We start from the raw sequence: 56,886 nt of genomic DNA, 5'->3' as shown, positions 1-56,886 counted from the left end.
CGGCAGGCGGGGGCGGCGCGGCAGCCGGGGCCGGCGCGGAAGACGCCGGCGGGGCGGGCGGCGCGTCCAGCGCTTCGCCCTCGCGGCTGATCTCGATCACCGAATCGGGCGCGACAAAGTCGAAACATTCGCGGATCTCGCTCTCGGCGACCGAGGCGGGCACCGACAGCGTCCAGGCGATATAGCCGTTGCCGACCTCCAGCTCGCGCAGCGGCGGGACAGCGCTGACATCGGCGGCGACGACGCGGCCGTCGAGGCGCTCCAACTCGCGCACGGTGAGCAGCGGTTCGGCGCCATTGGCCATTGCGGCGCGCGACGGCTTGAAATGCACACGCCAGGGCAGCGGTTCGGGGTCGAGATCGTCGAGCGACACCGACACGGGTTCAAAACCGAACGGATCGTCGAGCGCCTCGATCGACACCGTCACCGGCACAAAGCCGAATTCGTCGGCCTGCTCGCCACCCGCGGGCGCCGCCGCTTCGGGGGCAGCCGGCTCGGGGGCCGCGGCTTCGGGCGCGGCGGGCGCGCCGCCGGCATCACCGACACCCTTGTTGGCCAGCACCTCGTCCAGCGTCGCGAGCATCGCCGCGTCGGCCGGCGGCGCGGACTGTTCCTGCGCGGCCTGGACGTGATCGGACAGGATGTCGAACGCGCGCAGCAGCACCTGCACAACGCCGGCCGACGGCGCGATGCGCCCGGCACGCACCTCGTCGAGCACATTCTCGAACCGGTGCGAAAAGGCGAGCAATGCCGCATGGCCGAACGCGCCCGACCCACCCTTGATCGAGTGGACGGCGCGGAACACCCCGGCGATCGTTTCCGAAGAGGTGTCGCCATCGGCCATGGCCGACAGCCCCTGTTCGGCCGCGATCAGCCCTTCGGCGCATTCCTCGAAAAAGATCGCCTGGATTTCGTCGAGCTCGTCGCTCACGGGCACACACGGCGGATCGCCGTCCCCAGCTTTTCGGCATCGAACGGCTTGGTGATCCAGCCGGTCGCGCCGGCTTCACGCGCGCGGGCCTTTTTCTCGTCGGAAAACTCGGTCGACAGCACGAGGATAGGCACGCCGCGGAAGCACGGCTCGGCGCGCACCGCCTCGATCAGCTGGAACCCGTCCATCTTGGGCATGTTGATGTCGGTGATCAGCAGGTCGGGCTTGACCTCGTGCATGCGCTCCAGGCCATGCTCGCCGTCATTGGCGGTTTCGATGGTGAAGCCCTGCGCACCCAGCGACGCCTTCAGCAGCATCCGCATGCTCGCCGAATCATCGACGGTCAGGATCAGCTTGCTCATTGTTCCCGTTCCTTTTCCATCTCAAGGCCAAGCGGCTCTCCAAGCCGGCAGGCGGCCACCCGCGCGAGAAAGGCCTCGCTGGGCGCGTTGATTGCAAAATGAAGACCCTCGGCCTGCGCATGGGCGCGGGCCGCGACGAGCAGCTGCAGCATGGCCTGACCGACATTTTCGACCTGCGACGCATCGATGGTCATGTCGGCATGGGCGTCCGCCGCGTGAACGAAGCGGGCCTGCAGGTCTTCCGCGGCAACGGTGGTTCCGTTCGCGGGAAGCACGATGGGCTGACCGGCCCCGGCCGGATCAGGCAGCGATGGCGTTGATGTCATTCTTGGCCTCGTCAAGGGCTGTTTCGAGCTGCTGGAAGCTGGGGGCATGGGCCGACGGGGTCAGCCGGCGCGCGATCTCGGTCGCGACCTGGATCGGCACGCCCTGGGCGTAGGCAACGATCGCGGCCTTGACGATGGTGTAGGGCTTGGAATCCTCCTCGATCACCTCGGCCAGTTTCGAGGCGAGCGGCCCGACAAGGCAGTAGGACAGGAGGACCCCGAGAAAGGTGCCGACCAGCGCGCCGCCGATCATCGCACCCAGGATTTCGGTCGGCTGATCGATCGAGGCCATGGTCTTGATGACGCCCAGAACGGCGGCGACGATGCCGATCGCCGGCAGGCCGTCGGCCATGCTCTGCAGCGCATGCTGCGGGGCCATTTCCTCATGATGGTGGCGCTCGATATCCGCCTCCATCGCCTCGGCGAGCTGGTTGGGGTCATCAAAGCTGACCGTCATCATGCGCACATAGTCGCAGACGAACTCGATCAGGTGATGGTCGGCGAGGATCTTGGGGTAGCGCGAGAAGATCGCGCTTTCTTCCGGATTGTCGATATGCGGTTCGATGCCGGTCGCGCCCTTCTTCTTGAAGGTCGTGAACAGGATGAACAGCATCGACAGCAGGTCGCGGTACAGCTCGGTCGTCCAGCGCGGCCCCTTGAACGAGCGCCCGAGGCCCTTGCCGGCGAGCTTCACCGTGTGCATCGAGTTCGCCACCAGGAACGCGCCCAGGGCCGCGCCACCGATCGCCATCATTTCGTGCGGCAGCGCATGAAGGACGATGTCCATCTTGCCGCCCGAGATGATGAAGCTGCCGAACACGCAGCCCATGATGATGAGAAGTCCGATACCGTTGATCACATGCACCACCCGGCCGCAGCCGCCCTCCGACGAATAAACACGTTATAGGATGAAACCGGCCGGGCCGTCCGAAGGGCGCCAGAATCTCGCATGGCCATCTCGCATGGGCATCTCGCAAGCCTGTCTCGCCGCGGCCGTCCGCGCCGGCCGGATGCGGGCGGGCCGGACAGGCGACTTGCACCCGATCGCACCCGGATCACAGTTAATCGTCTAAAATGGGGGAAAATACGGAGTGTCCGAATGTCTCTGGCGACCTATCAGCGTGTCCGCAGCATGGCGGAAACCCCGCGGGCGATGGAATATCGCCTGATCGGCCAGATCACCGGCGAATTGCTGGGCGCGTGGGAAAACGGGCTGCGTGGCCCGGCGCTGATGCCCGCGCTGCACCGCAACCGCGAAATGTGGAGCACATTTTCGGCGGCGTGCGCGGCACCCGGCAACGAACTGCCCGACCAGTTGCGCGCCGCGATCATCTCGCTTGCCCTGTGGGTCGACCGGTTCACGACCGATGTCGTCGCGGGCCGGGACACGATCGAGCCGCTGGTGATCGTCAACCGGTCGATCCTCGAAGGCCTTGGCCAGGGCCGCGCCGCCGCCGCCTGACCGGCCGGTTCAGTGCAGTGCCCGTTGACTGATTTGGCTGCGCGCGCGCCTGCCCGGGCCTAACCCTGGGGACGGTCCGCCATCATCCGGTCCAGATTCGCGAACGCGATCCGCAGGACCATCAGCAGATTTTCATATTCATACGGCTTTTCAAGAAAGTCGCAGGCGCCGGCCGCCAGCGCGTCGACCGCCACATTTACATCCTCATGGGCGGTGATCATCACCACCGAAAATGGCAGGCGCTGCCCGACAATATGTTCAAGAACGGCCAGCCCGTTCAGCCCGGGCATGTAATAATCGAGCAGCACGACCCCCGGATCGAGGCTGCCCGCCCGCGCGGCGAATTCGGTGCCGGAATCAAAGGCGTCGATATGGGCATCGGTCAGCGTCGCCAGCAGCAGCTGTAAAGACTGACGCACATCGGCGTCGTCGTCGACGATGTAGATATGCCGCATCCGACCTGTCTCTCTCCCCCTGAACGGCCGGTTCAAGACGAGGACCTTAACCTTGGTTGCACCGGGCCTCAAGCATTGATGGACCGGCGTGCCAAAAAACGTCCGTTTCGGTTATGACTTGCACCACGGCACCACCGAGCTATGCTTTTGCGAAGAAGTCGTTTAGACACTGAAACGCACCAGTAACACGAGTAGCCGTCGGCAACCGCGGCAGAGGGTCCAGATGAGGTGACGGGGATCGCCCGCCCTGTGCATGTCGCGCCGACCTCAGCGCCGGGTCACGGCCGGCTGCCCCTTTCTCCCGCGCCGCTGTCGCCCGCCGATCTTGAACCGATTGTCCGTTTCGCCGCCGAGCTGTGCGGCGCGGACGGTGCGGCATTTGCCGCGCCGACGGCCGAGGGCGGCCATGTCCTGATCGCGCGCACCGGCGCATTGCCCGACCATCTGCCCCCGGTGGCGGACGCCAATCTGCGCGCCGACAGCGTCCGCTGGGTCGCCGATCTCGATGCCGGGGCCCAGGGGCTGGGCGCGGCGCTGACGGCAGCGGGCGTTCCGGTGCGCTTTCTGGCCGAAGCGCCGGTGGTCGAGGATGGCGGCCGTTGTGCCGGGGTGCTGTTCCTGATCGGCACCGCGCCGCGCCCGGCGGGGTTGAGCGCCACGGAACGGCACGGGCTGGAACTGCTGGCCGCGCAGATCCTCGGCCTGGTCCGGCTTGCCCAGACCCGGGCCGGGCTGGTGCGGCAGACCCAGCGGCTGCGCGCCCGCCAGGCCCGGCTGACCGACAGCCGCCGCAAGCTGGCGGAACTGTATCGCTCGGCCCCGGTCGGCCTCTATCTGCTCGACCGGCGGCTGCGCTGCCGCCAGATCAACCCGCGCATGACCGCGATGCTGGGACTGGGCAGCGGTGAGGGCGTGCCGCTTCCCGCCGGGTTTGCCGCACTGATGGCCCCGGCGCACCGGCACGTCATCGATCGCGGCGAAACACTGACCGACCTGCCGGTCGAATATCTGCTGGAAGGTGCCGCCGGGGGGGATGCCCCGCGCGAGTTTCTGGCCAGCCTGTTCCCGCTGCGCCGCCGCGACGGCCGCACGCTGGGGCTGATCGGCGCGGCGCTCGACGTCACCGCCGCGCTGGCGCAGGAACGGCGGCTGCGCGAGGCCGAGGAACGCTACCGGCTGGCGCTCGGGGCGACGCGCGACGCGATCTGGGACTGGGACCTGAGCGAAGACCGCATCATCTGGTCCGACGGCATCCAGACCCAGTTCGGCCATATGCTCCCCGGCAATGAAAGCCCGGTCGACTGGTGGACCCAGCAGGTGCACGCCGATGACCGCGCCCGCGTGGTCGCCGATCTGCAGGCGAATATCGATGGCACCGCGCTGCACTGGAGCGCCGAATACCGGTTTGCGCGCGCCGATGGCAGCTATGCGATGGTCCTCGATCGCGGCACGCTGATCCGCGACGAGCATGGCCGGGTGATCCGCGCGATCGGAGCGATCCTCGACCAGTCGGACCGCAAGGCCGCAGAAGCGGAACTGCGCGAGACGCAGGAAGATCTGCTACGCGTGTCGCGGCTGACCGCGATGGGCGCGGTGGCGAGCACGCTGGCGCATGAGCTGAACCAGCCGCTGACCGCCTGCGCCAACTATCTGGCGCTGCTGCGCACGCCCAAGGCCGAGGCGGCCGACGGCCAGTATATCCGGCTGATGGCGGCCGAGCGGGCGACGGCGGAAATCCTGCGCGCGAGCGAGATCGTCCGCCGCATCCGCCGCTTTGCCTCGACCGGCGAGCTGAGCCGGCGGGCCGAGCCGCTCGCCCCGGTCGTCTGGCGGGCATGGGAATCGGTCAGGCAGCTGCCGGGCGCGCAGGGTGTGCAGTTCGAGGTGCGGCTCGATGCGCCGGCGGCGGTCATCGCCATCGACCGGGTGCAGATCGAACAGGTGCTCAACAACCTGATGCGCAACGCTGTCGAGGCGATGACGGGACGGCCCGACCGGCGGCTGCTGATCACGGCGGCGCGCGACGGCGAACAGATCGTCATCCGCATCGCCGACAATGGCCCCGGCCTGACGCCGGAGATGAAAACCCATTTGTTCGAACCGTTCCGCACGACCAAGGCGACCGGGCTCGGCCTCGGCCTGCCGCTGTGCCGGACGATCGTCGAAGCACATGGCGGGCGCATCTGGGCCGAGGACCGTGAAGGCGGCGGCACGGCGTTCGCCATCGGCCTGCCCGACGAGATGCCGGACGAACCTGAGGGCGATCGCGCGCGCTGAGCGTCCGCCGCCCGCCCGATCCCCCCGGCCGGTTATCCCGGCCGACCGCCACCCGCCTTGCCGCGCTGTCCTATAATGAGCTCTGGAACGGCATTGGCGGGACAGCATCTTGAAGGGCGTGATTTTCAACCTGGTCGAAGAGGTCGTCGCCGAGGCGTTCGGGGCGGACGCATGGGATGCGATGCTCGACAGTGCCGGGCTGGACGGGGCCTATACGTCGCTGGGCAGCTATCCCGATGCCGAGCTGACCGGGCTGGTCAGGGCCGGGGCAGAGCTGACCGGCACCCCGGCCGACGCGCTGGTGCGCACCATCGGCCAGCTCGCGATTCCACGGCTCGAGGCGCGCTATCCGCAATTCTTTGCCGGGGCCAGCGATGCGCGTGCCTTCATCCTTGCGCTCAACACCATCATCCACCCGGAAGTGCGCAAGCTCTATAACGGGGCGCATTGCCCGCATTTCCATTTCGCCACCCAGGGGCGCAGCCTGCTGCTCGGCTATGACAGCCCGCGCCGGCTGTGCCATCTGGCCCATGGGTTCATCGACGGCCTTGCCCTGCGCTATGACGAGCAGATCACGGTCAGCCAGCCGCGCTGCATGCACCGGGGCGACGCCATGTGCCAGCTGCAGATCGACTGGGCATGACCGCACAGCCGCTGCCGGGCAGTTTCGCGCCCGCCCCCGACGCCGCCGCCACACCCGACGCCGACGCGATCATCCGGCGGCTCGAGGCGCGGCTGGCGCGCGAGCGGCAGGCACGGCTGGCGGCAGAAGAGATTGCCGAAAAGGGCCTGCGCGACCTTTATGTCAGCCGCAACCGGCTGGAGCTGCTCTACCGCATCGTCAACATCGCCAATGAAACCGACGATCCGCTGACCGCGATCGGCGATGCGGTGCGCGAGATCTGCCTTGGCAGCGGCTGGGCGTTCGGCCACGCGCTGGCGCTGGCCGACGGTCGTGGGGATGCCGGGCTGAAGAGCACGGGGCGCTGGTTTGCGCAGATGCCGGACCAGCTGTTTCCCTTTCTCCACGCCTCGCAGCACCGCGTGTTCGGGCCGGATTCATCGCTGGTCGGCCGGCTGCTGCGCGAGCGGCGACCGTGCTGGACCGGAGATCTGTCGGGCGACAGCGGCTTCACCCGCGCCGCCGCCGCGCGCCGCTGCGGCCTGGCCGGCGCGGTCATCGTCCCGGTGCTGGTCGGGTCGGAACTGGTGGCGGGGATGGAATTCTATCTCGCCGATGCGCAGCCGCCCGATGACGAATGGCTGGAACTGCTCGCCCAGGCGGGTGTCCAGATCGGCCGCGTGTTCCAGCGTGAACACCACGCCCGGCAGCTGATCGACAATGCGACGCGCGATCCGCTGACCCGCCTGCCCAATCGCGGCTGCTTCGAAGACCGGCTGCGCACCGCCTTTGCCGCCGCGCGCACGGGCGAACCGGGGCGGATCGCGGTGCTGTTCATTGATCTGGACGGGTTCAAGCTGGTCAACGACACGCTCGGCCACCCGGCCGGCGATGCGCTGATCAAGGCGGTGGCGGCCCGGCTGGGCGATGTCGCCGCGCGGGTGGTGGCAGAACCGGGGATCGACGATCTGCTGCTGGCGCGGCTGGGCGGGGACGAGTTCGTGCTGATGGCGCAGGGCGACGGCATCGCCGCCCGCGCCGAGGCGATGGCCGCCGCCGTGCACGACGCGCTGGCCCCGCGCCATCTGATCGCGGGCACCGAGGTCAGGACCATGGCCAGCATCGGCATCGCCATCGACGATGGCCGCAGCAGCGACGCTGCCGAACTGATCCGCGACGCCGACATTGCGATGTTCGCCGCCAAGTCCAAGGGCGCGGGCCGCACCGCGCTGTTCACCGCCGCCATGCGCGCCGAAGCGGTGGAGCGTTTCGCGATCGAAACCGATCTGCGCGCCGCGCTTGAGGACGAGGCGTTCGAGCTGCATTACCAGCCGATCGTCACCCTGGCCGACCGCGAGGTGGTCGCGTTCGAGGCGCTGCTGCGCTGGCGCCGCGCCGACGGGCGGCTGGAAATGCCCGACAGCTTCATTCCGGCGGCGGAAAAGAACGGCCTGATCGTCGCCATCGGCACCTGGGTGCTGCGCGAGGCTTGCCGCACGGCGGCGCGCTGGCGCGGCCAGCTCGGCACGCGGCGCTTCCATCTGAGCGTCAACATCGCGCCGCAGCAATTCCAGCAGCCCAATTTCGTCGATCAGCTGTGCGCGATCCTGCTGGAAACGGGGGCCGACGCGCGCGACATCTGCCTCGAGCTCACCGAGAGCGCGGCGATGGTCAATCCCGCCCATGCCGCCGCCACCGTCGCGCGGCTGCGCCAGCTTGGCCTTGGGGTCAGCGTCGATGATTTCGGCACCGGCTATTCGGCGCTCGCCCATCTTCAGCACATGCCAGTCGACACGCTGAAGATCGACCGTTCGTTCATCACCGCACAGCAGGCCGGCAATGCCGACTGGGCGATTGTGGGTGCGATGGCTCAGCTTGCCGAGGCGATGCAGCTCAACGTCGTCGTCGAGGGCATCGAAAGCGACTATCAGCTGGGCGAGCTGGAGCGCATGGGCTGCGGCTATGGCCAGGGCTGGCTGTTCGGCAAGCCAATGGCCGAAGCCGACGCCTATCGGATGATCGCCGACGGCACCGCCGACCCCGGTGCGCCCGCACCCGGCCCGGATCAGGGCTGAGCCGGCCCGCCGCGCGGATCGCGGTCAAAACAGGATTTGGCTGTCGGGGAAAGGTCGCTCAACAGCGGCGGTGGTGGACAGGGATGGATTCGAACCACCGTAGGGCGAAGCCCGGCAGATTTACAGTCTGCTGCCTTTAACCACTCGGCCACCTGTCCATAGGGCCGCTGTCGAGCGAGGGCGCTCCCATGACGGCTCGCGGCGCGCCTGTCAATCGGGCTGTCACTGCCGGGCGGCAAGTTTGGCGGGCTGAAACGGCCGTGCGGGTTGTGCGGGGCGGGATCGCTGCTAAGCCCGGCACATTACGCCGCGCTGCCAAGGGAGGATAAATGCGCCGCATCGCCCGCGCCCTGATGATCGCCAGCTGCACTTTTGCCGTCTGCGCGCCCGCACGCGCCGCCGCCCCCGCGGCCGCGCGCGACAGCCGGGCCGAGACGATCAACCGGATCATCGACCAGGGCCTCAACCACAGCGAGGCGATGCTGATCGCCCATCACCTGACCGACCGGATCGGCGGGCGGATGACCAACTCGCCCGCCATGCGCGCCGCCGAACGCTGGACGGCGGGGCGATTCCGCGACTGGGGGCTGGCCAATGTGCGGGCCGAGCCGTTCCGGTTCGGCCGGGGCTGGGAGATTCTGGCGTCGCGGGTGGCGCTGGTATCGCCCCGGCCGCTGGCGCTGACCGCCATCCCCGTCGCCTGGACGCCGCCGACGCCGGGCGCGGTGCGCGCGCCGGTGATCGTCGCGCCGATCAAGCGCGCGCGCGATTTCGCGGCCTGGAAGGGCAAGCTTGCCGGCAAGATCGTGATGATCTCGCTGCCCGGCAGCGGCGACGAGCCGAAGGAAGCGCCGTTCCGCCGCCTGTCGGACACCGAACTGGCCGAGCTGGACCGGCTGGAGCCGCACCGCCACGACCCGGCCGAAATCGCCCGCCAGCTGCGCCGCGCCAGCTTCGATGCCAAGCTTGATGCGTTTCTGAAGGCGGAGGGCGCGGTCGCCTGGGTGCGCCGGTCCTACCGCGACGGCAAGCTGGTGCATGGCGAAGGCTATGGCTTTGCGCGCGGCGCGACCCCGTCGCTGCCCGGCATCGAGCTGGCGGCCGAGGATTACCGGCGCGTCGCCCGGCTGGCGCAGGGCGGCGAGCCGCCGGTGCTGGAAATCCTGAGCGATGTCCGCTTCGACGACAGCGACGAGAATGCCCATAACATCATCGCCGAAATCCCCGGCACCGATCCAGGTGCCGGCTATGTGATGGCGGGCGCGCATCTCGACAGCTGGGTGGCGGCGGACGGCGCGGCCGACAATGCCGCCGGGGTCGCCGCGGTGATGGAGGCGGCGCGCATCCTGAAGACGCTGGGCCTCCGGCCGAAGCGCACGATCCGCTTCGCGCTATGGGCGGGCGAGGAACAGGCGCTGCTCGGCAGCCTCGCCTATGTGAACCGCTATCTCGCCAGCTGGCCGCCCATGCCTGAGGGGATGACCGGCGACGAGGTCTATTACCGCGCGATCCATGCCTGGCCGATCACGCGCAAGCCGGGGGCGGCCGATCTTGTCGCCTATTTCAACATCGACAATGGCGCGGGGCGCGTGCGCGGCATCCATGCCGAACACAATGTCGGCGCGGTGCCGCTACTGCGCGACTGGCTGGCCCCGTTTGCCAGCCTGGGGGCCGGGCAGGTGGCGATCGCGCGCACCGGCGGCACCGATCATGTGTTCATGCAGCGCGCCGGCCTGCCGGGGTTCCAGTTCATTCAGGACCCGCTCGATTATGACAGCCGCATTCATCACACCAATGCCGACACGTTCGATCATCTGAAGGCAGATGATCTGCGCCAGGCGGCGACCGTGCTGGCGGGGATGCTGTTTCAGGCCGCCGACAGCGCCGAACGGCTGCCGGCAATGCCCGCGCCGACCGAGCCGGCCGCGACCGATCCGTTCAAGGTTGAGGATCCCGACAATGCCCAGGACTGAACGCTGATGGCGCGCGGCCATCGTCCCTCGCGCCCGTCGGGCGGGCGGCCCCGTTTCTGGGGCCGCCACGCGGTCGGCGCGGCGCTTGCCAATCCCGCCCGCCGGGCGGTCAAGCTGTGGGCGACGCGCGACGCGGCGGCACGGCTCGACCTGCCTGCCGATCTGCCGGTCACGCTGGCCGATGTCGCCGATCTCGGCCGGCTGGTGCCCCCCGATGCGCCGCATCAGGGGCTGGTGCTCGACGTCGATCCCCTGCCCGACGCCTATCTGGACGAGCTGCTCGAACGGCCCGGCCCGGCGACTTTGCTGGTGCTCGATCAGGTGACCGATCCGCACAATGTCGGCGCGATCCTGCGGTCGGCGGCGGCGTTCGACGCGGTCGGCATCGTCACGCAGGACCGGCACAGCCCGCCCGAATCGGGTGCGCTCGCGCGCGCCGCCTCGGGCGCACTCGAACTTGTGCCCTGGGTGCGGGTGGTCAATCTCGCCCGCGCGCTCGACGAGATTGCCGAGGCCGGGTTCTGGCGGATCGGGCTGGCGGGCGAAGCGACGCGCAGCCTTGCCGCAACGCTCGGCCCGGCGCGCATCGCGCTGGTGCTGGGGGCCGAGGGCGAAGGCATCCGCCCCAACACCGCCGCGCATTGCGACGAGCTGGCGCGGCTGCCGATCTCGCCGCGGGTCGAAAGCCTGAACGTCTCGAACGCCGCCGCCATCTCGCTCTATGCGGCCATGACCGGCCGGACCGGACAGGAGTGACGCCGATGATCGCATCTTTGCCCCGCGCCCGCCCCCACCCCCAGCCTGTCGCCGCGCTGCGCCGGCTGGCGGCGCTGCTGCTGATGCCGCTGCTGCTTTCGGGCTGCCTGCTGACGCCGGGCAAGTTCAGCGCCCGCCTTGCGGTCAATGCGGATCGCAGCTTCACCTTCAGCTATCAGGGCGAGGTGATCGCGCTTGATCCCGATAAGGCGATGACCGGCGCCATGTCGGGCGTGCTGGACCGCGACGCCAAGGCCAAATCCGCCGGGGCCAAGGACCGCGAGGCCGAGAGCAGCGACACCAGCGCAAAGAATACGGCGCTGGCCGAGGCGCTGGGGCGCGAAGCCGGCTATCGCACGGTCCGCTATCTGGGCGGCAACCGCTTCCTGATCGATTATCAGCTGAGCGGGACGCTCAGCCACGGCTTCGTGTTTCCGTTCAACAGCGATGCCGGCGCGATCTTCCCGTTCCTGTCGGTCGAACTGCGCGGCAACGGCACGGTGCGCATCAAGGCCCCGGGCTTTGCCGCCGATGATACGCGGCTGGGCGGCGACGGGCCGGGCAAGAGCCGCCCCGCTGCCGAGCTGGACGGGGTGTTCGTCATCGACACCGATGCCGAAATCGTCAGCCAGAACAGCGAGGATGGCGCGGCGGCCGGGGCACCGGGCCGTCGGCTGCTGAGCTGGAAGGCGACGCCGCTGACCCGCGACGCGCCGACCGCGGTGCTGCGGCTGAAATAGCGCATGTGTGAGCGGGGCGGGCTGCAACGGGCCCGCCCCTCCCCGCCGATCAGCCCCTGCCGATCAATCCTCGGCGGCGATGGTCACGCGCAGGCCGTCCAGCTCGGCCGTGAACGGGATCTGGCAGGCCAGCCGGCTGTCGGCATTGCGGTGATCGCTCGATTCGAGCAGGTCATTTTCATCCTCGCTCATCGCCGGCAGGCGCGCGGTCCAGTCGGCATCGACATGGACATGGCAGGTCGCGCACGAGCAGCAGCCGCCGCACAGCGCCAGCAGCTCGTCAAAGCCATTGTCGCGAATCACTTCCATCACCGATAGGCCGACATCGCCCTCGACCGTCCGTTCATTCCCGTTGCGCGCGACAACCACCAGCTTCGGCATTTGCGTTCCCCTTCCGTTCGGCATAGAGCATCTTCAAGCCGGACGGAGCCACCCGGCGGCGTCGAAAATGCGGCAGACCATCTGTCCGGAGCGGCCGGCCCGATCCCGACGGATCGAACGCCGTTCCAGCGATGCACCGGGGAGCCGCCATGTCGCGGCTTGACGAAAGGGTCAAGCAAATGGGCCTGTCCGCCGATCAGTTGCGCACCGCGCTCGACGCGCTGGCCGGGATCGAACCGGCCTTTGCCCGCGCGCTGGCCCAGGCCGGCTATCCCGAACCGCGCATCCGCCCGCGCGGCTATGTCACGCTCATGCGCACGATCGTCGGCCAGCAGGTCAGCGTCGCGGCCGCCACGGCGATGTGGACGCGGCTGGAGGCGGCGACCGGCGATGCCGGCGATCCGGCAGCGCTGCTCGCTTTGTCGGACGAGGCGCTGCGCGCCGCGGGCCTGTCGCGGCAAAAGGCCGGCTATGCCCGCAGTCTTGCGACGCTGGTTGCCGATGGCACGCTCGACCTGACCGACCTGCCAGAGGATGATGAGGAGGCGATCCTCGCGCTGACCCGCATCAAGGGCATCGGGCGCTGGTCGGCAGAAATCTATCTGCTGTTCGCCGAGGGCCGGCCCGACATCTGGCCGGCGGGCGATCTGGCGGTGCAGCGCGAGGTGGGCGTGCTGCTGGGCCATGCCGACCGCCCCGACGAACGTCTGGTCCGCGCGCTCGCCGAGCCATGGCGCCCCCATCGCGGCGCAGCGGCGATCTTTGCCTGGCATTGCTACGCGGCAAGCCGCGAACCGGTGTGAGGATCACGGGCGCTTGTTGCATTGGTGACTGAAAGGCCGCTGTTTCGGAAACGACTCCATTCCGGACGTCGCATCAGAAGCCCCCGGCTCCCGTTCGAGCCAAACCCGATTGCGTCTGTTTCTTATGTTAATGGATTGACGGGGCACCGTGGTCTCTCGCCCAAAGCGATTTCAACCGCCGCTGCTGCGTGAATGGCCGTGGTGTCGAAGAGCGGTACCCGAACATCTTCTGGCCGAACAAGCATCATGATTTCGGTGCATCCCAAAATCACCGCCTCTGCGCCGCGTTCAACCATGCGGGCGATGATTTCGCGAAAAGCATAACGAGATACCGGCAAAAGCTTACCTGTGACCAGTTCTTCATAGATAATGCGATGGACATTTGCTCGGTCATCGATGTTCGGGACAATGACATGAAGGCCGTGCCGAGCAGCAAGCCGGTCTTTGTAAAAGCCCTGTTCCATCGTGAACGCCGTGCCGAGCAGTCCGACCGTGCTGAAACCGGCAGCCTTAATCTGTTCTGCCGTGGGATCTGCGATGTGGAGCAGGGGCACGCCAATCGCCGCCTGAATTTCATCCGCCATCCGGTGCATTGTGTTGGTGCAGATCAGCAGCATGTCCGCGCCGCCTGCTTCGAGCCGGCGTGCGGCATCGACCATTCGCAGCGTCAGGCCCTGCCAATCGCCCTTATGCTGCATTTGTTCAATCTCAGCGAAGTTAAATGACCAGAGGAGGCACCGAGCCGACGCAGTCGGACCGAGCCGGTCCCGCACTCCTTGATTGAGGATGCGATAATATTCCGCGGAACTCTCCCAGCTCATACCCCCCAACAGGCCGATCATTTTCATGGCGCTGCAGTCCTCCCACCACCTGCAAATCGCATGGCCACATCGCATCTTGCGTAGCGCGCACCGTAATCGGCCATGATGGCGGCGTCGTGTTGGAACCCCAGTTTCTGATAAAGATGGATTGCCGCCGCGCAGCGATGGTTCGTCAGAAGGTAGAGGGGATCGGCGCCAAGCGCGTGCGCCCTGTCGATCACGGCCTGCAACAGAAATTCGCCCGCCTTAAGTCCTCGCGCGGCTTTGCGAACGCCCATCTTCGTAAGCTCGAAACCGGTCGCACTGGTTTTCTGGAGTGCGCACGTTCCGATGATCCCCATTCCCTTTGCCTCGACGAACAAGATTGAGCCGCCGGCGGCCATGATGCTGGTGCCCGGATTTTCGAGCGTTTTGCGGTCCGTTTCCTCCATTTGGAACATATCGGAGATCCATTCGGCATTGATATCGTAGAACTCTCCCGCAAGATCGTCCGAATAGTCCCGGATAGTCAGCACTTGGGGCCGTGCCTGGGCCGCTAGCTGGTCAAGCGGGGTCGCGGCCAGCGCTTCTTCGACGTCAGCGATGATTGCCAGGATCTCGTCGGTCCGCCCGACCAGCAACCGATTGACGGCTTCAGTGATCTGGGGCCAGACGAGCAGTCTGGCGCGGGCAATCACGGCAGCACCGGCGTCGGTGAGGTGAATGGTTCTGTGTCTCAGATCGTCGCCAGTTTCAGCGCGAACTAAACCCATATTGACGAGCTGGCCGACGCCCCGGGTCACGCCCGGCTGGCTGGTACCAACCGCCTGCACGAGCTGGCCAATCGTGAGTGCGCGGCCGTCCAAGGCAACGAGGAGCGGCATGTGCGCGGGCTGCACGTCCAGTCCGGCGCCGGCAATCACCCGCGCCGCGCTCGCCTGCATCCGCTCTCCCAGCCGCTTGAGCCTGCTTCCCAGGAAGCTGGCGCCCATATCGTGAATTACGTCGCTCATAAATGTCCATGCTGTGATATATACCACGTTATATATAGTGCGGATTGTCTGTAAAGCTAGAAGAGCCGCCTTTCACGAACCTCCCACTTTCAGTGGTTCAGCCGCGGTTTGGATCAGCCCAACAGCCCGCCATTCAGGATAGCGGCAACTGGCGCATCATCGGCCCGGATCGACGGGTGGGCCAGTCCAACTGGACCGGGAGACCCTTGCGGTCCCGTCACGCAATCTTCTGTTCGCACCATGATCCGCTCGCAGCATCAGTTCAGGCACGCACCATGGCGCATTTTCGGGCACCGGGCCGGCACACCCCCCAATCGAGGTAAATCAGGTGGCAATGATTTGCTGGCAGGGCTAGGGGAAGCCGCGCCAAAAGGGGTGTGAACATGAAGATTGCGATGATCGGTTCGGGCTATGTCGGGCTGGTGTCCGGGGCCTGTTTTTCCGATTTCGGCCATGACGTCGTCTGTGTCGACAAGGATGCCGGCAAGATCGCCGCGCTCGAAGCCGGGCGGATGCCGATTTTCGAGCCGGGGCTGGACGCATTGGTCGCCGCCAATGTGAAGGCGGGCCGCCTGTCCTTCACCACCGACCTCAAGGCCGGGATTGCCGGTGCCGATGCGGTGTTCATCGCCGTGGGCACGCCGTCGCGGCGCGGCGATGGCCATGCCGATCTGAGCTATGTCTTTGCCGCCGCGCGCGAGATTGCCGAGCTGGCCGACGGCCCGGCGGTCGTCGTCACCAAATCGACGGTGCCGGTCGGCACCGGCGACAAGGTCGAGGCGATCCTGCGCGAAACCCGGCCCGATCTCGACTGGGCGGTGGTGTCCAACCCCGAATTCCTGCGCGAAGGCGCGGCGATCGGCGATTTCAAGCGCCCCGACCGCATCGTCGTGGGGGCCGAGGATGCGCGCGCCGAGGATGTGATGCGCGCCATCTATCGCCCGCTCTATCTGAACGCCGCGCCCCTGCTGTTCACCGGCCGGCGCACTGCCGAGCTGATCAAATATGCGGCCAATGCGTTCCTTGCGACCAAGATCAGCTTCATCAACGAGCTGGCCGATCTGGCCGAAAAGGTCGGCGCGGACGTGAAGGACGTGGCGCGCGGCATCGGGCTTGATAACCGCATCGGCGGCAAGTTTCTGCATGCCGGGCCGGGCTATGGCGGCAGCTGCTTCCCCAAGGACACGCTGGCGCTGCTGCGCACGGCCGAAGAGAATGACGTGCCGCTGCGCATCGTCAACGCGACCGTCGAGGCCAATGACAGGCGCAAGGTGGCGATGGGCCACAAGGTGATCGCAGCGCTTGGCGGCGATGCGCGCGGCAAGCGCATCGGCCTGCTCGGCCTGACGTTCAAGCCCAATACCGACGATATGCGCGACGCGCCGTCGCTGGCGATTGTCGAGGTGCTGCGCGCCGCCGGAGCGGAGATCGTCGCGCACGATCCCGAAGGCATGGAGCAGGCACGCCCGCTGCTGGGCGACATCGCCTATGTCGACAATGCCTATGACGCGGCGCGCGGGGCCGATGCGCTGGTGCTCGTCACCGAATGGGATGCGTTCCGCGCGCTCGATCTGAAGCGGATCGCCGCCGCGATGGCGCAGCCGCTGCTTGTCGACCTGCGCAACGTCTATCACCCCGACGAAGTGGCCAAGGCCGGCATCGCCTATCACGGCATCGGCCGCGGCGTCGCCGGGGCGGAAGCTCCGATCGAGAAGGTCGGCTGATGCCGGTCGTCCTGATCACCCCGCGCCGGTTTGCCGATTCGCGCGGCTGGTTTGCCGAAACCTATCAGCGCGACCGTTACCGCGCCGCCGGGATCGACGCCGATTTCGTGCAGGACAACCAGTCCTTCTCCAAGCCCGCCGGCACGCTGCGCGGCCTGCATTTCCAGACGCCGCCGCATGTGCAGGCCAAGCTGGTCCGCTGCCTTGCCGGGCGGATCTGGGACGTGGCGGTCGACCTGCGCGCCGGCTCGCCGACCTTTGGCCGCTGGGTCGCCGCCGAGCTGACCGCCGAGCGCGGCGAACAGCTTTATGTGCCGGCCGGCTTCGGCCATGGTTTCATCACGCTCGAGCCGGATTGCGCCGTCGCCTACAAGACGTCGGATTTCTACGCGCCCGACTGCGATGGCGGCATTGCCTGGGACGATCCCGACCTCGGCATTGCCTGGCCCATGCCGGCGGACGGGCCGCTTTTGTCCGACAAGGACCAGAAACTGCCCCGCCTCAAGGATTTCGCAAGCCCGTTCGCCTATGACGGGCGGCCTCTCATGCCATTGGACGCGCAATGACCAGCCTTCGCATTCTCGTGACCGGCGGCGCCGGCTTTATCGGTTCGGCGCTGGTGCGGCACCTGATCGCCAACACGCCGCACAGCGTGCTCAATGTCGACGCGCTCACCTATGCCGGCAATCTGTCGTCGCTGGAGCCGGTGGCGGCATCCGACCGCTACCGCTTTGCCAAGGCCGATATCTGCGACCGCGCCGCGATTGCCGCGCTGATCGCCGAGTTCCAGCCGCAGGTGATCACCCATCTGGCCGCCGAAAGCCATGTCGACCGCTCGATCGACGGCCCGGCGGCGTTCATCGAGACCAACATTGTCGGCACCTTCACGATGCTGTCGGCGGCGCTCGATTACTGGCGCGGGCTGGACGAGGATGCGCGCGGGGCATTCCGTTTCCACCACATCTCGACCGACGAGGTGTTCGGCGCGCTCGGCCCCGACGGCTTCTTCACCGAGGAAACCGCCTATGATCCGCGCTCGCCCTATTCGGCGTCCAAGGCCGGGTCCGACCATCTGGTGAGCGCGTGGCACCACACCTATGGGCTGCCGACGCTGATCACCAATTGCTCGAACAATTACGGGCCGTATCACTTCCCCGAAAAACTCATTCCGCTGATGATCCTCAAATGCCTGAGCGGGGAAAAGCTGCCCGTCTATGGGCGCGGGGACAATGTCCGCGACTGGCTGTATGTCGACGATCATGTGCGCGCGCTGACCGCCGTGTTCGAGCGCGGCCAGGTGGGCGAAAGCTATATGGTCGGCGGCCGTTCGGAACGCACCAACCTCGCGGTTGTCGAGACGATCTGCGACACGCTCGACACCATCCGCCCGCGTGCCGACGGCCAGAGCTATCGCAGCCAGATCAGCTTCGTCGCCGACCGGCCGGGCCATGATTTCCGCTATGCGATCGACGCGTCCAAGCTGGAGCGCGAGCTGGGCTGGCGGCCGGCAGAAAGCTTTGAAAGCGGCATCGCCAAGACGATCCGCTGGTATCTCGACAATGAGGCCTGGTGGCAGCCGATCCTTGCGCGCCAATATGGCGGCGAGCGGCTGGGCCTGAAATCGGCCTGAGCGCGATGCGGCCGATCCTCGTCACCGGCGGCACCGGCCAGGTCGGCACCGCGATTGCCGCGCGTGCCGCCGAACGCGGGATCGAGGTCGTGCTGCCCGGCCGCGCCGCGCTCGACCTTGCCGATCCGCAGGCGCTTGCCCGCGCGGTGGCCGGGCGCGACTGGGGGCTGGTGATCAACTGCGCCGCCTATACCGCGGTCGACAAGGCGGAGAGCGATGCCGATGCCGCCCATGCGGTCAATGCCGGCGCGCCCGCAGCGCTTGCCAGGGCGACGGCGGCGGCGGGCATCCGCCTGATCCATGTGTCGACCGACTATGTGTTCGATGGCAGCAAGCCGGGCTGGTATGACGAGGATGATCCCGTCGCCCCGCTCGGCGTCTATGGCGCGACCAAGGAAGCGGGCGAGGCCGCGGTCCGCGCCGCCAATCCCGATCATGTCATCCTGCGCACCGCATGGGTGGTCAGCCCGTTCGGGCACAACTTCGTCAAGACGATGCTGCGGCTGGGAGCGGAGCGCGATACGCTGCGCGTGGTCGCCGACCAGATTGGCTGCCCGACCTCGGCGATCGACATTGCCGATGCGCTGCTGTCGATTGCGGCCGGTGGCGGGCCGGCCGGCACCTATCATTTCGTCAATGGCGGCGAGGCGAGCTGGCACGCGCTGGCCGCGTTCGTGATCGCGCGCGCCGGGCTGGCGACGCGGGTCGAGCCGATCACCACCGCCGACTATCCGACGCCGGCGCGCCGCCCGGCCAATTCGCGCCTCGCGACCGCGCGCATCGCCCGCGACCATGGGCTGAGCCCGCGCCCCTGGCAGGAAGCGGTCGGCGAGATTGTGGACCGGCTGACGGAAAAGGCCGGCTGACGGGTGGGGCGGCGACCGGCCGGCTTGCTGGCGGGGCGCGGATGCAAGGCGATACAGGAAGGGACAGGGACTATGAAGGGGATCATCCTGGCCGGCGGCTCGGGCACGCGGCTGCATCCGGCGACGCTGGCGATCAACAAGCAGCTGCTGCCCATCTATGACAAGCCGATGATCTATTATCCGATGTCGGTGCTGATGATGGCCGGCATCCGCGACATCCTGATCATCTCCAGCCCCGAATATCTGGACAATTACACCCGGCTGTTCGGCACTGGCGAGCAGTTCGGCCTCAACATCAGCTATGCCGTGCAGCCGCGCCCGGAAGGGCTGGCCCAGGCATTTCTGATCGGCGAGGAACATGTCGCGGGCGGGCCGGCGGCGCTGGTGCTGGGCGACAACATCTTTTTCGGGGCCGGCCTGTCGGGGCTGCTGCACCGCGCCCGCGACCGCGCGACCGGGGCGACCGTCTTTGCCTATCATGTCGATGATCCGCAGGCCTATGGCGTGGTCGAGCTGGATGCGAACGGCCGGGCGCTGTCGATCGAGGAAAAGCCGGCGGTGCCGCGTTCAAGCTTTGCGGTCACCGGGCTTTATTTCTACGATCAGCGCGTGACCGAGTTCGCGCGGACGGTGAAGCCATCGGCGCGCGGCGAGCTGGAGATCACCGACCTCAACCGCATCTATATGGAGCTGGGCGAGCTTTACGTCGAACAGATGAACCGCGGCTTTGCCTGGCTCGACACCGGCACGCACGACAATCTGCTCGAAGCGTCGGAGTTTGTCCGCACGCTCCAGAAGCGGCAGGGCGTGCAGATCGCCAGCCTTGAGGAAATCGCATTCAAGAACGGGTTCATCGATGTCGACCAGCTGCGCGCGCGCGGGCAGATGTTCGCCAAGACCGCTTATGGCCGGGCGCTGCTCGATCTGGCCGACGGGCGCGGCTGACCGGGGCATGGCGGCGTTCCTGCCCGCACCGCCGCGATGAGCATCGGCCGCAACACCAGCTATAATCTGATCGGCGCGATCGTGCCGATGGCGCTCGCGCTCGCCACCGTGCCGCTTTATCTGAAGCTGGTCGGGGCCGATCGTTACGGCGTGCTGTCGATCGCGTTCCTGCTGCTCGGCTATTTCGGGCTGTTCGATCTGGGGCTGGGGCGTGCGACGACCTACCGCATCGCCGCGCTCAAGGATGCGGATGCGCAGGCGCGGGCGGACGTGTTCTGGACGGCGATTGCGGTCAACATCCTGATGGGCGCGGTCGGCGCGGCCGTGCTCTATGTCGCGGCCGATTATTTCTTCGCGCATGTGTTCAAGGTCGATGCCGCGCTGCGCCCGGAAATCGTCGAAAGCGTGCCGCTGCTCGCGCTGTCGGTGCCGGTCGCGACCCTGACCGGGACGCTCAGCGGCGCGCTGCAGGCGCGCGAGCGGTTCCTCCAGTCGAACATGATCTCGATCCTGTCGACCAGCCTGTTCCAGATCCTGCCGCTGATCCTTGCCTATGTGTCGGGGCCGCGGCTGGGGCCGTTGCTGGCGGCGGCACTTGCCGCGCGCAGCGTTGCGATCCTGATGCTGTGGTGGGCGTGCCGCGACGTGCTGACGCGCGGCCAGCGCCAGCGGTTCAGCGGGCCGGAGGCGCGCCAGCTGCTCGGCTATGGCGGCTGGGTGACGGTGACCGCGCTGTTCGGGCCGATGCTCGTCATCCTCGACCGGTTCGCCATCGGCGCGATCCTCGGCGCGGTCGCGGTCACCATCTACACGGTGCCGTTCCAGCTCGCGCAGCGGTTGTCGGTGATCCCCGGCGCGCTGTCGGGCGCGCTGTTCCCGCGCCTGCCGACGGCGAGCGAGGCGGAACGGATCACGCTCACCGACAATGCCATTCTCGCCCTGCTCGCGGCGCTGAGCGCGCCGGTGCTGGTCGCCTGCTATCTGATCCACCCGTTTTTCGACCTGTGGATCGGGCGCGAGCTGGGCCGCCAGTCGGCCGAGGTCGGCGTCGTCATCCTGCTCGGTTTCTGGATCAACGCCTTTGCCGTCGTCCCCTATAGCTGGCTGCAGGCGACCGGCCGGCCCGATCTGGTGACCAAGCTGCTGCTGGTCCAGATCCCGCCCTATCTGGCGGCGCTCTATGTCGGGATGAGCAAATTCGGGCTGATGGGCTGCGCGGTCGTGTTCTCGCTGCGCTGCGCGGTCGATTTCATCGCCATGGCGCTCGCCGCCCGCGGCCGGGTCAGCCATGGCCGCTGGATCGCACTGCTCGGCCTCGTGCTGGTCGCCGGAACCGCCGCCGGAGCGCTGCTCGATTATCGCCAGCCGCTCTGGTGGCTGAGCGGGATCGGCCTTGCCGCCCTTGCCACCGCGATCAGCTGGGCGATCCTGCCGGCCGAGTTCCGCCTGCTGATCACCAGCCGGCTGGGGGCGCTGCGCCGCCGCGCCGGATAGCTTTCCAGCCTTCGAGCATCAAAGGGTGTGGCGTTGGTCGAGGGAGATCGGCGCCCGGTCCGCCTTATGAAGGTGTGGCGCCGATCAAGGGAGATCGGCGCCACGCGGCCGGGCCAGGGACAGGGGGTGGCGGACCGGCCGAAGGGGGTCAGAATTTATAGGCGGCCTCGACGCCGTAGAGCCGCCGCGCGCCCGGCGACAGGAACGAGCCGCCAAACTCGATTGCCGGAATGACCTCGGCCAGCACCGGCTCGTTGAGCAGGTTGTTGGCAAAGGCGGTCAGCCGCCAGCGCTCGGTCTGGATGCCGGCGCGCACGTCGAGCACGCCGAACTCGCCGCGCCGCGCGACATCGAAGCGGCCATTGCCGACGACCGGCGGCAGCGCCAGCGCGGAGCCGGGCAGCAGGCCGCTGAACAGCGTCGGCCGTTCCTGATTCTGGACCGTATGGAACCAGGTCGGGCCGGTCAGCCGGTAATCGGCACGGGCGATGAAATCGATCTCGCGGCCCATCGGGATCGTCCACTGGCTGCCCAGATTGAGCGTGTAATCGGCCGTATAGGGGCTTTTGTTGCCGACCGTGTCGGGGCGCGAGCTGTTGCGCTTGATCTCGCTGTCGGTGACGTTGAGCGCGCCATAGAGCTTCCAGCCCTTGACCAGCTCGACATTGACGTCGAGCTCGGCCCCTTTCACGTCGACCCGGTCGATGTTCGACACCACGCGCAGCAGCCCGAACGAGCCGACGAAGAACTCGAAAAACTGCATGTCGGTGACGCGGGTGTAATAGCCGGCCAGATTATAATTGATCGGCCCGATGCGCCCCTTGATCCCGGCCTCGAACGCGCTCGACCGTTCCTTGGCAAACCGGTCGTCGATCCGCACCGGCGGATTGAGGCTCAGAAACTGGTTGAAATTGGCGTTGACGATCGCGGCCGAGCCCTGATTGTTGAAGCCGCCCGATTTGAAGCCGACGCCCCAGTTGGCGAACAGATAGGTGCGGTCGAGAATCTCGAACCGCGCCGTCACCTTGGGCTGAAGCTGCTTGAAACTGCCCTGCTGCGGCTGGATCGGGCCAAAGGCCTGACCGGGGTTGATCGGCCCGCCGGTGAACGGATCGGTCGCGATGGGCACCAGGCTGCGCACCCGGCGTTCCTCGACATCATAGCGCAGCGCGACGCCGAGATTGAGGCTGTCGGTCGCCTCGAAATCGAGCGAGCCGAACGCGGCATAGACATCGGTCTTGAACCGGTCGGCAAGCAGCTGCGACGTCGGATTGGCCGAGTTTGGCGGGTTGTAGAGATTGCGGATCACCCCCGCCCCGGTATCGCCGCCCAGGCTGACGCCGACCTTGCGCGACAGGTTGAGGTAATAGGCCCCGATCTGCCAGTCGAGCCGGTTGTCGCCATCGGAGGCGAGGCGGATTTCCGCGCTCAGGTCGCGCTGGTTGCGGACCTGATATTGGGTGCCGTCGCAGGTCGTCGGCGAATAGGGGCCGAAGGTCGAGCCATTGGCGGGCGCGAAGATGAACGGCACCGGGATCTGGCCGATAAAGGTCGGCGGGTTGAGCGGAAAGCCGGTCAGCGCCGCGGTGGAGGCGAAGCAGGAGTTGACCGTCGCCTGCCCGGCCGGATTGGCGGCCCCGATATAGCGGGCGAAATCGGCCGAGGTGCCGTCGGCGGTCAGATTGTTGCGAATGTCGGAATAAAGCAGCCAGCCGGTCAGGCGGATATCGCCGAAATCATGGTCGAGCTTGGCCGATGCCTCCAGCGTCTTCTGGTTGTTGGTCGGCCGGATGTTCGAATAGAAACGGAAACGGTGGTCGTTCACATCGGCATAAAAGGCCGGGTTGACCGCCGCGAAGTTGGGCAGGTGGAAGGCGGCGTTGAACGCGATCGACGCACCGCTCAGCTGGCCATAGCGCGCCTTCACGTCCAGTTCGGTGTCCGCGCCCAGCTCGGCGACGATGCGGCCATTGACGTTCCAGGTTTCGCGGTCGTCGACCGAGCTGCGGTCTGCCAGAAACTCGTTGCGGAAAAAGCCGTCGGTCTTGAAATAATTGCCCGACAGGGTGAAGCCGATGCCCTCGCCCAGCGGGCCGGACAGCGTGGCATCGCCGTCGATGGTGCGGTTATTGGCATAGCTCAGCCGGACATTGCCGGTCAGCGTGTCGGTGGGCTTTTGCGTCTGGATGACGATCGCGCCAGCGGCGGCGTTGCGCCCGTACAGCGCGCCCTGCGGCCCTTTCAGCACCTCGATCTGGCGGATCGCGCCCTGATTCTGGTCGAGCGCGGCGACATTGGTCTTGAGGATGCCGTCGACGACCAGCGCGACCGAGCTTTCGGCGTCGCGCGCGCCATTGATGCCGCGAATGTTGATCTGCGTGTCCCCGGCGTCGGCGGTCGAGCTGACGATGGTGACGCCGGGGGTGAGCTGCACGAAATCCGACGCGGTCTGGATGTTGGCGGTCGCAATCGTCTGCGCGTCAAAGACGGTGACCGAGGCCGGCACTTCGGACAGCGTTTCGTTCACGCGCCGCGCGGTGATGATGATGTCGCCCGGCTCGCCGGACTGCGCGGCCGCCTCCTGCGCCGGTGCCGCTTGGGCCAGCAGCGGTGCCGGCAAGAGCGCGGTCGCGGATATGCCCGTCAGCAGCCCCAGAAATTTGCGGCCCGCATTGGTGTTGTTCGTCATGTCGTCCCCCCAATATTCAGCATCGGACCTGCACCGCGCGCCCGCCAGCCGGCACCCGGCCTGGCAAAACCGGCAGCGACGGCAGAACTGGTCATGGCCCGGCTCTGCGGATATCGGCCGGGCCGGGTTCAGACCTTGAGGAGCAACGCGCGCGATGGCCGACGCCCAGCGACCCCGGCATCGCCGTGCGCGCGCCGTTGATCGGCATGGCTGCGATCACATTGATGCGATGCGGCACCACATGGCCCCTCTCTTTCAAGGCCGGACGCTATTGTATACAAACCCAACCCGTCAAGTCCCCCCGGAGAAGTGCCATGTCGCGCGCGTCTGACCTTGCCTATCGCTTCATCCGCGCCGAGATTCTGGCCGGAATGCTGCCGCCGGGGGCACAGATCCGGGAGGAGCATCTGGCCGAGGCGTGCGGCGTGTCGCGTACCCCGGTGCGCGAGGCGCTGCGCCGGCTGGAGGTCGAACGCTTTGTCCGCCGCAGCGATTCGCAGCGCACCTTCGTCAACGAATGGTCGTTCGACGAAGTGGAGGAGAGCTTCACCCTGCGCGGCATATTGGAAGGGCGCGCCGCCGCCCGCGCCGCGACCCGCATCGACGCCGCCGGCATGGCCGCGCTCGAACGCCACAATGCCGCCATGCGCCGCGCCGTCTCCGGCCCGGAGCTGGATGTGCCGACGTTTCTCGAGCACAACCGGGCCTTTCACGGCATCGTGCTGACCGCCGCCGCCTCGACCAGCCTCGCGCAGCTGCTGACCGGGATCGTCGAACAGCCGGTCGTCGCACGCACCGCGCGCCAATATGACGCCCAGCAGATCGCCCGCTCGGTCGCCGAGCATGACGAGCTGATCCTCGCCTTTTCGCGCCGCGACGGCGAATGGGCGCAGGCGGTGATGGCCAGCCATATCCGCCGCGCCTTCCACGCCTATTCGGACGCCTATCGCGCCTCGATGGCCGGCCGCGACGGGAGCGCGGACAGCGCCGGCACCCCGCCCCGCCCGGCCTGAGCAGAGCTTGCACATCCGCGCCGTTTGTATACAAAAGCGGGTGATGAACATCGAGATCGTCGAAGTCGGCCCGCGCGACGGCCTGCAGAACGAAGCCCGGATCGTGGCGACGGCCGACAAGCTGGCGCTGATCGACCGGCTGATCGCGTGCGGCGCGCGGCGGATCGAGGCGGCGAGCTTCGTCAACCCGCGCCGCGTGCCGCAAATGGCCGATGCCGATGACGTCGCCGCCGCCCTGCCCGACCGGCCCGACATGACCTTTATCGGGCTGGTGCTCAACGCGCGCGGGGCCGAACGCGCGCTCGCCCATCCGCGCATCGATCAGCTGGGCGCGGTGTGCGTCGCGACCGACCGGTTCGCCATCGCCAATCAGGGCCAGACCAGCGACGAATCGGTGGTGGTGGCCGCCGACATCATCGCCGCCGCCCGCGCCGCCGGGCGCAGCGGCCAGGCGACCATCGCCGCCAGTTTCGGCTGCCCTTATGAAGGCGAGGTGGCCGAGGACCGGGTGGTGGCGATTGCCGAGCGGCTGGCCGCGGCCGGGCCGGTCGAAATCGCGCTGGCCGACACGATCGGGGTCGCGGTGCCGGCGGCGGTGGCGCGGCTGGTGCGGCGCGTGCGCGCGGCCGTCGCGCCGCTGCCGGTGCGCGTGCATCTGCACAACACCCGCGGCACCGGCATCGCCAATGTCTGGGCGGCGATCGAGGCCGGGGCGGCGACCATCGACACCGCGCTGGGCGGGCTGGGCGGCTGCCCGTTCGCCAAAGGCGCGGCGGGCAATGTCGCGACCGAGGACGTGATCTACATGCTCGACCGGTCGGGGATCGCGACCGGGCTTGATCTTGAACGGCTGATCGAGGCCGGCCGCTGGCTGGCCGGCATCATGGACAAGGATCTGCCGGGGATGATGGGCCGGGCCGGCCCCTTCCCCGCGCGCGCAATCTGAAAGAGGGGAAGACATGGCCTATCGCCTGGGCGTCGACGTCGGCGGCACCTTTACCGACCTGCTGCTGTTCGACGAATCAACCGGTCGCTTCTGGCGCGACAAGACGCCGTCGACGCCCGCCGACAGCTCGGTCGGCATCCTGAACGGCGTCCGCCAGATCTGCGCCACCGCCGGCATCGACCCGGCGCAGATCGAGATTTTCCTGCACGGCACGACGGTGGCGACCAATGCGGTGCTGGAGGGCAAGGGCGCGCGCGTCGGGCTGATCGTGACCGAAGGCTATCGCGACATCATGCAGATCGCGCGCAGCTTCGTCCCCGGCGGGCTGGCCGGCTGGATCATCTGGCCCAAGCCGAAGCCGCTGGCGGCGCTTGAGGACACGATTGCGGTCGGCGGGCGGATCGGGGCCGACGGGGCCGAGGTGCGCCCGCTCGACGAGGCCGGGGCGCGCCGCGCGCTTGAACAGCTCAAGGCCGCCGGGGTCGAGGCGGTGACGGTGTCGCTGATCAACGCCTATGTGAATGGCGCGCATGAACGGCGGATCGGCGAACTGGCGGCAGAGATCCTGCCCGGCGTGCCGGTCTCGCTCAGCCATGAGGTCCTGCCCGAGATGCAGGAATATGAGCGCACGCTGTCGACGGTCGCCAACGCCTCGGTGCGGCCGGTCGTCTCGCGCTATGTCAGCAATCTGCGCACCAAGCTGCGCGAGACCGGCATGGCCGGCAAGATCGCGCTGCTGCGCTCCGATGGCGGGCTGATGTCGTCGGAAAAGGCCGAGGAGCATCCGGTCAACATCCTGATGTCCGGCCCGGCGGGCGGCGTGACCGGCGCGCTGTGGGTGGCGCGCCATGCCGGGCTGCGCAACATCCTGACCCTCGATGTCGGCGGCACCTCCACCGATGTCGCGCTGATCGAAAATCTGGAGCCGCGCCGCCAGCGCACGACCGAGGTCGGCCATCTCGCGGTCCGCGCCTCCGCGCTCGACGTCAAAACCGTTGGCGCGGGCGGCGGCTCGATCGCCTATGTGCCCGAACTGACCGGGGCGCTGCGCGTCGGGCCGCAATCGGCGGGCGCGGTGCCCGGCCCGGTCGCCTATGGCAAGGGCGGCACGCTGCCGACCGTCACCGACGCCAATGTCGTGCTCGGCTATCTGCCCGAAAACCTGCTTGGCGGCACCTTCACGCTCGACCGGGCGGGGGCGCGGCGCGCGGTGCAGACCATCGCCGATGCGCTGGGCATCGACCTGATGGCGGCGGCGCGCGGGATCATCGACATCGTCAACGAAAACATGTTCGGCGCGCTTCGGATGATCTCGGTCCAGCAGGGCTATGATCCGCGCGATTTCGCGCTGATGGGCTTTGGCGGGGCCGGGCCGCTGCATGTCAACGCGGTCGCGCGGCTGATGGGCAGCTGGCCCGCCGTGTCGCCGGTGTCGCCCGGCGTGCTGTGCGCGCTCGGCGACGCGACGACGCGGGTGCGCACCGAAACCGCGCGCTCCTTCTCGCGGCTTGCTCACCAGACCGACGAGGCCGAGCTGATCGCCGTGCTCGACGAGATGGCGGCGCAGACCCGCGCCGAGCTGGCCGCCGACGGCGTGGCGGATGGCGACATCACCAGCCTGTTCGAAGTCGATGTCCGCTATCAGGGCCAGGCGTTCGAGGTCGCGCTGACCATCGATCCGGCGACGCTGCGCCGCGACGGGATTGCCGGGCTGACCGCGCGCTTCGATGCCGAGCATCTGCGCCTGTTCACCTTCAACATGGAAACCGCGCACGAGATCGTCAATCTGCGCGCCGTGGCGCTGGGCCGGGCGCTCGACCTGCCGGCGGCCGAGCTGCCGCAGGGCGACGGCAACCCGGCGGCCGCGCGCATCCGCGACCATCTGCTGTGGATGGACGGGCGCGAACAGGCAGCGGTGATCTATGACCGGGCGCGGCTGCGCGCCGGCGACGTGATCCCCGGCCCCGCCATCGTCACCGAGATGGATTCCACCACGCTCATCGAATCCGGCCATGTCGCGACCGTCGACCGGGTCGGCAACATCCTGATCACCCCGGCCTGAGGGAGCGACCCGATGCCCGCCACCATCATCCAAACCAACGCCACTCCCTTTGCCGCCACGCGCGTCGATCCGGTGACGCTCGACATCATCGAAAATGCGCTGCGCAACGCCCGCACCGAAATGGACGCGACGCTGGTGCGCACCGCCATGTCGCCGGGCATCCGCGAACAGGGCGACGCCTTTCCGCTGATCGCCGACCATCAGGGCCGGATGATCGTCGGCCAATTCGGCTCGTTCATCGGCGGCTTCCTCGCCGGCTATGACGGCACGGTCGAGGACGGGGACATGTTCTTCCTGTCCGATCCCTATAGCTGCGACGGCGCGATCAGCCATTCCAATGACTGGCTGGTGCTGCTGCCGGTGTTCCGGGGCGGGCGGCTGCTCGCCTATACGGCGATGTTCGGCCACCAGTCCGACATTGGCGGCAAGGTGCCGGGATCGATGCCGATCACCGCGCGCGCGATCTTTGAAGAAGGGGTGCGCATCCCGCCGGTCAAAATCTATGCGCGCGGCGTCTACAATGCCGATCTGGTCAGGCTGGTCATGCACCAGACGCGCAAGCCCGACTGGTGCAAGGCCGATCTCAACGCGCTGATCGCCGCCTGCCGGGTGGCGGCGCGGCGCGTGGTCGAGATGGCCGACCGGTTCGGCGAGGATCTCTATGTCGCCGCGACCCAGGAGCTGCTCGCCCGCAACCACCGCGCGATGAAGCAGCTGATCACGAACGCGATCGGCGAGGAACCGGTCAGTTTCGAAGATCATATCTGCGACGACGGGCTGGGCTTCGGCCCCTATCGCATCCGCTGCACCATGTGGCGCGAGGGCGAGAAGGTGATCCTGGATTTCGACGGCACCGATCCGCAGTCGCGCGCGTCGATCAACTTCTTCCTCAACGAAAACATGTTCAAGATGTTCTTCGGCATCTACATGATCATGGTCTTCGACCCGCAGATCCTGTTCAATGACGGGTTTTACGATCTGATCGAGGTCCGCATCCCCGAAGGCTCGCTGCTCAAGCCGCGCTTCCCCGCCGCGCTGTCGGGGCGCACCCATGCGCTGGGGCGGATTTTCGACATTCTGGGCGGGCTGCTCGGCCAGAAGACGCCGGAGTTCCTGAACGCGGCGGGATTCTCGTCCAGCCCGCATCTTTTCTATTCGGGCACCGATGCCGAGGACCGCTATTTCCAGCTGTTCCAGATCGGCTTTGGCGGCATTCCGGGCCGGCCGCTGGGCGACGGGCCGGACGGCCATTCGCTGTGGCCGGGCTTTACCAACGTGCCCAACGAGTTTCTCGAACGCTATTTCCCGCTGCGGATCGAACGCTACGAAACCGAACCCGATTCGGGCGGTGCGGGGCTGCACCGGGGCGGCAACGGCATCCACATGACCTACCGGTTCCTCGAACCCGGCATGATCGCCATCCATGACGACCGCTGGTTCACCCATCCCTGGGGCGTCAATGGCGGCGAGCCGGGGGCGCGGGCGCGCAAGATCCTGGAAAAGGCCGACGGGACGCAGACGATCATCGGCAACAAGGTCGAGGATGTCGAAGTCGAGGCGGGCGACCAGCTGCACTTCATCACCTGGGGCGGCGGCGGCTGGGGCGACCCGCTGGCGCGCGACCCCGATCTGGTCGCGCGCGAGGTGCGCGAGGGGCTGGTGACGGTTGCCGGGGCGCGGCGTTACGGCGTCGTCGTCACCGACGGCCAGGTCGATCAGGCGGCAACCGGGGCACTGCGCGCGGAGATCGAGGCCGAGCGTTCGGGACCGCTGCCGCTGTTCAACCATGGCCCGTCGATCGAGGCGCTGCGCGCGGCGTCGCTCAGCGACACCGGCCTGCCCGCGCCGCGCCCGCCAGTGTGGACCCGCAAGGCGGAGGCGGCGTGATGGTGGGCGCACTTGCCGGAATCCGCGTCGTCGAACTGGGCCAGCTGATCGCCGGCCCGTTCTGCGGCCAGCTGCTGGGCGACATGGGCGCCGATGTCATCAAGGTCGAGCCGCCCGGCGCGGGCGATCCGATGCGCGCCTGGGGGCGGGGCGAACACAAACTGTGGTGGGAGGTGGTGTCGCGCAACAAGCGCTCGGTCAGCGCCAATCTGCGCGTGCCCGCGGGGCAGGATCTGGTCCGCCGGCTGGCGGCCGGGGCCGATATCCTGATCGAGAATTTCAAGCCCGGCACGATGGAGAAATGGGGGCTGGGGCCGGATGCGCTCCACGCGCTCAACCCGCGCCTGATCATTGTGCGCGTCTCCGGCTATGGCCAGAGCGGGCCCTATTCGGCGCGTGCCGGCTTTGGCGGCATTGGCGAGGCGATGGGCGGCTGGCGCTACATTGTCGGCGATCCCGACCGGCCGCCCAGCCGCATGGGGGTGTCGATCGGCGACAGCCTGGCGGCGACCTATGGCTGTCTGGGCGCGCTGGCCGCGCTGCACGCCCGCGAACGCACCGGGCGCGGCCAGGTGGTCGATTCGGCGCTGTACGAGGCGGTGCTGCAGGTGATGGAAAGCCTGATCCCCGAATATCAGCTGTCCGGCTATATCCGCGAACGATCGGGGTCGAAGCTGCCGGGCATCGCGCCGTCGAACGTCTATCGCTGCCGCGACGGCGAATATCTGATCGGTGCCAATCAGGATGCGGTGTTCGCCCGGCTGTGCGCGGCAATGGGCCGGCCCGAACTGGCGACCGATCCCGATTATGTCGATCATGTCGCGCGCGGCCGCAATCAGGACCGGCTCGACCAGATCATCGAGGACTGGACGCTGACGCTGACCGTCGCCGAGGTCGAGGCGCTGATGATCGCCCATTCCATCCCGGCGGGAAAAATCTATCGTGCGCCCGAAATGCTCGAAGACCCGCATTTCGCCGCGCGCAAGGCGGTGATCGAGGTGGCGACCGAACGCTGGGGACCGGTCAAGATGCAGAACGCCTTTCCCAAACTGTCCGACACGCCAAGCGATGTGCGCAGCGCCGCCCCCGCGACGGTCGGCCAGCACAATCGCGAGGTCTATGGCGAGCTGCTGGGGCTGAGCGCGGCGGAGCTGGACGCGCTGGCCGCCGCCGGGGCGATCTGATGACCGGGCTGGCCGACAGCTACGGGGCCGATTTTCGCGGGTCGCTGCCCTTTGGCGCGCGCCCGGCGCTGATCGTCGTCGATGCGGTGACCGGCTATGTCGATCCGGCCGCCCCCATCTATGCCGGCGGCGAACATGCGCTGCCGGTAATCGCCCGGCTGCTCGGCGTCGCGCGCGACCGGGGGGTACCGGTGATCTACACGGTCGTCAGCTACCGGGCGGACGGGGCCGATGGCGGGCTGTTCTGGCGCAAGCTGCCGGCGCTGCGCGCGTTCGTTGAAGGATCGCCCTTTGCCCGCATCCCCGACCAGATCGCCCCGCGCGCCGACGAGCTGGTGCTGACCAAACATTATGCCTCGGCGTTTTTCGGGACGACGCTGGCGACCGACCTCGCCGCGCGGCGGATCGACACATTGGTCATCACCGGCTTTTCGACCTCGGGCTGCATCCGCGCGACCGCGCTCGACGCGCTCCAGCACGGCTATGCGCCGTTCGTGGTCAGCGATGCCTGTGGCGACCGCCACCCCGCCCCGCATGAGGCCAATCTGTTCGACCTGCAGGCCAAATATGCCGAAGTGGTGACCGCCGACCGCGCCGCCGCGCTGATGGCGGGAAAGCCCTGAGCGCGCGGGGCTTAAACGATCGTCACAGCGCCGCGCGCAGGCCCAGCCACAGGGTGCGCGGCGTGGCGCGTTCGACAATGCCATCGGCCGAGATCGCGGCGGCGACCAGCGCATCGGTGAGGTTTTCGGCCCGCGCCTCGACCGCCAGCCCGCGCAGCAGCGGCACCGTCAGCCGCGCATCGAGGGTCAGCGCATCGCCAAGCTGGCGCTGATTCTGGTCATCCTCGAACTGCGCGCCGACATAGCGCAGCGTGACCGATGCCGCGGCCGGCTGCCGCCCGCCGGCCGCGCCGTCATCCCAGCCAAGCGTCGCCGAGGCCATGTGACGCGGCGTCTGGGCCGGTCGCAGGCCATCGAGCGCCGCCGACAGCCCGGCGCCGCGCACCACCGCATCGGCATGGGCATAGGACAGCGCCGCCGTCCAGCGGCCGAGCCGGGCCGCGCCGTCCAGCTCCACCCCGCGCGCGCGCACCGCATCCAGATTTTCGCGGCGGCGATAGACGCCGGCCGCGGACACAAAACCCACGCCCGGAAACTGCCCCGGCCCGCGCGCGATGGTGACATTGGCGATCGCCCCGTCGAGCCGGTTGTCGAACAGGGTGACGCCCAGCCGCACCTCGGGCCGGGGCGCGTAATCAAGGCCAAGCTCCGCCCCGCGCACCCGTTCGGGGGCAAGCGCGGCATTGGCTGCCGTCGCATCGGCACCGACGCGGAACGGCCGGTAAAGCTCGTTGAGCGTCGGCAGCCGCCAGCCGGTATAGGCGGCGGCCCTGAGCGTCAGCCCGCCGCCGGGGGCAAAGGCGAGGCCCGCGCGCCCCGATCCTTCCCAGCCGCCGCGATCGGCAAAGCGGCTGTCGGTGACGGCCGCGCCGGTCGCGAGCACCCGTTCGGACAGGCGGCCGCCGCTGATCGTCCAGCGGTCGATCCGCCCCCCGGCGCTCAGCGTCCAGCCGCCGCGCGTCCAGCTGAGATCGGCAAAGCCGCCGCGCACCGCGCTGCGCCCCCCGGCCTCGCGGCGGCGCGTCGGCAGCCCGGCCACAAAAGTGAACAGCTCCAGCGTCCGCCCCTCGGTCGCGCGCCAGTCTCCGCCCAGGCTGAGTTCGGCCCCGCCGCCCAGCGGTGGGCGAACCTCGATCCGCCCGCCCAGCCCGGTCGCGGGGGTGTTATACTGGTCGAGCGTCGGGGTGACGGCGGTCCGCCCGGCGGCAAGCGCGCCGAACTGGCTGGCAAAGGCCCGCGCCTGCACATAAGCGAGCGCAGACCAGCCCCAGCGGCCGCGCCCGACCAGCCTCAGGCTCGCATCGGCCCCGTCGCTGCGATTGTCGGAAAAAGCGAGGCCACGGTCGCGCCGGTCGCTGAAGGCGAGCATCGCCGCCTGCAGCTCGGCCTGCCCGCCGAGATCGATCACCGCGCGCAGGCCAAGGCTTGCCTGTTCATGCCCGGCGGGGCGGTCGGCCGGGCCGCGCTGATCGGCGCGGATCGGCACAAAGCCGTCGCCGCGCGCATAATCGGCCGACACGGTGGCAAAGCCGCGCCCCATCTGCCCGGTCAGCGCGGCATTGGCCTCCACCGATCCCCGGCTGCCGCCCGCCATGTGCAGCGCGACCGGGGCAAGCTGATCGGGGGTCGCGCTGTCGAGCGCGATGGTGCCGGCCAGCGCGCCGGGCGCGAACAGCCCGGCCCCGCGCGTCACCGTCACCCGCCCCAGCCGTTCGGGCTGATAGGCGGGAAACGCCACCCAGCCGCCGAACGGATCGGCCTGGGGCACGCCATCGAGCACCAGCAGCGCGCGGCTGGCGGCGTTACCCCCCAGCCCACGCAGCGTCAGCCCCTGCGAGGTCGGATTGGCCGAGCGCGCGTCGGACCGGCGAAACTGCTGCAGCCCGGCCACGTCGCGCAGCACATCCTCCAGCCGGCCGCTCGCCGTCCCGGTCAGGCGCGCACGGTCGATCACCGCCCGCGCCGCCGCCGCCTCCCCGCCCAATGCGGCAAGATCGCGGCCGGTGACGACGATATCGGGGGCCGCGCCCAGAGACAGCGAAAGCAGCAGAAGCAAGACAGGATCCTCAGCCAGCGCCGACCCGGTCGGGATGGGCGGCGGCGAACGCCTCCACCTGCTGCAACGCTGCGTCAACCCTGACCAGCGTCGGGAACGGCGTCAGATCGAGGTTGAAGCGGCGCGCGTTGAACATCTGCGGCACCAGGCAGATGTCGGACAGGTCGGGGCGGTCGCCGCCCAGATAGCGGCCACAGCCTTCCGCCATCCGCTCGAGCGCGACAAAGCCTTCGCGCACCCAGTGGCGATACCAGTCGTCGCGCTCCGCGTCGTCTGCGCCCAGCTGGCGCTTCAGATAGCCGAGCACGCGCAGATTGTTGAGCGGATGGATGTCGCACGCGATCAAGAGCGCGCGCGCCATCACCTGCGCGCGGGCAAGCGGTGCCGCCGGCAGAAAGGCCGGTTCGGGATACGCCTGATCCAGCCAGTCGAGGATCGCCAGCGACTGGCTGACCGGCGTGCCATCGACATCGAGCGTGGGCACGAAACCCTGCGGGTTGCGGGCGAGATTTTCGTCCGACCGCTGCGCGCCATCGAGCAGCGACACATCGACGCGGCGATAGGCGAGCCCCTTGAGATTGAGGCCGATCCGCACCCGGTAGCTGGCCGAGGACCGGTAATAATCGAACAATGTCAGCGTCATCAGTCTCCCCTTTGCCCAAGCACCCGCGCGGTGACCGCATCCAGCCTTGCCAGCAGCGCCGGATCGCGCGCCTCGGGCGCGGTGATCAGCGCGGCATCGAGGCAGGTGTCGATCGGGCTGGGCGCGCGCGTGGCCGGCAAGGCCGCGGCCAGTTCGGCGATCAGCCGCCGCGCGCGCGCCGCATTGGCGTGCATGACGGCCAGCACGACATCGACCTCGACATGCGCCTCGCCCGCGCGCCAGCAGTCATAATCGGTTGCCATGCCGATCAGCGCATAGGGCAGTTCCGCCTCGCGGGCGAGCCGCGCCTCGGGCAGCGCGGTCATGCCGATCACGTCCGCCCCCCAGCTGCGGTAAAGATGGCTTTCGGCGCGGGTCGAGAATTGCGGGCCTTCGATCGCCACATAGGTGCCGCGCGGCGCAACCTTCGCCCCGGCGGCCTGCCCGGCCGCGGCAGCAAGCGCGGACAGGCGCGGGCAGACCGGATCGGCCAGCGACACATGGGCGACCATCCCGGTGCCGAAAAAGCTCTGTGGCCGCCCGGCGGTGCGGTCGATAAACTGATCGACCGCGACGAAATCGCCGGGTGCAATCTCCTCGCGCAGCGACCCGACCGCCGACAAAGCGAGCACATCGGTGCAGCCCAGCCGCTTGAGCGCATCGATATTGGCGCGGGCGTTGATTTCCGCCGGGGCGATGCGGTGGCCGCGCCCGTGGCGGGGCAGGAACGCAAAACCGATGCCGCCGATCCGCCCGGTCAGGATCTCGTCCGACGGCGGCCCCCAGGGCGTGTCGACCCGCTGCCACCGGGCGTCGTCAAGCGCATCGATCGCATACAGGCCCGACCCGCCCAGCACCCCGATCATCCAGTCCGCCATCGCTGCCCCCCGTCTTGCCGGCCGCGCCTGTCTTGGCGACGGAATGCGCCGATGGGAAGCCGCAAAGGCGCAAGGCGCGGGGTTTGCGGCAGGGGGAAGACCGGCACCGGCCCGCCCCCAAGACTGCGCTATTTCATTTCCGCGATATAGGCGCGGATCAGCGCCACCCCCTCGTCATGGGCAAGCGTGCGGCCCAGTTCGGGCATGGCGATGCCCGGTTCGGTGCTGGCCATGCGGTGGAGCAGGATCGACTGGTCGGGCTGGCCGGGCAGGATGTCGAACGCCAGCCCGGCGCTGCCGCGTCCGGCGGCGACCGGGCGTTTCAGCCGCCCGCGCGCGACCGGATCGGGCTCGTCAAAGCCCAGATACAGCCCGCTGTTCGACGCCATGCCCGCGCGCGAATGGCAATGGGCGCAGTTGATGTCGAGATAGGCGCGCGCCCGGGCGGCAAGCGGCGCGCGCGCATCATCGGCGCGCGGCATCGGCGCGATCCCCGGCGGCGCGCGGTCGACCAGCCCGGCGGCGGCAAGGGCGGCGAGCTGATGGCCATCGTCGAGGTTGCGCGCCTTCGGCCCGATCGGCACCAGCGCGCCCGCCGACTGGTGGCATTCCTTGCACTGATTGGCGTTGGGCACACCATAGCTGACGGTGCGCGCGCGCCCGGCGGCGTCGGTCCAGCCGATATCGAGCCGCGTCCCGCCCCGGCGCAGCACCGCATCGTCGCCCGACCAGACATAAGGCAGCGCGACCCAGCCCGAAGCACGGCGCAGCAGCACCCGCGTTTCGACCGTGCGGCGCGCCCCGCCCGGCCGGCGCGCATCGACGGGATAGGAAAAGCTCTTGATGAGCGCGCTGCCGACCGGAAAGTCGATCGCCCCGTCCGCCGCATAATGTGCGCGGCTGCCCGCCGGGACATAGATGAACCGGTCCTTGTCGGCATAATCGGAAAATAGCGGGGTGTTGAGCCGGTAACCCAGCACGCGCCGGTTGGGGCGACCGTCGATAAAGAAGCGATAGTCCGACAGGCGCTGGGGCAGCGTGTCGCCCAGGATCAGCGCATCATCGACCCCGGGCGCAGGCGGCGCGGCGCTGGCAAGCAGCAGCCCCGCCGCCGCCAGCGCCATGGCGGCCAGGCGGCGGCCTTCAAAAATCCGCACAGGCCAGATCCGGGCAGGCCGCATCAGCGGATGCGCTCGGCCATCCCGGCGGGCAGCACGACCGGGGCCGGTTCGCCCGGCAGGGCGCCGTCCGGAAACTGTGCCGGGGCCGGGCGCGCGGCGCTCAGCGGCTGGCGCGGGTCGGTGAGCGCGAGCGTCAGCGCCATCACCTTGTCGCGCGCCACCACCCGCTCGCCGGTGCCGTCCCACACGATCGGGGGCAGCGCGCCGCCCATCGCCGCCGCCAGCTCGGCCCCGCCCGGAAAGGCCGGGGCATAGCCTGTCCGGCCATGCACATTGTCGCGCACCACCACTTCGCGGATCAGCGGACTATAGGCCTTGTCGTCAAACGCCTCGCGATAGCCGACAAGCAGGACGTTGGTCGTGCCATTGCCCGCCAGCGTGTTGCCGAACACATGCACCCGCGCATTGGCCATCACCATCACCCCGGTGCCGGTCGGCACGCTGGCGACGATGTTGCCGGCGGGTGCGAAATTGGGGGTGTCATTGTCGGTGATGCTGTTGGCAAACACCCGCACGCTGTGGCCGCCGGTCTGGGGCAGGTTGGGCAGGTCGAACACCAGGATGCCGCCGGTATTGTGCCGCGCCACATTGTTGTGGACATCGGCATTGTAGCTGTTCTCGATCTCGATCCCGGCGACATTATATTCGGCAACCGAGCCGCGCACGACGATGTTGCGCGACTGGCCGACATAGATGCCGGCATCGGACGCGCCGCGCACCACCACCCTGTCGATCAAGATGTCAGACGATGACACCGGATAGACGCCGTAGGCCCCGTTGGTCGCCTTCGGCCCACCGGTCCATTCCACGCGCAGATTGTGATAGACGATGCGGTCTGCGCCCTTGGACTTGATGCCGTCGCCGCGCGTATCCTCGACCGCGAAATCGCGCAGCACGACATCGTCCGACGTCACCAGCAGGCCTTCGCCCGCGCCCTGCTGCCCCTTGAAGCTCAGCACCGTGCGGTCCGGCCCGGCCCCGCGCAGCTCGACCCGGTCGACATCGAGCGACAGCCCGTCGGTCAGATCGAACCGGCCCGCGCCCAGTGCCACCGTGTCGCCGGGCCGGGCGTCGATCAGCGCCTCCTGCAGCCGCGCCTGGGCATCGGCCCCGGGCGGCACGGCGATCACCCGCGCCGCCGCCGGGGCAGCCGCGATGGCGAGCGACAGGATGGCGGCGGGCGCGGCCATCCGGCGGAAAAGGGCGATGCGTGCCGCCCCGGTTGCTGGCATCCTCATACCGCAAGGCTATCCATTCATTTATGAAAGGCAAGCCCGGCCGGGGGCGTTCTGTGCCACCCCTGCTTGACAGGCGCGCATGCGCTGCGGTCCAAACCGTGCGGACCCAGAACCGGAGAGTGCCGACCGATGCGCCTGTTGCTGCCGCTGCTGATGACCGTGCCGCTCGCGCTTGCCGGCGCGCCCCTGCTCGCCAGCCAGCCGATCACCGGCCGCTGGCTCACCGACAGCAAGGACGGGATCATCCAGATCGGCCGCTGCGGCGAGACGCTGTGCGGGCGGCTGCACCGTTCGCTGGTGCCGATCGAGCCGCCGGGGACCGACATCAGGAACCCCGATCCGGCGCTGCGCGAACGCCGCATCCTCGGCCTTGCGGTGCTCAGCGGCCTGCGGCTCGAAGACGGCAAATGGCAGGGCCAGGCCTATGACCCCAAGACCGGGCGCAGCTACCGCGCGACGGTGGAGCGGGTGTCCGATGGCGCGCTCAAGGTCACGGGCTGCCTGGCGATCTTCTGCCGCACCGTCACCTGGACGCGGGCGAACTGACCCGGCTGCGCGCCACGCCATAGCCCAGATAGATCGCCAGCCCGATCGCGTTCCACAGCAGGAAATAGCCCTGGGTCTTGGCCGGCAGGCTGAGGAACAGATAGGCGCAGCCGAGCACCGCCCCCGCGCCGACAAACAGGCCGAGCGGGGCGCGGAACGGGCGCGGCGCATCGGGCGCGCGGCGGCGCAGCACGATCAGGCAGGTGCCGACCGCGATGAAGGCGATCAGCGTGCCGGCATTGGCGAGCGCGGCAATCTCGTCGATCGGCAGGATGCCGGCAATGACCGCGACCAGCGCGGCGGTGAGCAGCGTGATCCGCACCGGCGTCTTGCGCACCGGCGACACCCGCGCCAGCGCCTGCGGCAGAAAGCCATCGCGCGCCATCACCAGGAAGATTCGGCTCTGCCCGTAGAGAAAGGCGAGCAGCACGGTCGGCAGCGCGATCACCGCCGCCCCGGCGACGACGGTCGCCACCGGCGCGCGGCCGATTTCGCGCAGGATCAGCGCCAGCGGCTCCGGGCTGTCGGCAAAGCGGCCAAAGGGCAGCGCCCCGATGGCGGCGGCAGCGACCACGACATAGATCAGCGTGCAGGCCGCCATCGACCCGACAATGCCGATCGCCAGATCGCGTTCGGGCCGCTTGGTTTCTTCCGCCGCGGTCGAGATCGCGTCGAACCCGTAAAAGGCGAAGAAGATGATCGCCGCGGCCGCCATCACGCCGCGTTCCACCCCGTCGGGGCTGACCGACTTGGCAAAGCCGAACGGCATGAACGGCGCCAGATTCGCGCCGTCGAAATGCGGCAGGGTGACGGCGACGAACAGGATCAGCGTCGCGATCTTGACGACGACGAGCACGGCATTGAGCCGCGCGCTCTCGCGCGTGCCGAGCATCAGCAGCCCGGCGACGACCGCGATGATGAACACCGCCGGCACATTGACCAGCCCGCCCAGTTCCGGCCCGCGCGTCAACGCCTCGGGAAAACCGAGGGGGAGCAGCAGCGGCGTGGCATAGCCCGACCAGCCGACCGCGACCGTCGAGACGACCAGCGAATATTCAAGGATCAGGCTCCACCCGACGACCCAGGCAAACACCTCCCCCAGCACCGCATAGCTATAGGTATAAGCGCTGCCCGAGGCGGGCATCATCGTCGCCATTTCGGCATAAGCGAGCGCCGCACAGGCACAGATCGCGCCGGCGATCGCAAAGCTGAGCAGCACCGCCGGCCCGGCCCGGTCGGCCCCGACGCCGATCAGCGTCAGGATGCCAGTGCCGACAATCGCGCCGACGCCCAGCGCCAGCAGATGCGGCCAGGACAGGGTCGCCGCCAGCCGGTGCTCCTGCGGCTGGTCCTCGCGCGCGATGATCGTCTTGCGGCGCAGAAGCTTGCTCAAAACCCCATTCCCTCTGGCTGAACCCGGTGCCGGCACGTCGCACCGGCGATGCCCGTTACGCACAACCGTGCGCGGCGACAAGCGGGGGTGTGGGAGTGTTTGTGCCGCGCCTCTCGGCGCGGGGGCGGGGTTGTTTGTTGCGCGCCTCTCGGCGCGGGGGCGGCACCGGCCCGCACCCCCACCCGGCCTCCCATCGGCAGGATACACTGTGGGAGGCCGGGTGGGGGTACGGGCCGGTGCCGTGACAAACAAACAGCCCGGTGCCGTTCTTCCTGAAGAACAAACTCCCGTGCGGCGTGAGCCGCACCGCAAACACCCCCCCTCAGCTATACCCCGGATCCTCCATCATGCCCGGCCAGCGCGGCAGGGCGTCCGACACACGGTCGGGGAAGCGCGCCGGCCGCTTGGCGAGGAAGCTTTCCACCCCCTCGCGCGCATCGGCGCTGCCGCCGCGCACCCAGACGGCGCGGCTGTCGAGCCGGTGGGCGGCCATCGGATGATCGGCCCCGAGCATCCGCCACAGCATCTGCCGGGTGAGCGCGACCGAGACCGGGGCGCTGTCCGCCGTCAGCTCGCGCGCAAAGGCCCGCGCGGCGGCAAGCAGGTCGTCCGGCGCATGGACGCTGCGCACCAGCCCGGCGGCGCGGGCTTCCTCCGCGCCGAAGATGCGGCCCGAATAGCACCAGTCGAGCGCCTGGCCGATGCCGACCAGCCGGGGCAGGAACCAGCTCGACGCCGCCTCGGGCACGATGCCGCGCCGGGCAAAGACGAAGCCGAAGCGGGCATCGGCGCTGGCGAAGCGGAAATCCATCGGCAGCGTCATCGTCACGCCGACGCCGACCGCCGGGCCGTTGATCGCGGCAATCACCGGCTTGAGCGACCCAAACAGCCGCAGCGCCAGCCGCCCGCCATTGTCCCGCACCGCCTCATGCCCCCAATCAACGGCGCCGTCCGGCCCGATCGGCGACCCATAGGCCAGCTTGTCGGGCCGCTCGGCATAGTCGAAGGTCGCGCCGCCATCGCCCAGATCGGCCCCGGCGCAAAAGCCGCGCCCGGCCCCGGTCACGATCACCGCGCGCACCGCATCATCGCCATCGGTCCGGTCAAAGGCGGCGATCAGCTCCGCCATCATCTGCGGGGTGAAGGCGTTGAGCCGGTCGGGCCGGTTGAGCGTGATCGTCGCAATCCCGTCTTCGACCGCCAGAGTGATCGTCTCGAACATCGCCGTGCCTCTCCCTTTTTTGTCTTGTCGTCATGGTCTTGTGCCGGGGTGCATTGTTCCGGCTTTTGCCGCCGCTGTCAGCCGGATTCCCGCGCGCGGCGATTTGGTCTAGCAGGCGGCATGGCAGCACAGGCGACCGACGGCGCACCGTCCCTCCCCCCCGGCGACCGCAGCGCGCGACTGCGCGCGATCCTTGGCGGGTCGGCGGGCAATCTGGTCGAATGGTATGACTGGTATGTCTATGCCGCCTTCACTTTGTATTTCGCCCCGGCCTTTTTCCCGGCCGGCGATCCGACCGCGCAGCTGTTGCAGGCGGCGGCGGTGTTTGCGGTCGGGTTTCTGATGCGCCCGATCGGCGGCTGGCTGATGGGCGTCTATGCCGACCGCCATGGCCGCAAGGCCGGGCTGACCCTGTCGGTCAGCCTGATGTGCGGCGGATCATTCGCCATCGCGCTGACGCCGGGGCATGACCGGATCGGCTGGGCGGCCCCCGTGATCCTGCTGATCGCGCGGCTGGCACAGGGGCTGAGCCTGGGCGGCGAATATGGCGCCAGCGCGACCTATTTGTCGGAAATGGCGGGGCGCAGCCGGCGCGGTTTTTATTCGAGTTTTCAATATGTGACGCTGATCGCCGGGCAACTGGCGGCGCTCGGCGTGCTGCTGGTGCTGCAAGCGGTGATGTCGGCCGACAGCCTTGAGGCCTGGGGCTGGCGCATCCCGTTCGCACTTGGCGGCGCGCTGGCGGTGGTCGTGTTCTGGCTGCGGCGGCGGCTGGCCGAGACCGAGAGCTTCCGCAACGCCCGCGCCGATGCAGCCGGACGCAGCGGCGCGCTCGCCCTGCTGCGCCACCATCCGCGTGCGGCGATGACGGTGATGGCGCTGACCGCGGGCGGCACGCTCGCCTTCTACGCCTATTCGATCTATATGCAGAAGTTCCTCGCCAACACAGCCGGGTTCAGCCGTGAAACCGCCAGCGCGATCATGACCGGCGCGCTGCTGCTGTTCATGCTCGCCCAGCCGGTGGCGGGCGCGCTGTCCGACCGGATCGGGCGCAAGCCGCTGATGATCGGCTTCGGCGTCGCCGGGCTGCTGTTCACCTGGCCGATCTTCACCGCGCTGGAGACGGTGCGCGATCCGCTGACGGCGTTTGCGCTGGTCGGCGCGGCGCTGCTGATCGTCACCGGCTATACGGCGATCAACGCGGTGGTGAAGGCCGAGATGTTTCCCGCCCATATCCGCGCGCTGGGCGTGGCGCTGCCCTATGCCATCGCCAACACGCTGTTCGGCGGCACCGCCGAATATGTCGCCCTGTGGCTGAAACAGCAGGGGATGGAGCGCGGCTTTTATGCCTATGTGACGGCGATGATCGGCCTGTCGCTGATCGTCTATCTGCGGATGCGCGACACCCGCGACCACAGCCTGATCCTTGAGGACTAGAGCATTTTCAAGCCGGGCCGATCGGCCCGGCGACTCGGAAAATGCGACAGATCAAAGGGCTAGAGCGCTCGAGAGCCGGACCGACCTGACCGGCGCTATTCGCTGCGTAGCGCGTCGATCGGCGACAGGCGCGACGCGCGGATTGCCGGATAGCCGCCGAACACCAGCCCGATGCCCCCGGCGAACAGGATCGCGAGCAGCGCCGTCCCCAGCCCGATCGGGGCCGGAAAATCGGCCAGCCGCTCGAACAGCGCCGCACAGCCATAGGCGAGCGCCAGCCCGGCGGTGCCGCCGATCACGCACAGCACCGCCGCCTCGACCAGAAACTGGTTGCGGATGTCGCTGCGCCGCGCGCCGAGCGCCATGCGCAGGCCGATCTCGCGCGTCCGCTCGGTCACCGAGACGAGCATGATGTTCATGATGCCGATCCCGCCGACCAGCAGCGAGATCGACGCAATGGCGACGAGCACCGCCTGGAACACGGCGGTGACGGTGGCCGAGGCCTCCATAAACTCGGCGGTGGTGTTGATCGTGAACGGGTTCATCTCGCCGCGCCCGATATTGTTGCGCTGGCGCAGCAGCCGGGTCAGCCGGCGCTTGGCATCGGCCAGGTCGACCCCGTCGTCAAAGCCGACGAACAGCACCGCCAGATCATCGGCGCCGGGCAGGCTGGAGGCGAAACGCTGGCGCGCGGTGGTCAGCGGCACCAGCACCAGATCGTCATTGTCCTGACCGAAACTCGATCCCTTGCTTTCGAGCACACCGATCACGGTGAACGGCACGCGGCTGATCCTGACGGTCTGGCCGACCGGATCGAGATCGCCGAACAGCCGCCCGGCGACCGTCGGCCCGATCACGGTGACGCGCGCGGCGGTGCGGACATCGGCATCCTGCACGAACCGGCCCTGGGCGACGTCCAGCCCGGTGATGCGGCCATAATCGGGCGTCATGCCGATGGCAGTGGTGCTGGTGTTGCGCCCGCCCGAGACGAGCTGGACGGTCGAGCGCAGCTGCGGCGCGATGGCGGTGACGCCGGCCACGCTGCGCAGCACCGCGCGGGCATCGCGTTCGGTCAGCCGCCCGCGATCCGACACCCGCCGCCCGCCCCGGTTTTCAGGCTGGGGCAGGACGATTGCCATGTTGGAGCCAAGGGTCGAGATCGAATCCATCACCGACAGGCGCGCGCCCTCGCCCACCGCGACCGCGAGCACGACCGACAGCACCCCGATCATCACGCCGAGCGAGGTGAGCAGCGAGCGCAGCATGTTGGTGCGCAGCGCGGTGAGCGCGATGGCGATGTTGACGCCCCAGCCGCCGGCGATGCGCGCGATCCGCGCCGCCGCCCCGCCCGGTGCCGGCGCGCTGCCGATGATCATCGCCTCTGCCGGTGCCGCAGCCGTCATTGCCCCGCCATCCTTCATCCCGGCCCCGCTCATCCTGCCCGCCGCCGGTCGGCGACCGGCCGGTCCTCGATCACCTGCCCGTCGCGGAACACCAGCCGGCGCGCGGCATAGGCGGCGATATCGGGTTCATGGGTGACGAGGATCACCGTCTTGCCGGCATCGTTCAGCCGCTGGAAAATCCCCATAATGTCCTCGGAGGTCGCGCTGTCGAGCGCGCCGGTCGGTTCGTCGGCAAGGATCATCAGCGGATCGGTGACGAGTGCGCGGGCGATGGCGACGCGCTGCTGCTGCCCGCCCGACAGCTTGGCGGGCGTGTGCAGCAGCCGTTCGCCCAGCCCCATCGCCTCCAGCGCGACGCGCGCCCGCGCCCGGCGTTCGGCCTGGCCCAGCCCGGCATAGATCAGCGGCGTGCCGACATTGTCGAGCGCGGTGGTGCGCGCCAGCAGGTTGAACTGCTGGAACACGAAACCGATCTTGCGGTTGCGGAGCGCCGCCAGCGCATCATTGTCGAGCTGGCCCAGATCGACGCCGTCGATCAGCATCTGGCCCGATGTCGGCACGTCGAGCGCGCCGACCATGTTCATGAAGGTCGATTTGCCCGATCCGCTCGCCCCCATGATGGCGACGAACTCGCCGCGCGCGATGCTGACCGACACGCCGGCGACCGCGCGCAGCGTTTCGCCGCCCAGCCGATATTCCTTGACCAGCGCCCGCGCCTCGACGAGCGGCGGCGCGCCCGGATCAGCCGTCATCGCCCGGCTCGCCGCTGTCGTCGTCCCCCGCCTCTGCATCCGTGCGCGGACGCGCGGTCGTGCGGCTGCGGACGAGCACGCGCTCGCCGGCGCTGAGCCCGGTGCGGATCTCGACATGATCCTCGCCCTGCAGGCCCAGCGTCACCCGGCGCGGCGACGGGCGATAGGGATCGGTGCCCGCCACCCAGACGATGGTGCCCCTGGGCGGCTGCGCCGTGCCCCGGTCCTCGGCGCGCGGGCGGAACCTGAGCGCCGCAGCCGGCGCGCGCAGCACCTGCCGCCGCAGCCCGGTGACGATCTCGACATTGGCGGTCATCCCCGGCAGCAGCTTGCCGGCGCGGTTGTCGACATCGATCACCACGGCATAGCTGATGACGTTCTGCGCCTCGCTCGGCGCCTTGCGGATCTGCCGCACCGTCGCGGCAAAGCGTTCGCCCGGATAGCTGTCGACGGTGAAGGTGACGCTCTGCCCCTCGCGCACCTGGCCGATATCGGCCTCGTCGACCGCGGCCTCGACCTGCATCCGGTTGGTGTCGGCGGCGATTTCGAACAGATTGGGGGTCTGGAAGCTGGCGGCGACGGTCGCGCCCGGATCGACCAGCCGGTTGATGACGACGCCCGCCGCCGGGGCGACGATGCGCGTGCGGGCAAGATCGAGCCGCGCGGCGCTGAGTTCGGCACGTGCCTGCGCGATCTGGGCCTGCGCGCTGGCAATCTGGGCGCGGCCGGTCTGCAGGCCGGCGCGGGCGGCGGCGCGGGCATTTTCCGCCCCGTCCAGATCGGTGCGGGACAGGAAACCGCGCCCGGCCAGCGCCTCCCGCCGCGCGAAATCCCGGTCCTGCACGGCGATATCGGTCTGGGCGCGGACAAAGCCCGCCCGCGCCTGGGCGAGCGCGGCCTCGGCCGAGGCGACGGCGGCTTCGGCCTGGGCGACACGGGCGCGCGGGCGCGTCGGGTCGATCTCGGCGAGCAGCTGGCCGGCGGCGACCGGCGTGTTGAAATCGACATGGACGGCGAGGATCTGGCCGGAAATCTCCGCCCCGACCTTGAAGGTGTTGAGCGCACGGATGCGGCCGCTGGCCGTCACGCGGCGGACGACATCGCCGCGCACCACCGGTTCGGCGACATAGGCATAGGCCCGGCTGCGCGGCCGCAGCACCGTCCAGCCGATCAGGACGATCCCGATCAGCACCAGCGCGCTTATGACCGGATGCGCCCGGACCCAGCCGCGCAAACGTGACAGCATCGACATCCCCCCTTTGCTCGCCCCTTGCTAGCCGGTCGCCACCGGCCGCGCCAGCCATGCCCCGGCCGCCCTGCCCGCTCGGAGGCGGGCAAAAACATCCGGAACGGCAGCGAGACAAAAAAAGAGGCGGCACCGGATCGCTCCGGTGCCGCCGCTGTTTCATCTGGTCGGTCTGGCTGGCCGGCCGCGTCAGGCCTTGACGTCGGCCTTGGCCTGCCCGCCCTTCTTTTTCGGCCGCTTGGGCGCGGCGGGGGTGATCTGGAAGGCGAGCGCATCGTCCTTCAGATGCACCTTCACCTCGCCGCCATGGACGAGCTTGCCGAACAGCAGCTCCTCGGCCAGCGGCTGCTTGACCTTTTCCTGGATCAGCCGGCCCATCGGCCGCGCGCCATAAAGCTTGTCATAGCCCCGCGCGGTCAGCCACGCCTTGGCCTCGGCGTCGAGGTCGATATGCACTTCGCGGTCGGCCAGTTGCAGTTCGAGCTGCAGGATGAACTTGTCGACAACGCGCGCGACCACTTCGGGCGGCAGATAGCCGAACGGCACGATGGCATCGAGCCGGTTGCGGAACTCGGGCGTGAACATCCGCTTGACCGCTTCCTCATCCTCGCCCTCGCGCGTGACCGCGCCGAAGCCGACCGCCTCGCGCGCCATGTCGGCGGCGCCGGCATTGGTCGTCATGATCAGGATGACGTTGCGGAAATCGACGGTCTTGCCGTGGTGATCGGTCAGCTTGCCATTGTCCATGACCTGCAACAGGATGTTGTAGAGGTCCGGATGCGCCTTCTCGATCTCGTCGAGCAGCAGCACGCAGTGCGGCTGCTGGTCGACCGCATCGGTGAGCAGCCCGCCCTGATCATAGCCGACATAGCCCGGCGGCGCGCCGATCAGCCGGCTGACCGAATGGCGCTCCATATATTCGGACATGTCGAACCGCTGCAGCGGGATGCCGAGGATCGTCGCCAGCTGACGCGCGACCTCGGTCTTGCCGACGCCGGTCGGGCCGGTGAACAGATAGTTGCCGATGGGCTTGTCGGGATCGCGCAGCCCCGCACGGCTGAGCTTGATCGCCGAGGCAAGCTTCTCGATCGCCAGATCCTGGCCGAACACCACCCGCTTGAGATCGGTTTCGAGGCTTTCGAGCGTCTTCTTGTCGTCCGACGACACCGATTTCGGCGGGATGCGCGCCATCGTCGCGATCACCGCCTCGATCTCGCGCGGGGTAATCACCTTCTTGCGCTTGCCGGGCGCGACCAGCATCTGCATCGCGCCCACTTCGTCGATCACGTCGATCGCCTTGTCGGGCAGCTTGCGGTCGTTGATGTAGCGCGCCGACAGCTCGACCGCCGACTTGATCGCATCGGGCGTGTATTTGACCGAATGATGCGTCTCGAACGCGGTCCGCAGCCCCGACAGGATCTTGATCGTGTCCTCGATGGTCGGCTCGTTGACGTCGATCTTCTGGAACCGGCGCAGCAGCGCGCGGTCCTTTTCGAAATGGTTGCGGAACTCCTTGTAGGTGGTCGAGCCGATGCAGCGGATCTGCCCGCCCGACAGCGCCGGCTTGAGCAGGTTGGACGCATCCATCGCCCCGCCCGAGGTCGCGCCCGCGCCGATCACCGTGTGGATCTCGTCGATGAACAGGATCGCGTGCGGCATCTTTTCCAGTTCCGAGACCACGGCCTTCAGCCGCTCCTCGAAATCGCCGCGATAGCGGGTGCCGGCGAGCAGCGCCCCCATGTCGAGCGCATAGATGACCGCATTGGCGAGCACATCGGGCACATCGCCTTCGATAATCTTGCGCGCCAGCCCCTCGGCGATCGCCGTCTTGCCGACGCCGGGATCGCCGACATAGAGCGGGTTGTTCTTCGACCGGCGGCACAGGATCTGGATCGTGCGGTCGACCTCCGGCCCGCGGCCGATCAGCGGGTCGACCTTACCGTCGCGCGCCTTCTCATTGAGGTTGACGCAGAACTGCTTGAGCGCGCTCTCGTTCTTCTGCTTGCCTTCGGTCTTGGCGGGCTTTTCCTCTTCCGCGCCCTTGACCTCGCGCGGCTCGGACGGCTGGCCGCCCTTGCCGACGCCGTGGCTGATGAAGCTGACCGCATCCAGCCGGCTCATGTCCTGCTGCTGCAGGAAATAGACGGCATAGGATTCGCGCTCGGAAAACAGCGCGACGAGCACGTTCGCGCCGGTCACTTCCTCGCGGCCCGACGACTGGACGTGCAGGATCGCACGCTGGACGACGCGCTGGAAGCCGCTGGTCGGCGACGGATCGGTCTCGCCCTCGACGCGCAGCGCCTCAAGCTCGGTGTCAAGATAGCGGGTGACCGCGTCTTTCAGCTCGCCCAGATCGACGCCGCAGGCGACCATGACTTTCGAGGCATCGACATCGTCGGTGAGCGCGAGCAGCAGATGCTCAAGCGTCGCATATTCGTGCCGGCGTCCCGATGCATGGGTCAGCGCCTTGTGGAGGGTGGTTTCGAGCGCGGGTGCAAAAGACGGCATTCAACTCACTCCTGCGGCGGGCGGAAGCCCGTTGCCGCTCTGTCGACGATGTTGGCGCTCGGGAGGCGCGGTGCAAGTCCGTAAAAGGCCCGACAGGCGAATGCGCGGCGCGATCCGCCCTTATTTCCTAAATAGCGCATCGGCGCTTGCACGGTGATTAATCCGGCCGGTTATTTGTGCCCGGACACGGGCGACCTCGCCCTCGAGCGCGGCGATGCGCGCCTGAAGCTCGTCGACGGACAGCGGCCCCAGATCTTCGGCCAGGACCGCCGCCAGCGGCCCGCCGCGCGGCAGGGGGGAGGCGGGTTCGTCATCCATGGCGCAAGCGTCGCGCGCGGCGGGGCCGGAGTCAACATGGCCGGGCCGCATCCGTCCCGCTGCGGGAGCAACGGGTTGCACGCAAGCGGCTGACTTGTCCTCCTGTCCCCGCTAGGGAGGGCGCGATGACTGTTCCCAATATCATGACCCAGGCCCTGCCGACGACCATGCTCGCCATCGATCCCGCCACCCCCGGCGGGCCGGAGGTGCTGACCCCCGTGGAGCGGCCGGTGCCGGTGCCCGGCCCCGGCGAGGTGCTGATCCGGGTGGCGGCGGCCGGGGTGAACCGGCCCGACATCGTCCAGCGGCTGGGGGCCTATCCGCCGCCGCCGGGCGCGCCGACCATCCTTGGCCTCGAGGTCGCGGGCGAAGTCGTCGCCGCGCACGGACTGGCCGAGGAATCGCTGATCGGCCAGCCGGTCTGCGCGCTGATCGCGGGCGGCGGCTATGCCCAATATGCGGTCGCGCCGGCCGGCCAGTGCCTGATCGTCCCCGAGGGGCTGTCGATGGTCGAGGCCGCGGCGATCCCCGAGACGCTGTTCACCGTCTGGGTCAATCTGTTCGAGCGCGCTTATGCCCGCGACGGCGACACCGTGCTCGTCCATGGCGGCACCAGCGGCATCGGCACGATGGCGATCGCGCTTTCCGGGCTGTTCGGGCTGAAGATCATCGTCACCTGCGGGTCGGACGAGAAATGCGCCCGCGCCCGCGCGCTCGGCGCCGATGTGGCGATCAACTATCGCACCACCGATTTCGTGGCGGCGGTGCACGAAGCGACCGGCGGCCAGGGCGTGCAGGCGGTGATCGACATGGTCGGCGGCGATTATCTGCCGCGCAACCTCAAATGCCTGGCCGAAGAGGGCCGGCACGTGTCGATCGCCATCCAGCGCGGCGCGACCGCCGAAATCCCGATCTTCGACGTGATGCGCCGCCGGCTGACGATCACCGGTTCGACGCTGCGCGCGCGCAGCACCGAGTTCAAGACGCTGGTCGCCGACGAGCTGGACCGGATGGTGTGGCCGCATGTCCGCGACGGGCGGCTGCGCCCGGTGATCGATGCGACCTTCCCGCTCGCCGCCGCCGCCGACGCGCACCGGCGGATGGAATCGGGCGACCATGTCGGCAAGATCGTGCTGACGCTCGACTGACCGGGCGGCGGGGGCCGGCCATGCCCTCCCCCCTGTCATGCCCCTGTCACCGCTTGATCGGCGGACTGTCATATTGATCGGCCATAGGCGCCCTGCCGATGCGGGGGTCGCCGATGATGAACGCCGTGATGCGCGTGCCGCTGGACAGTGCCGGGACGGCCGATTTCGATCTGGCCGGCGCGGATCTGGCCGATTTCCATCTCGCCCCGCCCGCCCATCCCGAACCGGAAGGGCATGACCGGCGGCGGTTCCGCACGATCTGGATTTCCGACATCCATCTCGGCACGCGCGGCTGCAATGCGCGGCTGCTGATCGATTTCCTCGACCATGTCGATTCGGACATGCTCTATCTGGTCGGCGACATCATCGATGGCTGGCGGATGAAAAAGCGCTTCTACTGGCCGGCCAGCCACAATGACGTGGTGTGGCGGATCCTGAAGCGCGCCAAGCGCGGCACGCGCATCACCTATATCCCCGGCAATCATGACGAGATGTTCCGCCAGTTCACCGGGCTGAGCTTTGGCGGCGTCGCGATCCGGCGCAAGGCGATCCACGAGACCGCCGACGGGCGCAAGCTGCTGGTGCTGCACGGCGACGAGTTCGACGCAGTGATGCTCGCCCATCGCTGGCTCGCCTATGTCGGCGACGCCGCCTATGTGACGCTGATGCGGGTCAACGTGATCGTGAACGCCATCCGCAGCCGGCTGGGCCTGCCTTATTGGTCGCTGTCCAAGGTCGCCAAGCACAAGGTCAAGAACGCGGTCGAGTTCATCGGCCGGTTCGAGGAAGTGGTGGCGCACGAGGCCGAGGCGCGCGGCGTCGACGGGGTGGTGTGCGGCCATATCCACACCGCCGAAATCCGCCGCATCGGCGGCGTCGATTATTACAATGACGGCGACTGGGTGGAGGGCTGCACCGCGCTCGTCGAGCATTTCGACGGGCGGATGGAGGTGCTGCACTGGGCCGACGAGGTCGAGAAGCGCAAGGCCGCCGACGCGCAGCGGGCGGTGCCGGCAGCAGCGCTGGTCGCGGCCTGAGGCGCACCGGGATGCGCATCGCCCTCGTCACCGACGCCTGGGCACCGCAGGTCAATGGCGTGGTGCGCACGCTGGAAGCGGTGCGCGCGACGCTGGAGCGCCAGGGCCATGCGGTCGAGGTGATCTCGCCCGATCTCTATGCGTCGCTGCCCTGCCCGACCTATCCCGAAATCCGGCTGGCAATGGCGACATCACGCTCGGTCGGCCAGCGCATCGCCGCATCTGGCGCGGATGCCGTGCATCTGGCGACCGAGGGACCGCTCTGCCTTGCCGCGCGGCGCTGGTGCCTCAGGCACGGCCTGCCTTTCACCACCGCCTATCACACCCAGTTTCCCGATTATGTCGAAAAGCGCACCGGCATGCCCGCGGCCTGGATCTGGCGCTATATCCGCTGGTTCCACGCCCCGGCGCGCGCGGTGCTGGTGTCGACGCCGTCCATTCGCCGCACGCTGACCGCGCATGGCGTCGCCCATCTGCGCCATTGGGGCCGGGGCGTCGATCTGGCCCAGTTCACGCCCGATGCGCCGCCGCCCGCCGCCTTTGCCGGGCTGGCGCGGCCGATCCAGCTTTATGTCGGCCGGGTGGCGGTCGAAAAGAACATCGCGGCGTTTCTGGCCACGCGCCAGCCCGGCACCCGCGTCGTGGTCGGCGACGGCCCGGCGCGCGCGGAGCTGGAGCGGCTTTATCCCGATGCGCTGTTTCTGGGGGCGCTTGGCGGCCGCGCGCTCGCCGGGGCCTATGCCGGGGCCGATGTGCTGGTGTTTCCCAGCCGCACCGACACATTCGGGCTGGTGATGATCGAGGCGCTGGCGTGCGGCACGCCGGTCGCCGCCTATCCGGTGAGCGGCCCGGTCGATGTGCTGACCCCCGCCACAGGTGCGATGCGCGAGGATCTGGGCGCGGCGATTGCCGAGGCGCTGACCCGCGACCGCGCGGCCTGTGCCGCCTATGGCCGCAGCTTTTCCTGGGAGGCGAGCGCGGCGCAGTTCCTGTCGGCGCTCGCGCCCATTGCCGCCACCGAAGCGGCCTGACCCCGCTCAGGCGGCGGGCATGGCCGCCAGAATCGCCCGCGCCGCCGCACAGTCGCGGTCCATCTGGGCGACAAGCGCGTCGAGCGTGTCGAACCGCGCCTCGGGCCGCAGATAGGCGATCAGCTCGACCTCGATCGTCTGGCCGTAAAGATCGCCGGAAAAATCGAAGAAATAAGGCTCGAGCAGTTCGACCGGCGGATCGAAGCTCGGCCGGATGCCGAGATTGGCGGCCCCGCCCGCAATCTGCCCGCCCGGCAGCCGGCCGCGCACTGCATAAATGCCATAGGCCGGCCGCAAATAGCTGCCGAGATCGAGATTGGCGGTCGGATAGCCGATGGTGCGGCCAAGCTTGGCCCCGTGGCGGACCTCGCCGGCAATCGCGAACGGGCGGGTCAGCAGCCGCGCCGCCGCCGCACAGTCGCCGGCCTGAAGCGCGGCGCGGATGCGGCTGGACGATACCGGCTCGTCGCCCAGCATCACCGGGGCGACCGCTTCGGCGGCGATGCCATGCGCCGGGCCGAGCGTGCGCAGTAGGTCGACATTGCCGCCGCGCCCGCGCCCGAAGGTGAAATCCTCCCCGGTCACGACCCCGGCCGCGCCGAGCAGACCGGCCAGCCGCTCGGCGATGAACGCTTCGGCCGACAGAGCGGCGAGCGCGGCGTCGAACCGGAACACGACCATCGCATCCGCGCCGGCAGCGGCGAACAGCCGCGCGCGCTGGTCAAGCGTCGTCAGGCGGAAGGGCGGGGCATCGGGGCTGAAAAACCGCACCGGATGCGGATCGAAGGTCGCGACCAGTGCCGGCCGCCCCTCGGCGCGCGCGCGGGCGACCGCCCGGCCCACCACTGCCTGGTGCCCGAGGTGAAACCCGTCAAAGTTGCCGAGCGCGACAATCCCGCCGCGCAGCTGCGCCGGAACCGCCGAGCCGCCGTCCAGCCGCTCCATGGCCGGGGGCTATAGTCCGATGCGTGCCCGCTTCCAAGCATGCGGTCGCGCGACCGGCTGCGACGAACTGCACGCCCCGTGCGGCGAGTGGGGCGGCCGTCCCGGCTCGTCCCGCCGCTGCCGCATTTCGTCGCTGGGCTAAAGATTTGGGTAATCTTTGCCCCTAGCCAGAAGCTCGTGACGCAGACGAATCCCCTCGCCCGCCGCCTTGTCGCCGCCCTGATCGCGCTGTTTGCAGCGATGGCTGCCGCAGCGCCCGCCCAGGCCCAGTTCTGGCAGTGCGCGCCCTTTGCGCGGATGGCGTCGGGGATCGATCTTTACGGCAATGCCGGCAGCTGGTGGGCGCAGGCCGAAGGCCGGTTCGCGCGCGGCAGCCGGCCCGAGGCCGGCAGCGTGCTGGTGATGAAGCCGCATGGCCGGATGCGCGTCGGCCATGTCGCCGTCGTCAGCCGCATCGTCTCGGCGCGCGAAATCACCGTCACCCACGCCAATTGGTCACGGCCCGGCCAGGTCGAGCAGGATGTGCGCGTGATCGACGTGTCGCCCGCCGGCGACTGGAGCCAGGTCAAGGTCTGGTATGCGTCGATCGGCGATGTCGGGTCGACCGTCTATCCGGCGCACGGCTTTGTCCACGCCCCGCGCACTGCCGGAGCGGTGCAGGTGGCACAGGCCGACACCGGCGGTGCCGGCCTGCGCGCCGCGCTGCGCTGATCCCGCGCCCGCAGCCGGTTTCAGCCGCAGACCCGCACCCGCCGCCAGCGGCCACGCCAGTCATCCCATACCCGTTCGCGCCAGCAGCGCACGCCCGGTCCCCAGCGGCCGCCATCGCGCCAGCCGCCGTGCCAGCTACCGCCACCCCAGCCCGGCCCGTCGAAGCGTGGATCCCAGCGCCCGCGCCAGCCCGGACCCCAGCCCCAGCGGTCACGCCGGTCCCAACGGTCCCATCGGCCGCGCCGATCCCAGCGGTCCCAACGGTCCCAGCGGTCGCCGCGCGACGAGGCCAATGCCGCCCCCGCCGCCAGCCCGACAATGCCCGCGCCGATCGCCAGCGCCGCGCGGTCATCCCCGCGGTCGCGCCGCCAGCGGTCGCGCCACTGCGCCTCGGCCGGTGCCGCGGCCCCGATCAGGGCCGCCGGCAGCAGCAACCCGGCAATCCAGCGATGTCTGAACTGTGTCACCCTTCGCCTCCAGCTTGCGTTGATGGCGGCGATGCTGCCGGGTGCTCGCTGAACCGCAGCGGAACGCCGCGTTCAGATTCGCGGCCGCACCGCTCCCGCACAGCCCGGAGCGCGGCGTTAGCCTTGTTTTAGCCTTGCCCCGCCTAGAGCGGCGGCATGGCAAGCCTTGATCCCGAAGCCACGCTTGAACGGCTGATCGCGACCCGCCAGCAGGTCGCCCAGATGTGCGGCGACCCCGCGCCGCAGCCGGTCCCCGGCCAGATCGGCGAACGCTATCAGCGCGCGCCCAGCCTGGCGCAGCGGCGGTTCGACCGGCTGGCCGGCGAAACCGCGCGGATCGCCGCCGCCGGCCTGTCGGCGCTGATGACCCGCGACCAGACGGCGCGGCCGCCTGCGGCCCGGCTGCTCGCCCAGACGCTCGACCGCGAAATCGGCCAGTTGCTACGGCTAGTGCGCTGACCGGTCGCGCAGCGCGCGGAACCGCGCCAGCCCGGCGGCAAGATCGGCGATCAGATCGTCCGGATCCTCCAGCCCGACATGCAGGCGGACCAGCGGCCCGGCGGCGGCAAAGCGCGTCGCCGTGCGCAGGCTTTGCGGATCGGCGGGAATGGCCAGGCTTTCAAACCCGCCCCAGCTATAGCCGATGCCGAACAGCTTCAGCCCGTCGATCAGCGCGACGCGCGCGGCATCGTCGCCGCCCGCCAGCACGAACGAGAACAGGCCGCTCGCCCCCCGGAAATCGCGCATGAACAGCTCATGCCCCGGACAGCCGGGCAAAGCCGGGTGGAGCACGGCGGCAACCTCGGGCTGATCGGCGAGCCAGCGGGCGATGCGCAGGCCATTGTCGCGGTGCGCCGCCAGCCGCACGCCCAGGGTGCGCAGCCCCCGCAGCCCCAGCCAGGCATCGTCCGGCCCGACATGCTGGCCCAGCTGATAGCTGGCCTGGCGCAGCGCCTGCCAGCGCCCGGGCGCGGCCGTCACCGAGCCGAGCAGCGCGTCCGAATGGCCGACGACATATTTGGTGCAGGACAGGATCGACAGATCGACGCCCAGCGCGATCGCGGGCAGGAACAGCGGCGTCGCCCAGCTATTGTCAATGAGCGTGGTGATGCCGTGCGCGCGCGCGACCGCGACGATGGCGGGCACATCCTGCACCTCGAAGGTCAGGCTGCCCGGGCTTTCGAGGAAGATCGCGCGGGTGCGCGGGCCGATCAGTTCGGCAATGCCGCCGCCGATCAGCGGGTCATAATAGCGGGTGGCAATGCCCATCCGCGTCAGCAGCCCGTCGCACAGGCTGCGCGTCGGCTCATAGGCGCTGTCGACCATCAGCAGTTCATCGCCGGTCGACAGCACGCTCATCAGCGCCGCGGCAATCGCCGCGACGCCCGATGGATAGAGCAATGTCCCCGCCGCCCCCGGCTCGAGCGCGGTCAGCGCGTCGGCGAGCGCCCATTGCGTCGGCGTGCCGCGCCGGCCGTAATAGAGCTTGTGATGGGTGTCGTGCTGGCGCGCGCGCATTTCGGCGACACTGCCATAAAGCACGGTCGAGCCGCGCCAGACCGGCGGGTTGACGAGCGCATCGGTCCATTCCGGCCGCCGCCCGGCCAGCACCAGGCGGGTGGCGGGATCCAGCCCGTCGCCCGCCCCGTGGTCGCCGCTCACGCCGGCGCGCCGACTTCCTTGGGGGTCGAGGGATCGGCACCCCATTCGCTCCACGACCCGTCATAGAGCGCGATGTCGGTCTTGCCGAGCAGATGCAGGCCGAAGAACAGCACCGCCGCCGTCATCCCCGAACCGCAGCTGGTGACGACCGGGCGGTCGAGATCGACCCCGGCCCCGGCAAAGGCGGCGCGAAGCTCATCGCCGGTTTTCCACGTGCCGTCGGCGTTGAACAATTGCTCATAAGGCAGGTTGCGCGCGCCCGGGATATGGCCCGGCGCGACGCCCGGCCGCTCGAGCGCCTGACCGGCAAAGCGGGTCGCGCCGCGCGCATCGACCACCTGTTCGGCGCGGCTGCCGATATTGGCCTTCATCTGGTCGAGCGTGCGCACCCCGGTGGCGTCGTTCCACGCGGTGAAATGGCGGTGGCGCAGCGTCGGCTTGCCCGATTCGACCGGGCGGACCTCGGCCTTCCACTTGGCAAAGCCGCCATCGAGGATCGCCACGTCATGCGCGCCAAAGGTGCGCAGCATCCACCAGGCGCGCGCCGCGCTCTTATAGGGCGACTGGTCATAGACGACGATGCGGCTGCCATCGCCCAGCCCCAGCGACTGCATGCGGCTGGCAAACTTTTCCGCCGGGGGCAGCATGTTGGGCAGGCTGGTCGAGCTGTCGGCGATTTCGCGCAGGTCCATGAACACGGCACCCGGGATATGCGCCTGCTCATAGGCGGCGGCGGCATCGCCTTCGCCGTCCATCAGCCAGGTCGCATCGACGACGCGCAGATCGAACGCCCCAAGCTCCTTTTCCAGCCAGTCGGTCGAAACAAGCGCGTCCATGATCGTCTCCCTTGTGCTTTGTGATTTGTTCTTAGGCCAAGCGCGGTTGGGGTTGAAGCCGGTTCCTGCGTGGCAAGACGGTTTGTTTGTCGCGGCCGCGGACGTTGTTAGCTGGGAAGAACGGCACCGGCCCGCACCCCCACCCGGCCTCCCAACGGCAGGATACACTGTGGGAGGCCGGGTGGGGGT

52 protein-coding genes and 1 tRNA gene are annotated in these 56,886 nt (G+C 68.8%); 27 read left to right on the top strand and 26 right to left on the bottom strand.

The features are described 5' to 3' along the window. From OPU66_RS08670 to motA, 4 genes are all read right to left on the bottom strand, one after another. Window positions 1-931, bottom strand: a 931-nt coding sequence (locus OPU66_RS08670; RefSeq protein ID WP_498553220.1) for an Hpt domain-containing protein, incomplete at its 3' end; no start/stop codon positions are given. Then, complete coding sequence (locus OPU66_RS08665) at window positions 928-1,293, bottom strand: response regulator (RefSeq protein ID WP_160591328.1); 366 nt, start codon at window positions 1,291-1,293, stop codon at window positions 928-930. The genes OPU66_RS08670 and OPU66_RS08665, both read right to left, overlap by 4 nt. After that, a complete protein-coding gene (locus OPU66_RS08660) occupies window positions 1,290-1,568 on the bottom strand; it encodes an STAS domain-containing protein (protein ID WP_498553219.1) in 279 nt (92 codons plus the stop codon). The genes OPU66_RS08665 and OPU66_RS08660 overlap by 4 nt, the downstream gene beginning before the upstream one ends. Window positions 1,569-1,593: 25 nt before the next feature. Further along, on the bottom strand, window positions 1,594-2,478 hold the full coding sequence (gene motA / locus OPU66_RS08655; RefSeq protein ID WP_498553218.1) for a flagellar motor stator protein MotA: 885 nt from the start codon (window positions 2,476-2,478) through the stop codon (window positions 1,594-1,596). 240 nt (window positions 2,479-2,718) lie between these two features. Between motA and flaF the strand changes: the two genes are divergently transcribed. Continuing rightward, window positions 2,719-3,081 carry a flagellar biosynthesis regulator FlaF gene (flaF, locus tag OPU66_RS08650; protein ID WP_498553217.1) on the top strand — a complete coding sequence of 121 codons (363 nt, stop codon included), beginning with the start codon at window positions 2,719-2,721 and terminating at the stop codon, window positions 3,079-3,081. Window positions 3,082-3,140: 59 nt separating this feature from the next. Here the strand turns inward: flaF and OPU66_RS08645 are convergent, their stop codons facing one another. Then, window positions 3,141-3,536, bottom strand: a complete 396-nt coding sequence (locus tag OPU66_RS08645; protein ID WP_498553216.1) for a response regulator transcription factor — start codon at window positions 3,534-3,536, stop codon at window positions 3,141-3,143. A 228-nt stretch (window positions 3,537-3,764) separates the two neighbouring features. Between OPU66_RS08645 and OPU66_RS08640 the strand changes: the two genes are divergently transcribed. The 3 genes from OPU66_RS08640 (at window position 3,765) to OPU66_RS08630 (ending at window position 8,510) form a co-directional block, all read left to right on the top strand. Then, entirely contained in the window at window positions 3,765-5,813 is a 2,049-nt protein-coding gene (locus tag OPU66_RS08640; protein ID WP_498553215.1) for an ATP-binding protein, read from the top strand. A 118-nt stretch (window positions 5,814-5,931) separates the two neighbouring features. Then, complete coding sequence (locus OPU66_RS08635; protein WP_498553226.1) at window positions 5,932-6,456, top strand: heme NO-binding domain-containing protein; 525 nt, start codon at window positions 5,932-5,934, stop codon at window positions 6,454-6,456. Beyond that, a complete protein-coding gene (locus OPU66_RS08630; protein ID WP_498553214.1) occupies window positions 6,453-8,510 on the top strand; it encodes a putative bifunctional diguanylate cyclase/phosphodiesterase in 2,058 nt (685 codons plus the stop codon). The genes OPU66_RS08635 and OPU66_RS08630 overlap by 4 nt, the downstream gene beginning before the upstream one ends. 71 nt (window positions 8,511-8,581) lie before the next feature. On the opposite strand, the gene OPU66_RS08625 is transcribed toward OPU66_RS08630, so the two are convergent. Continuing rightward, window positions 8,582-8,668 (bottom strand) — tRNA-Tyr (locus OPU66_RS08625). Between the two features lie 195 nt (window positions 8,669-8,863). On the opposite strand from OPU66_RS08625, the gene OPU66_RS08620 reads away from it, so the two are divergent. From OPU66_RS08620 to OPU66_RS08610, 3 genes are read left to right on the top strand one after another with little or no spacing between them, the layout of a single operon-like run. Next, the gene (locus OPU66_RS08620; RefSeq protein WP_498553225.1) at window positions 8,864-10,483 is read left to right on the top strand and encodes a M20/M25/M40 family metallo-hydrolase; all 1,620 of its coding nucleotides are present in this window, start codon (window positions 8,864-8,866) and stop codon (window positions 10,481-10,483) included. A 6-nt stretch (window positions 10,484-10,489) separates the two neighbouring features. Further along, window positions 10,490-11,239, top strand: coding sequence for a TrmH family RNA methyltransferase (locus OPU66_RS08615; RefSeq protein ID WP_498553213.1), 750 nt, complete (start codon window positions 10,490-10,492; stop codon window positions 11,237-11,239). Window positions 11,240-11,244: 5 nt separating this feature from the next. Next, window positions 11,245-11,979, top strand: coding sequence for a hypothetical protein (locus OPU66_RS08610; protein WP_498553212.1), 735 nt, complete (start codon window positions 11,245-11,247; stop codon window positions 11,977-11,979). Between the two features lie 63 nt (window positions 11,980-12,042). On the opposite strand, the gene OPU66_RS08605 is transcribed toward OPU66_RS08610, so the two are convergent. Then, entirely contained in the window at window positions 12,043-12,360 is a 318-nt protein-coding gene (locus tag OPU66_RS08605) for a 2Fe-2S iron-sulfur cluster-binding protein (RefSeq protein WP_498553211.1), read from the bottom strand. Between the two features lie 179 nt (window positions 12,361-12,539). Here OPU66_RS08605 and OPU66_RS08600 point away from each other — a divergent pair, with 179 nt between their 5' ends. Next, window positions 12,540-13,163, top strand: a complete 624-nt coding sequence (locus tag OPU66_RS08600; protein ID WP_498553224.1) for a DNA-3-methyladenine glycosylase family protein — start codon at window positions 12,540-12,542, stop codon at window positions 13,161-13,163. A 122-nt stretch (window positions 13,164-13,285) separates the two neighbouring features. Here OPU66_RS08600 and OPU66_RS08595 read toward each other — a convergent pair whose 3' ends face one another. Then, a complete protein-coding gene (locus OPU66_RS08595; protein WP_498553210.1) occupies window positions 13,286-14,011 on the bottom strand; it encodes an aspartate/glutamate racemase family protein in 726 nt (241 codons plus the stop codon). Next, on the bottom strand, window positions 14,008-14,976 hold the full coding sequence (locus OPU66_RS08590) for a bifunctional helix-turn-helix transcriptional regulator/GNAT family N-acetyltransferase (protein WP_498553209.1): 969 nt from the start codon (window positions 14,974-14,976) through the stop codon (window positions 14,008-14,010). The genes OPU66_RS08595 and OPU66_RS08590 overlap by 4 nt, the downstream gene beginning before the upstream one ends. 383 nt (window positions 14,977-15,359) lie before the next feature. Between OPU66_RS08590 and OPU66_RS08585 the strand changes: the two genes are divergently transcribed. From OPU66_RS08585 to OPU66_RS08560, 6 genes are all read left to right on the top strand, one after another. Next, on the top strand, window positions 15,360-16,700 hold the full coding sequence (locus OPU66_RS08585) for a UDP-glucose dehydrogenase family protein (RefSeq protein ID WP_498553208.1): 1,341 nt from the start codon (window positions 15,360-15,362) through the stop codon (window positions 16,698-16,700). Then, window positions 16,700-17,266, top strand: a complete 567-nt coding sequence (gene rfbC / locus OPU66_RS08580; RefSeq protein WP_498553207.1) for a dTDP-4-dehydrorhamnose 3,5-epimerase — start codon at window positions 16,700-16,702, stop codon at window positions 17,264-17,266. Before OPU66_RS08585 ends, rfbC begins: the two co-directional genes overlap by 1 nt. Then, complete coding sequence (rfbB, locus tag OPU66_RS08575) at window positions 17,263-18,330, top strand: dTDP-glucose 4,6-dehydratase (protein WP_498553206.1); 1,068 nt, start codon at window positions 17,263-17,265, stop codon at window positions 18,328-18,330. The genes rfbC and rfbB overlap by 4 nt, the downstream gene beginning before the upstream one ends. A gap of 5 nt (window positions 18,331-18,335) precedes the next feature. Then, on the top strand, window positions 18,336-19,196 hold the full coding sequence (gene rfbD, locus OPU66_RS08570) for a dTDP-4-dehydrorhamnose reductase (protein ID WP_498553205.1): 861 nt from the start codon (window positions 18,336-18,338) through the stop codon (window positions 19,194-19,196). A gap of 72 nt (window positions 19,197-19,268) precedes the next feature. Further along, entirely contained in the window at window positions 19,269-20,141 is an 873-nt protein-coding gene (rfbA, locus tag OPU66_RS08565; RefSeq protein WP_498553204.1) for a glucose-1-phosphate thymidylyltransferase RfbA, read from the top strand. Window positions 20,142-20,177: 36 nt separating this feature from the next. Next, complete coding sequence (locus OPU66_RS08560; protein WP_498553203.1) at window positions 20,178-21,635, top strand: flippase; 1,458 nt, start codon at window positions 20,178-20,180, stop codon at window positions 21,633-21,635. A gap of 148 nt (window positions 21,636-21,783) precedes the next feature. Here the strand turns inward: OPU66_RS08560 and OPU66_RS08555 are convergent, their stop codons facing one another. After that, window positions 21,784-24,324, bottom strand: coding sequence for a TonB-dependent receptor (locus tag OPU66_RS08555; RefSeq protein WP_498553202.1), 2,541 nt, complete (start codon window positions 24,322-24,324; stop codon window positions 21,784-21,786). A 314-nt stretch (window positions 24,325-24,638) separates the two neighbouring features. Between OPU66_RS08555 and OPU66_RS08550 the strand changes: the two genes are divergently transcribed. The 6 genes from OPU66_RS08550 to OPU66_RS08525 are packed head-to-tail and all read left to right on the top strand — an operon-like array spanning window position 24,639 to window position 32,039. Continuing rightward, window positions 24,639-25,337, top strand: coding sequence for a GntR family transcriptional regulator (locus OPU66_RS08550; protein WP_498553201.1), 699 nt, complete (start codon window positions 24,639-24,641; stop codon window positions 25,335-25,337). Between the two features lie 43 nt (window positions 25,338-25,380). Continuing rightward, a complete protein-coding gene (locus OPU66_RS08545) occupies window positions 25,381-26,283 on the top strand; it encodes a hydroxymethylglutaryl-CoA lyase (RefSeq protein ID WP_498553200.1) in 903 nt (300 codons plus the stop codon). Between the two features lie 13 nt (window positions 26,284-26,296). Then, the gene (locus tag OPU66_RS08540; protein WP_498553199.1) at window positions 26,297-28,345 is read left to right on the top strand and encodes a hydantoinase/oxoprolinase family protein; all 2,049 of its coding nucleotides are present in this window, start codon (window positions 26,297-26,299) and stop codon (window positions 28,343-28,345) included. A 12-nt stretch (window positions 28,346-28,357) separates the two neighbouring features. After that, window positions 28,358-30,232, top strand: a complete 1,875-nt coding sequence (locus OPU66_RS08535) for a hydantoinase B/oxoprolinase family protein (RefSeq protein WP_498553198.1) — start codon at window positions 28,358-28,360, stop codon at window positions 30,230-30,232. Beyond that, window positions 30,232-31,416: a CaiB/BaiF CoA transferase family protein gene (locus OPU66_RS08530; RefSeq protein WP_498553223.1), complete on the top strand. Its 1,185-nt coding sequence runs from the start codon at window positions 30,232-30,234 to the stop codon at window positions 31,414-31,416. Before OPU66_RS08535 ends, OPU66_RS08530 begins: the two co-directional genes overlap by 1 nt. Continuing rightward, on the top strand, window positions 31,416-32,039 hold the full coding sequence (locus tag OPU66_RS08525) for an isochorismatase family protein (protein WP_498553197.1): 624 nt from the start codon (window positions 31,416-31,418) through the stop codon (window positions 32,037-32,039). The genes OPU66_RS08530 and OPU66_RS08525 overlap by 1 nt, the downstream gene beginning before the upstream one ends. A 22-nt stretch (window positions 32,040-32,061) precedes the next feature. On the opposite strand, the gene OPU66_RS08520 is transcribed toward OPU66_RS08525, so the two are convergent. The 5 genes from OPU66_RS08520 to OPU66_RS08500 all read right to left on the bottom strand — a co-directional run bounded on the left by OPU66_RS08520 (window position 32,062) and on the right by OPU66_RS08500 (window position 38,035). Then, on the bottom strand, window positions 32,062-34,095 hold the full coding sequence (locus OPU66_RS08520; RefSeq protein ID WP_498553196.1) for a TonB-dependent receptor: 2,034 nt from the start codon (window positions 34,093-34,095) through the stop codon (window positions 32,062-32,064). Window positions 34,096-34,105: 10 nt separating this feature from the next. Then, entirely contained in the window at window positions 34,106-34,738 is a 633-nt protein-coding gene (maiA, locus tag OPU66_RS08515; protein WP_498553195.1) for a maleylacetoacetate isomerase, read from the bottom strand. Next, the gene (gene mtnP, locus OPU66_RS08510) at window positions 34,738-35,616 is read right to left on the bottom strand and encodes an S-methyl-5'-thioadenosine phosphorylase (RefSeq protein ID WP_498553194.1); all 879 of its coding nucleotides are present in this window, start codon (window positions 35,614-35,616) and stop codon (window positions 34,738-34,740) included. The genes maiA and mtnP overlap by 1 nt, the downstream gene beginning before the upstream one ends. A gap of 128 nt (window positions 35,617-35,744) precedes the next feature. Next, on the bottom strand, window positions 35,745-36,773 hold the full coding sequence (locus OPU66_RS08505; protein WP_498553193.1) for an SO2930 family diheme c-type cytochrome: 1,029 nt from the start codon (window positions 36,771-36,773) through the stop codon (window positions 35,745-35,747). Between the two features lie 23 nt (window positions 36,774-36,796). Further along, the gene (locus tag OPU66_RS08500) at window positions 36,797-38,035 is read right to left on the bottom strand and encodes a parallel beta-helix domain-containing protein (protein ID WP_498553192.1); all 1,239 of its coding nucleotides are present in this window, start codon (window positions 38,033-38,035) and stop codon (window positions 36,797-36,799) included. A gap of 129 nt (window positions 38,036-38,164) precedes the next feature. Between OPU66_RS08500 and OPU66_RS08495 the strand changes: the two genes are divergently transcribed. Continuing rightward, window positions 38,165-38,581, top strand: coding sequence for a DUF2147 domain-containing protein (locus tag OPU66_RS08495; protein ID WP_498553191.1), 417 nt, complete (start codon window positions 38,165-38,167; stop codon window positions 38,579-38,581). On the opposite strand, the gene OPU66_RS08490 is transcribed toward OPU66_RS08495, so the two are convergent. Continuing rightward, a complete protein-coding gene (locus tag OPU66_RS08490) occupies window positions 38,559-39,974 on the bottom strand; it encodes an amino acid permease (RefSeq protein ID WP_498553190.1) in 1,416 nt (471 codons plus the stop codon). The two genes, OPU66_RS08495 and OPU66_RS08490, sit on opposite strands and share 23 nt — an antisense overlap. Window positions 39,975-40,296: 322 nt before the next feature. Beyond that, a complete protein-coding gene (locus OPU66_RS08485) occupies window positions 40,297-41,196 on the bottom strand; it encodes a crotonase/enoyl-CoA hydratase family protein (RefSeq protein ID WP_498553189.1) in 900 nt (299 codons plus the stop codon). A 120-nt stretch (window positions 41,197-41,316) separates the two neighbouring features. On the opposite strand from OPU66_RS08485, the gene OPU66_RS08480 reads away from it, so the two are divergent. Further along, window positions 41,317-42,633: an MFS transporter gene (locus tag OPU66_RS08480; protein WP_498553188.1), complete on the top strand. Its 1,317-nt coding sequence runs from the start codon at window positions 41,317-41,319 to the stop codon at window positions 42,631-42,633. A 95-nt stretch (window positions 42,634-42,728) separates the two neighbouring features. Here OPU66_RS08480 and OPU66_RS08475 read toward each other — a convergent pair whose 3' ends face one another. From OPU66_RS08475 to OPU66_RS08455, 5 genes are all read right to left on the bottom strand, one after another. After that, complete coding sequence (locus OPU66_RS08475) at window positions 42,729-44,036, bottom strand: ABC transporter permease (RefSeq protein WP_498553187.1); 1,308 nt, start codon at window positions 44,034-44,036, stop codon at window positions 42,729-42,731. A gap of 29 nt (window positions 44,037-44,065) precedes the next feature. Next, complete coding sequence (locus OPU66_RS08470; protein ID WP_498553186.1) at window positions 44,066-44,788, bottom strand: ABC transporter ATP-binding protein; 723 nt, start codon at window positions 44,786-44,788, stop codon at window positions 44,066-44,068. Beyond that, window positions 44,778-46,034: an efflux RND transporter periplasmic adaptor subunit gene (locus OPU66_RS08465; protein ID WP_498553185.1), complete on the bottom strand. Its 1,257-nt coding sequence runs from the start codon at window positions 46,032-46,034 to the stop codon at window positions 44,778-44,780. The genes OPU66_RS08470 and OPU66_RS08465 overlap by 11 nt, the downstream gene beginning before the upstream one ends. Before the next feature lie 189 nt (window positions 46,035-46,223). Continuing rightward, window positions 46,224-48,542 carry an ATP-dependent Clp protease ATP-binding subunit ClpA gene (clpA, locus tag OPU66_RS08460; protein ID WP_498553184.1) on the bottom strand — a complete coding sequence of 773 codons (2,319 nt, stop codon included), beginning with the start codon at window positions 48,540-48,542 and terminating at the stop codon, window positions 46,224-46,226. A 120-nt stretch (window positions 48,543-48,662) separates the two neighbouring features. Then, window positions 48,663-48,860, bottom strand: a complete 198-nt coding sequence (locus tag OPU66_RS08455; protein WP_498553183.1) for a DUF1192 domain-containing protein — start codon at window positions 48,858-48,860, stop codon at window positions 48,663-48,665. A 125-nt stretch (window positions 48,861-48,985) separates the two neighbouring features. Between OPU66_RS08455 and OPU66_RS08450 the strand changes: the two genes are divergently transcribed. The 3 genes from OPU66_RS08450 (at window position 48,986) to OPU66_RS08440 (ending at window position 52,076) form a co-directional block, all read left to right on the top strand. Further along, a complete protein-coding gene (locus OPU66_RS08450; protein ID WP_498553182.1) occupies window positions 48,986-50,008 on the top strand; it encodes an NAD(P)H-quinone oxidoreductase in 1,023 nt (340 codons plus the stop codon). A gap of 116 nt (window positions 50,009-50,124) precedes the next feature. Beyond that, entirely contained in the window at window positions 50,125-51,045 is a 921-nt protein-coding gene (locus tag OPU66_RS08445; protein ID WP_498553222.1) for a UDP-2,3-diacylglucosamine diphosphatase, read from the top strand. Between the two features lie 11 nt (window positions 51,046-51,056). Beyond that, the gene (locus tag OPU66_RS08440) at window positions 51,057-52,076 is read left to right on the top strand and encodes a glycosyltransferase family 4 protein (protein ID WP_498553181.1); all 1,020 of its coding nucleotides are present in this window, start codon (window positions 51,057-51,059) and stop codon (window positions 52,074-52,076) included. 6 nt (window positions 52,077-52,082) lie between these two features. Here OPU66_RS08440 and OPU66_RS08435 read toward each other — a convergent pair whose 3' ends face one another. Next, the gene (locus OPU66_RS08435) at window positions 52,083-53,021 is read right to left on the bottom strand and encodes a bifunctional riboflavin kinase/FAD synthetase (RefSeq protein WP_498553180.1); all 939 of its coding nucleotides are present in this window, start codon (window positions 53,019-53,021) and stop codon (window positions 52,083-52,085) included. Between the two features lie 240 nt (window positions 53,022-53,261). On the opposite strand from OPU66_RS08435, the gene OPU66_RS08430 reads away from it, so the two are divergent. Next, window positions 53,262-53,732, top strand: coding sequence for a CHAP domain-containing protein (locus OPU66_RS08430; RefSeq protein ID WP_498553221.1), 471 nt, complete (start codon window positions 53,262-53,264; stop codon window positions 53,730-53,732). Between the two features lie 20 nt (window positions 53,733-53,752). On the opposite strand, the gene OPU66_RS08425 is transcribed toward OPU66_RS08430, so the two are convergent. Next, complete coding sequence (locus OPU66_RS08425) at window positions 53,753-54,199, bottom strand: hypothetical protein (protein ID WP_498553179.1); 447 nt, start codon at window positions 54,197-54,199, stop codon at window positions 53,753-53,755. Between the two features lie 156 nt (window positions 54,200-54,355). Between OPU66_RS08425 and OPU66_RS08420 the strand changes: the two genes are divergently transcribed. After that, the gene (locus tag OPU66_RS08420; RefSeq protein WP_498553178.1) at window positions 54,356-54,658 is read left to right on the top strand and encodes a hypothetical protein; all 303 of its coding nucleotides are present in this window, start codon (window positions 54,356-54,358) and stop codon (window positions 54,656-54,658) included. Here OPU66_RS08420 and metC read toward each other — a convergent pair. Further along, window positions 54,647-55,861, bottom strand: coding sequence for a cystathionine beta-lyase (gene metC / locus OPU66_RS08415; protein ID WP_498553177.1), 1,215 nt, complete (start codon window positions 55,859-55,861; stop codon window positions 54,647-54,649). The genes OPU66_RS08420 and metC overlap by 12 nt on opposite strands. Further along, window positions 55,858-56,697, bottom strand: coding sequence for a 3-mercaptopyruvate sulfurtransferase (gene sseA / locus OPU66_RS08410; protein ID WP_498553176.1), 840 nt, complete (start codon window positions 56,695-56,697; stop codon window positions 55,858-55,860). Before sseA ends, metC begins: the two co-directional genes overlap by 4 nt. Window positions 56,698-56,886 lie beyond the last annotated feature (189 nt).

This window comes from Sphingomonas sp. URJC2 (genome assembly GCF_059803575.1).
This window is presented reverse-complemented; position numbering and strand designations above follow the sequence as displayed.

Coding starts and splice junctions, on each gene's coding strand:
- OPU66_RS08665 (WP_160591328.1), bottom strand. CDS start 1,293: ATGAGCAAGCTGATCCTGACCGTCGATGATTCGGCGAGCATGCGGATG.
- flaF (WP_498553217.1), top strand. CDS start 2,719: ATGTCTCTGGCGACCTATCAGCGTGTCCGCAGCATGGCGGAAACCCCG.
- OPU66_RS08645 (WP_498553216.1), bottom strand. CDS start 3,536: ATGCGGCATATCTACATCGTCGACGACGACGCCGATGTGCGTCAGTCT.
- OPU66_RS08630 (WP_498553214.1), top strand. CDS start 6,453: ATGACCGCACAGCCGCTGCCGGGCAGTTTCGCGCCCGCCCCCGACGCC.
- OPU66_RS08620 (WP_498553225.1), top strand. CDS start 8,864: ATGATCGCCAGCTGCACTTTTGCCGTCTGCGCGCCCGCACGCGCCGCC.
- OPU66_RS08615 (WP_498553213.1), top strand. CDS start 10,490: ATGGCGCGCGGCCATCGTCCCTCGCGCCCGTCGGGCGGGCGGCCCCGT.
- OPU66_RS08610 (WP_498553212.1), top strand. CDS start 11,245: ATGATCGCATCTTTGCCCCGCGCCCGCCCCCACCCCCAGCCTGTCGCC.
- OPU66_RS08605 (WP_498553211.1), bottom strand. CDS start 12,360: ATGCCGAAGCTGGTGGTTGTCGCGCGCAACGGGAATGAACGGACGGTC.
- OPU66_RS08600 (WP_498553224.1), top strand. CDS start 12,540: ATGGGCCTGTCCGCCGATCAGTTGCGCACCGCGCTCGACGCGCTGGCC.
- OPU66_RS08595 (WP_498553210.1), bottom strand. CDS start 14,011: ATGAAAATGATCGGCCTGTTGGGGGGTATGAGCTGGGAGAGTTCCGCG.
- OPU66_RS08590 (WP_498553209.1), bottom strand. CDS start 14,976: ATGAGCGACGTAATTCACGATATGGGCGCCAGCTTCCTGGGAAGCAGG.
- OPU66_RS08585 (WP_498553208.1), top strand. CDS start 15,360: ATGAAGATTGCGATGATCGGTTCGGGCTATGTCGGGCTGGTGTCCGGG.
- rfbC (WP_498553207.1), top strand. CDS start 16,700: ATGCCGGTCGTCCTGATCACCCCGCGCCGGTTTGCCGATTCGCGCGGC.
- rfbB (WP_498553206.1), top strand. CDS start 17,263: ATGACCAGCCTTCGCATTCTCGTGACCGGCGGCGCCGGCTTTATCGGT.
- rfbD (WP_498553205.1), top strand. CDS start 18,336: ATGCGGCCGATCCTCGTCACCGGCGGCACCGGCCAGGTCGGCACCGCG.
- rfbA (WP_498553204.1), top strand. CDS start 19,269: ATGAAGGGGATCATCCTGGCCGGCGGCTCGGGCACGCGGCTGCATCCG.
- OPU66_RS08560 (WP_498553203.1), top strand. CDS start 20,178: ATGAGCATCGGCCGCAACACCAGCTATAATCTGATCGGCGCGATCGTG.
- OPU66_RS08555 (WP_498553202.1), bottom strand. CDS start 24,324: ATGACGAACAACACCAATGCGGGCCGCAAATTTCTGGGGCTGCTGACG.
- OPU66_RS08550 (WP_498553201.1), top strand. CDS start 24,639: ATGTCGCGCGCGTCTGACCTTGCCTATCGCTTCATCCGCGCCGAGATT.
- OPU66_RS08545 (WP_498553200.1), top strand. CDS start 25,381: ATGAACATCGAGATCGTCGAAGTCGGCCCGCGCGACGGCCTGCAGAAC.
- OPU66_RS08540 (WP_498553199.1), top strand. CDS start 26,297: ATGGCCTATCGCCTGGGCGTCGACGTCGGCGGCACCTTTACCGACCTG.
- OPU66_RS08535 (WP_498553198.1), top strand. CDS start 28,358: ATGCCCGCCACCATCATCCAAACCAACGCCACTCCCTTTGCCGCCACG.
- OPU66_RS08530 (WP_498553223.1), top strand. CDS start 30,232: ATGGTGGGCGCACTTGCCGGAATCCGCGTCGTCGAACTGGGCCAGCTG.
- OPU66_RS08525 (WP_498553197.1), top strand. CDS start 31,416: ATGACCGGGCTGGCCGACAGCTACGGGGCCGATTTTCGCGGGTCGCTG.
- maiA (WP_498553195.1), bottom strand. CDS start 34,738: ATGACGCTGACATTGTTCGATTATTACCGGTCCTCGGCCAGCTACCGG.
- mtnP (WP_498553194.1), bottom strand. CDS start 35,616: ATGGCGGACTGGATGATCGGGGTGCTGGGCGGGTCGGGCCTGTATGCG.
- OPU66_RS08500 (WP_498553192.1), bottom strand. CDS start 38,035: ATGAGGATGCCAGCAACCGGGGCGGCACGCATCGCCCTTTTCCGCCGG.
- OPU66_RS08495 (WP_498553191.1), top strand. CDS start 38,165: ATGCGCCTGTTGCTGCCGCTGCTGATGACCGTGCCGCTCGCGCTTGCC.
- OPU66_RS08485 (WP_498553189.1), bottom strand. CDS start 41,196: ATGTTCGAGACGATCACTCTGGCGGTCGAAGACGGGATTGCGACGATC.
- OPU66_RS08480 (WP_498553188.1), top strand. CDS start 41,317: ATGGCAGCACAGGCGACCGACGGCGCACCGTCCCTCCCCCCCGGCGAC.
- OPU66_RS08475 (WP_498553187.1), bottom strand. CDS start 44,036: ATGACGGCTGCGGCACCGGCAGAGGCGATGATCATCGGCAGCGCGCCG.
- OPU66_RS08470 (WP_498553186.1), bottom strand. CDS start 44,788: ATGACGGCTGATCCGGGCGCGCCGCCGCTCGTCGAGGCGCGGGCGCTG.
- OPU66_RS08465 (WP_498553185.1), bottom strand. CDS start 46,034: ATGCTGTCACGTTTGCGCGGCTGGGTCCGGGCGCATCCGGTCATAAGC.
- clpA (WP_498553184.1), bottom strand. CDS start 48,542: ATGCCGTCTTTTGCACCCGCGCTCGAAACCACCCTCCACAAGGCGCTG.
- OPU66_RS08455 (WP_498553183.1), bottom strand. CDS start 48,860: ATGGATGACGAACCCGCCTCCCCCCTGCCGCGCGGCGGGCCGCTGGCG.
- OPU66_RS08450 (WP_498553182.1), top strand. CDS start 48,986: ATGACTGTTCCCAATATCATGACCCAGGCCCTGCCGACGACCATGCTC.
- OPU66_RS08445 (WP_498553222.1), top strand. CDS start 50,125: ATGAACGCCGTGATGCGCGTGCCGCTGGACAGTGCCGGGACGGCCGAT.
- OPU66_RS08440 (WP_498553181.1), top strand. CDS start 51,057: ATGCGCATCGCCCTCGTCACCGACGCCTGGGCACCGCAGGTCAATGGC.
- OPU66_RS08435 (WP_498553180.1), bottom strand. CDS start 53,021: ATGGAGCGGCTGGACGGCGGCTCGGCGGTTCCGGCGCAGCTGCGCGGC.
- OPU66_RS08430 (WP_498553221.1), top strand. CDS start 53,262: ATGGCTGCCGCAGCGCCCGCCCAGGCCCAGTTCTGGCAGTGCGCGCCC.
- OPU66_RS08420 (WP_498553178.1), top strand. CDS start 54,356: ATGGCAAGCCTTGATCCCGAAGCCACGCTTGAACGGCTGATCGCGACC.
- sseA (WP_498553176.1), bottom strand. CDS start 56,697: ATGGACGCGCTTGTTTCGACCGACTGGCTGGAAAAGGAGCTTGGGGCG.